Origin of the sequence: Streptomyces aureocirculatus, assembly GCF_000720475.1 — a bacterium.
Classification (GTDB): Bacteria; Actinomycetota; Actinomycetes; order Streptomycetales; family Streptomycetaceae; genus Streptomyces; species Streptomyces aureocirculatus.
On record NZ_JOAP01000021.1, the window covers coordinates 1 to 56,190 of the forward strand.

Here is a 56,190-nt window from a genome sequence, read left to right on the forward strand (position 1 = left end):
GATGGTACTGCAGGGGGGACCCTGTGGGAGAGTAGGACGCCGCCGAACTAATTTTATAGGAAAACCCCCGCACCTCACGGTGCGGGGGTTTTCTGCGTTTAGGGTCGAACCATGCGATACGAACTGATCATTTTCGACAATGACGGCGTCCTGGTGGACAGCGAGCCCCTCTCCAACACCATGCTCGCCGCCTATCTGACAGAACTCGGCCACCCCACCTCGTACGAAGAATCCCTGCGCGACTATATGGGCGCCGCGATGCACCGCGTACACGACACCATTCTCGAACGGTCAGGAAAGCGGCTTCCCGAAGACTTCGACGACGTCTTCCACGAGCGGGTCTTCGCCGCCTTCGAACGCGAGCTACAGCCCATGGCGGGAGCCGTGGAACTCCTGGAGCAGCTCACCGCGGACGGTGTGCCCTACTGCCTCGCGTCCTCCGGAAGCCACCAGCGGATTCGCGTCGGACACCGCAAGACAGGGCTCGACAAATGGTTCGACGAAGGACGCATCTTCAGTTCCCAGGACGTCGGGCGCGGCAAGCCGGCACCTGACCTCTTCCTGCACGCCGCCGAACACATGGGAGTCGCACCCGGCAAGTGCGTCGTCATCGAGGACAGCCCGCTGGGCGTACAGGCCGCCAACGCGGCCGGGATGGACGTCTACGGCTTCACCGCCATGACACCGGCCGAACGACTCCGTGAAGCCACCCGGCTGTTCAGCCACCTGAGCGAGGTGCCTGGCCTCCTCGCGGCAAAGTAGTGAAGTGATCCGTCTACCCATGAGTAGGCGGGGATCCTACGCTTCGCAGCCATGACGGAAACGCTGCGGCGCGGCAGGGCCTCGCTGGCCTTCGGCTTCCTGGTGCAGGGCGTCACGTTCGCGCTGCTCGTGACGCGCATACCCGCGCTACAGGACCGGTACGGGATATCCGACGGGCTGCTGCCCCTCTTCCTCGCCGCCGTGCCGGTCCTGGCCGGAATCGGGAGCGTGTGCACCGAGCGTCTCGTGCGGAGAGTGCCGCCCAGCAGGGTGCTGCGGTGGTCGCAGCCCGTGGTGCTGCTCGCGCTGCTCGGCGCGGGCGCGGGGGACGCCCTGTGGGAGATCGCGATGGCGCTGGGGGTGTTCGGGCTCGCGGTCGGCGCCCTGGACGCGTCGATGAACATGCTGGGGGTCAGCCTCCAGCGGGCGTACGGGCGCAGCATCATGCTGGGCTTCCACGCGGCGTACAGCCTGGGCGGAATCGCGGGGGCCTCGCTTGCGTGGGCGGGAGCGCACTGGGACCTGTCGCTGCTCGTGTCGTATCTGCCGGTCGTCGTGGTGCTGCTGCCGGCCGCCCTTGTGGGGAGCCGGTGGTACGTGGACAGCGACGACACGGGCGCCGGTGAGTGGGCCTCCCCCAAGCTGACCTCCCCGGAACTGACCTCCCCGGAACTGACCTCCCCGGAACTGACCTCCCGTGACCCGGGCGACCCGGGCCGCGCCCCCGCGTCGGTGGGCTTCAAGGCGCTCCTTCCGTTGTGCCTCGTGATGACCTTCGCGTACATCGGGGACTCGACCGTCTCCAACTGGAGCGCGAAGTATCTACAGGACGTGCTGGGGAGTTCGGAGGAGCTGTCGACCGTTCCGTACAACGTCTACATGGTGATGAACCTGCTGGGGCGGACGGTCGGGGACCTGGGGGTGCGGCGGTTCGGGGCCGTCGCCGTGGTGCGGTGCGGGGCGGTGCTCGCGGCGGCGGGGTTCGGTGTGGTGACGATGGCGCCCGGGGCGTGGGTGGGGATCCTCGGGTTCACGCTCCTCGGGATCGGTCTTTGTGTGATCGTGCCGCAGACGTTCGCGGCGGCGGGAAAGCTGTTCCCCGGTGCCTCGGACGTGGCGGTGGCCCGGTTGAACGTCTTCAACTACGTGGGTTTCCTGATCGGTTCACCGCTGGTGGGCGCGCTCGGAGAAGTGTGGAACTACCGCGGGGCGATGGTCGTTCCTCTGGTGTTGGTACTCATGACCCTGAGGTATGCCAGGTCGTTCGCCCCCGACCCGGACCGATACGGTGATGGTCATGAGCGGCCGCGCACAACTGATGTGGGACGAGGCAGTAACGGGCTATGACTTCGGTCCACAGCACCCCATGGACCCGGTCAGGCTCGCGCTGACGAGAAGTCTGATCGACGCCTTCGGGCTCGACCGGGAGCTGGACGTGGTCGCGGCGAAGCGCGCCGGGGAGTCGACGCTCGGGCTCGTGCACCGCGAGGACTATGTGCGGGCGGTGCGGGCGGCCTCCGCCGACCCGGCTTCGGCCCGCGGGGATTACGGACTCGGAACGGAGGACGACCCCGCCTTCGCCGGCATGCACGAAGTGTCGGCGCTGATCGCGGGGCAGTCGGTCGCGGCCGCCGAAGCCGTGTGGCAGGGCGAGGCGCTGCACGCCGTGAACTTCGCGGGCGGCCTGCACCACGCGATGCCGGGCAGCGCCTCCGGGTTCTGTGTGTACAACGACGCGGCCCTGGCCATCGCGCGGCTCCTGGAGCTGGGCGCGGAGCGCGTCGCGTACGTGGACGTGGACGTGCACCACGGGGACGGCGTGCAGGCGGCGTTCTGGGAGGACCCGCGGGTCCTGACGATCTCCCTGCATGAACATCCCCGGATGCTGTTCCCGGGCACCGGCTGGCCCGAGGAGACGGGCGCCGAGCCCGCGGTGGGCAGTGCGGCCAATGTGGCGCTGCCCGCGGGGACGGGGGACGAGGGGTGGGTGCGGGCGTTCCACGCCGTGGTGCCGGAGCTCATCGCCGGGTTCCGGCCGCAGGTGCTCGTGACGCAGCACGGCGCGGACACGCACTTCGAGGACCCGCTCGCGCATCTGGCGGTGTCCCTCGACGCGCAGCGTGCGGTGCAGATCGCCTGTCACGAGCTGGCCCACGAGTACGCCGACGGGCGCTGGGTGGCCCTGGGGGGCGGGGGTTACGCGGTGGTGGACGTGGTGCCGAGGTCCTGGACGCATCTGGTCGCGGTGGCCGCGGGCCGTGAGATCGAACCGACGGCGGTGCTGCCCGAGGTCTGGCAGCAGGAGGTGTACCGCCGTACGCGTACGCGGGGCCCCGGGCGGATGACGGATGGACGCTGGCCCGTGGAGTGGCGGAGCTGGGACGAGGGGTACGACCCCGCGGACCGCGTGGACCAGGCGGTCCTCGCCACCCGCCGGGCCGTCTTCCCCCTGCGGGGATTGCTTCCCTGAGGTGTGCGCCCCGTCAGGGGCGCGGGGAACCGCGCGCTCAGCGTGCGACGACTCGTAGGTGCGTCTGCCGGGACAGCGGGCAGATGCGTCTGCGGACTTGTGTCGGTTGCTCGCGCAGTTCCCCGCGCCCCTTGCGGGGCGCAGCCCCCGGCGGCCCCGACGGCCCGGTGCCCCGACGGGGCACTCTTAGCCCAAGTGTGGGGTGTTTTCTGGGTTTTCGGGGTTCCGTGCCGGTATGTGCGGCAGCATCGGGGCGTGTTGAGCACCGGAGCGCTGCGCGCGCATCTGCTGGCGGCCCGGCTCGCCGGGCCCGTCGCCACCTCGCGGGAGGAGAGCCTGCGGAGCTACCGGCTCTTCGCGGCCCGCGATCCCCGGATACTTCTCGGGCTGGACCCCGAATGGAACTGGGGTGCGGGAGACTTGCTGCGGTTGATGGCCGACAAGTGCGGCGTCTCCGAAGACCCCCGGCACACCTCGGGGGCCGACATCATCGACCCGGAACGGACCCTCGCGGGGCTCGAAGCGTTCGCCGAGCGGCTCCAGGACGCGGCCCGGCACAGGCTTCCGGTCCTGATCGGGACCGGCCACCCGCACCGGCTCCTGGGGTTCTACGCCGCGTTGGCCGATGCGTTGTCGGCGGCGGGATGCCCGGTCCTCACCCCTGCGCAGGGTTGCTGTGTCGACATAACGACCCGGTTCGGCCTACGCACGTACAACCTTGACTACGTACAGGGCGTCGCGCTGTTGCGCGAACCCGGCGTGCGTCCCACCGGGAGTGAGACCGGCGCACACAGCCATTCACCGCTCCCGGTTCGACGCGTCCTCGCGGCCCAGGCGGCCTCCGGGGGACCCCTGCCCGAGCTGGTCATCGGGGACCACGGATGGGTCTGCGGAGCAGGTCAGCTCGGGTTTGACGCGATCGGTCTGGCGGATACGGACGATCCGGCGCTGTTCGTCGGAGAGGCGGAGGGGCGGGTGTCCGTGGTCGTTCCGCTTGATGACGCTGTGCGGTCTGATTACTACCGACCGCTTACTCGCTATGTACTCAATCGAGCGTGTCTGTCACAGTAAACGGCCGATGGCAGCTCCTCTTCCCCACTCGCATCACCCGCCCCTACTCTGGGGAGTGAGCGCACAGCGACGAGGAGTCACCGGAAGGGGAAGCCGGTGCGCGTCATGTGCGGAAGGTTCAGGTGTGTCATGGCTGCTGACCAGAGGCCTCTCAGCGAGGTTGCGTTTCTGACCGTGGCGGAGGTAGCCGCGGTGATGCGAGTCTCGAAGATGACCGTGTACCGGCTGGTGCACAGCGGTCATCTGCCCGCAATCCGGGTCGGAAGGTCCTTCCGGGTCCCGGAGAACGCGGTTCACGAGTACCTTCGCGACTCATACGTGGGGGTGGAGACGGCCTGAACGACCTCCCTCGATTACAGACTCGGCGCAGGTACGGGTAGGCTGGGCCGACCAGGTCGTGTGGGCCCAGTCTGCTGCCCCGCACCGAGTGAAGAAAAGTGAGCGAGGGTAGTCGTGGGCTCTGTTATCAAGAAGCGGCGTAAGCGGATGGCAAAGAAGAAGCACCGCAAGCTGCTGAAGCGCACGCGCGTTCAGCGTCGCAACAAGAAGTAAGCGACCGCTGCACGTCAGCGAAGCGCAAGCGCATGTATCGAGGCCCTCCCGTCGTCCGACGGGAGGGCCTCGATGCGTTCTCGGCAGCCCTGGCTCAGGGGCCCTGTGTCCCGCCTCACCCGCGGGGATCCCAGTGAGGTCCCGCAGGAGTCCCGGAGGAATCCGGGAGGAATCCCGGAGGGACAGCGGCCATAGGGGATTCAATAGTTCAAATGCGGGCGAACGGCTTGATCTTTTCGGAGAAGTGTGGCCGTCGTCACTTCGCACGCCTCGCGGTCGTCACAGCGCAACGTCCAACCGCTAGCGTGGGCCAAGGGCGTAGTGCTCAGACAGGACGCGGGGCGGGGCGCCCCGACGTCGCGCGGGCTGAGGAAAGGCGGCGCTGATCTTGGGCAAGGTCGTGCTTGTGACCGGAGTGGCCCGGCAGCTAGGCGGCAGGTTCGTCCGGCGCATCCAGCGCGACCCGGAGGTGGAGCGGGTGGTGGCCGTCGACGCCGTCCCACCCGAGCATCATCTCGGCGGTGCCGACTTCGTCCAGGCCGACATCCGGCAGCCCACGATCACCAAGGTCCTCGCCGAGCACGGCGTCGACACGGTCGTGCACATGGACGTGACGGGCGCCGCCCTGGCCGGCGGCAGCCGCGGCTCGGTCAAGGAGACCAACGTCATCGGCACGATGCAGTTGCTCGGCGCCTGCCAGAAGTCGCCGCGGGTGAAGCGCCTCGTGGTGAAGTCCAGTACCAATGTGTACGGTTCCGCGCCCCGCGACCCCGCGGTCTTCACGGAGACGACGCCACCGAAGTCCCTGCCCAGCGGCGGTTTCGCCAAGGACGCCGTCGAGGTCGAGGGCTATGTGCGCGGGTTCGCGCGGCGGCGCCCCGATGTCGCGGTGTGCGTGCTGCGGTTCGCCAACATCCTGGGCCCTGCCGCGGATTCGCCGCTCGCCGAGTACTTCTCGCTGCCGGTCCTGCCGACGGTCTTCGGCTATGACCCGCGGCTGCAGTTCGTGCACGAGGACGATGCCGTCGACGTGCTGCGCCTCGCCTCGCACGAGCCCGAGCGCGGGACCCTGAACAGCGGCACGTTCAACATCGCGGGTGCGGGGCTGCTGCTGCTCTCGCAGTGTGCCCGGCGGCTCGGACGGCCGACGCTGCCGGTGCTGCTCCCGGCGGTCACCTGGGTGGGCGCGGCCCTGCGTACGCTGAGCGTCACGGACTTCTCACCGGAGCAGATCCGGCTGCTCACCCACGGCAGGGTCGTGGCCACCCGGCAGATGCGCGAGACACTGGGGTTCAGGCCCAAGTACACGACCGCGGAGGCCTTCGCGGACTTCGTACGCAGTCGGGGTCCCGGCCTGCTGCCGCCTGCGGCGCTCGCGGGAGCCGTCGACAGGATCGCGGCGCTGCCCCTCGCGGGCGGCGGCGGGAAGTCCGGCGCCGGCGGCGGTGCCCGACGCGGAGCCGACGACAGTGCCCACCACAGCGCCAATTGAGGAGATCGTCAACGATGGCGGACGCCAAGGTCATTCCGTTCGACGACGACCGGTCGCGCGGGGGCGCCCAGCGGCCGCCGCGCCGCAGGTCCGGGCCGCGGCGTCCGGGCGACGGGGCGAAGGCGCGCGACGTCAAGGCGGTCCCGGCGGCCCCGGGCCGACCGCACGGTGACGCTCCGGGCGGTGCGGACCGGGCCGGTGCGGCGCCGGGCGCGGAGCCCTCGGTCGCGGAAGGCGCCCGGGCGCCGGGGGCCGGTGCGCCCGGTGGCTCCCGCGCCGCGCGGCGGGACACGGTGCCGGTGCAGGCGTTGCCGTCGGAGCCGCGTGGTGGCGGCGGGGGCTGGGACCGGCGGATCGCCGGTGGCCTCGCGTTCCTGCGGCGGCGGCTCACGGGTGAGTACGACGTCGACGACTTCGGGTACGACGCGGAGCTGACCGACCAGGTGCTGATGTCGCTCCTCCGGCCGATCTACGACAACTACTTCCGCGTCGAGGTCAAGGGCATCGAGAACATCCCCGCCGAGGGTGGGGCGCTGATCGTCGCCAATCACTCGGGGACGCTGCCGTGGGACGGCCTGATGATGCAGGTCGCCGTGCACGACAACCATCCGCACGGCAGGCATCTGCGGTTGCTCGCCGCCGACCTGGTGTTCATGTTGCCGGTCGTGAACGAGCTGGCGCGCAAGGCCGGGCACACATTGGCGTGTGCGGAGGACGCGGGGGCGCTCCTTGAGCGGGGCGAGTTGGTCGGGGTGATGCCCGAGGGGTTCAAGGGGATCGGGAAGCCGTTCTCGGAGCGGTACAAGCTGCAGCGGTTCGGGCGGGGTGGGTTCGTTTCGACGGCGCTGCGGACGGGGTCGCCGATCGTGCCCTGTTCCATCGTGGGGGCCGAGGAGATCTATCCGATGATCGGGAACGCCAAGACGTTGGCGCGGGTTCTCGGGATTCCGTATTTCCCGTTGACGCCGACGTTTCCCTGGCTGGGTCCTTTGGGGGTGGTGCCGTTGCCCACGAAGTGGACCATTCAGTTCGGTGAGGCGATTCCTACGGATGGGTATCCGCCGGAGGCCGCTGAGGATCCGATGCTCATGTTCAATCTGACGGATCAGGTGCGGGAGCAGATTCAGCACACGCTGTACAAGTTGCTCGTGCAGCGGAGGTCTGTGTTCTTCTGAGGGGCGGGGTACGGGTGCGGGGCCTCGCGGGGCGCCCCGGGCCCGCCCCTTTCCCGCTGCGTCAATCTGCGTCAATCAGCGGCTCCGCCGCGGGCAGGGGCGCTGCGCCCCCTGGACCCCAGCCTTATCTGGACCCCAGCCTTATCGGCGCTTCGCGCCTCGTCCTCAAGCGCCGGACGGGCTATCAATAGCCCGTCCGGCGGCTTCGTTACTTCTGGTCCTCGCCCTCGATGCCCAGCTCCGGCAGCAATCCGGGCAGCAGCGGAGGGAGGGTGACATCCGGCTTGCCGGGTGTGGGGGGCTTGGCTGAGGGGTTTTTCCTGGTCTCGGCGGGGTTCGTGGGGGCCGAGGGGGTTTTGGGTGAGGGCGGGGACAGGAGGTCGTCCGCGACGTCGGGGATGAGGCCCTTGGGGGGGTTCTTGTGGCCGGGGGCGGAGGGCTTCGGGTTGCCGCCGGGGGAGCGGTGGGCGCCGGATTCGCCGGGGTTGCGGGGTGCGGGGCCGTCCGTGCCGGTGTCGGGCGACGTGCCCTGGCGGGGGCGGTCGCGCGGGGTGCCGTTCGGGCCCGGCTTGTCGGGCAGCAGGGAGCGCAGGGGCTTGACCTCCTGCTCCATGGCGTCGAAGACCGAGCTGACCTGCTCGCCGACGTCGCCGAGCTGCACGGGGAGCCGCTCGCGCAGGGCGCTCCAGCTCTCGCGGTGGGCCTTGGCGAAGGCGGAGAGGGTCTGGATGGGGCCGAGTGAGCCGTCGCGCTCGTACGCCTCGAAGAGGAGGCGGTGGCCTTCGGCGGCGTCGTGGCGCATGCCGGAGAGCGCGCGGCGGACCTCGCCGACCGATTCGTGGTCCAGGTGGCCCGAGCGGGTGCGCTCCATCAAGCGGCGGGCTTCGTTGAGCCGGGTCGACGCCTGGTCCAGATAGAGCCGGCCGCGGTCGGCGTCGCCGTCCGCCATGCCGAGCTTGAAGTCCTCCATGCCGCGCTTGAGGCCGTACAGCGAGTCGCCCGGGAGGGCGTCCGTACTCGCCGCTGCCGCGCCGCCGAAGGCTCCCGCCGCCACGCCCACGGTCAGTCCGCCGGCGGCGAGGCCCTTGGACAGACGGGTGCGGGGCTTGAGCTTGCTGAGTGGGCTCGCCCGGTGGGCGCCCTTGCGGGAGCGCTGTTCCGGTACGGATGATCCTGCGCCGTCGCCCGCCGTGCCCTCCGCCAGCATGGCCTCCATGGCCGCCACGAGCTGGGCTCGCTGGACGACCTTGACCTCGGGGTCAAGCTGGGGCGCGGGGAGCCGGGCGAGGCCGTCGGCGAGCGCCAGCATCCGGTCGCGTTCGTCCGGGCCCGGCGTGGGGCCGGTCCTGGCGGACGCCCTCGGTGGGGCGGGATCTTCGGGCTGCTCGGCCGCCGGGTCCTGGTCGGAATGCTCCTCCAGGGCCTGGGCGAAGGCGTTCGCCCGCCGGTGGGCCGATACGTTCGCGATCACTGGCGGCACCTCCTCTCGTCAAGACGGTCGACTCCCCAGGGGGTCCTGGGGGTTGCACGTCCTGAACACTTCCACACGTTCGAGTGAGCGCATGGAGCCCTCCCGTGCTCTCGGTGAGCGTGAGGAAGGTCAGGTTGCAACCACAGGGAGCCTGCATCCCGCACAACGAGCGTCGCGGCACTTGGGTTACGGACGAAAGATGATCGGACCACTGCGGGCTCGCCAAAGTCCGTGACGGCCAGCAGGCCGCCACGCATGGTGAGTTGGGCGTCACGCGCGGTGGCGGGACGCCGTCGGCACCGTCAGCGGGCGTCGTCCGGGAGGAGGCGGGCAAGGGTGCGGACGGCCCGGTACTGCAGGGTTTTGATCGCGCCTTCGTTCTTGCCCATGACGCGGGCGGTCTCGGCGACCGACAGACCTTGGAGGAAGCGGAGCGTCACACACTCCTGCTGCTGGGGGTTGAGGCGGCGGACCGCGTCCAGGAGCGCGGCGTTCGACAGGGACTCGAGGACGGAGTCCTCCGGGCTGCGCTCGACCTCGTTGGCGTCGAGCATCTCGCCGGTGGTCACTTCGAGGCGGAAGCGGCTCGACTTGAAGTGGTCGGCCACCAGATTGCGGGCGATGGTGACGAGCCAGGCGCCGAAGTCACGGCCCTGCCAGGTGAACGTGCCGATCCTGCGCAGGGCGCGCAGAAAGGTCTCGCTGGTGAGGTCCTCGGCGGTCGCCTTGCCGCCGACGCGGTAGTAGATGTAGCGGTAGACGGTGTCGCTGTACTGGTCGTAGAGGCGGCCGAAGGCGTCGGACTCGCCCGCCTGGGCGCGTTCGACGAGGTCCATCATGCGGGCGCTGTCGCTGTCCGCCGCCGGTCGGCGGTGGGTGGTCGTGGCGGCGGCGGAGCGCGTACGTCTGCTCACAGCCGCACCGCCGTCCGCCAGGGCGTAGCACGGCCCGGCGGGGGCCGGGACGGCGTAGGCGGGGACGGCGTACGCGGTGGGGACGAAGCCGCGCAGGCGGTCTACGACCGATGCGCGCAGCGTAGCCAGGCCCGAGGCGTCAACCCCGACGTGTGGGTACACGGGACTCCCAGAGGCAGAGCTTCCATCACGTGCAGTACCGGACCGTTCACCCGTCGTAGCGACGCGCACGGTCCGTTATGCGTCTGAGGAGAATAACGCTTCGTACAGGCAGCGCTACACCCAGTTGCTCAAATCATCGATTACGTCGCTTCTGTTACCGATCGGCGGTCGATCAAGTACCGGATATTGAACGGTTATTGATCGAATCGATGCGCATTCGAGGTGGCCGGGGGGCGTGTTGTGGCCGAGTTGAGCGAACGGGACTGGCGGGGGGCGTGACGGGTAAGACAGCAGGATTGCCGTCGTTTCCGTGTGCGAGGAGGGGTGGAGGCACGCCTTCCGCGGCTCCGGGGCACGACGGTCACCCTGTGTGGCGGAAGCCGCGACGGGAGGGGGCGGAAGCCGGACGGAAGGGGGGCGCAAGCCGCGGCGGAAGGAGAGACGGAAGCCGCGTCGGCAGGAGAGACGGAAGCCGCGGCGGCAGCGGAGTCCGTCAGCCGCGGCGGCGGTGCAGCGCGATCGCGGCCGCCGTGCCCCCGGCGAGGGCGCCGACGCCCGCAGCGGCCGGGATGCCGACCTTCGCCGCCTTGCGGCCCGTGCGGTAGTCGCGCAGCCGCCAGTCGCGGGCGCGGGCGTACTTGCGCAGCTTGGCGTCGGGGTTGATCGCGTACGGATGTCCGACGAGGGAGAGCATGGGGATGTCGTTGTGCGAGTCGCTGTACGCGGCGCAGCGGGCGAGGTCCAGGCCTTCGGCTGCGGCGAGGGCGCGGACGGCCTCGGCCTTGGCGGGGCCGTGCAGCGGCTCGCCGACGAGCTTGCCGGTGTACACGCCGTGCACGGACTCCGCGACGGTGCCGAGGGCGCCGGTCAGGCCGAGGCGGCGGGCGATGATCGTGGCCGTCTCCACCGGCGCGGCCGTGACCAGCCAGACCTTCTGGCCCGCGTCGAGGTGGGCCTGGGCCAGGGCGCGGGTGCCGGGCCAGATGCGCTCGGCCATGTACTCGTCGTAGATCTCCTCGCCGATGGAGGTCAGCTCGGCGACGCGGTGGCCCTTGACGATGGACAGGGCGCTGTCGCGGGCGTCCTGCATGTGCTCGGGGTCCTCGATGCCCGCGAGCCGGAACCAGGTCTGCTGCCAGGCGAAGCGGGCCAGCTCGCGGCGCTGGAAGAACTTCCGCTTGTACAGACCGCGGCCGAAGTGGAACAGGGCGGCGCCCTGCATCACGGTGTTGTCGAGGTCGAAGAACGCGGCGGCCTTCTCGTCGCCCGCGACGGGAAACTCGGGGGCCACCGGTTCGGCGGGCGGGGCCTGGGCCGCCGTGCCCGGCGCGAGGGCGTCCTCGCGCTCGGCGGCTGCTTCCAGCTCCTGCGACGTCTTGCGCGCCGCCTCGGCCGATGCCTCGCCCGCCAGGACGCTGCGCGCGGTGGCGAAGCGCCTGCGGGGGTGGAGCCAACCCAAAGTGGCCATGTCGTCGAGCATAGCCACTCTGTTCGGTCGGCCCGTGACGAGAAGGATGCGAACCCGTCAACGGTCCGTGTCGCGCTGGTCACACCCGGGCGTGGCGCGGGTGTGTACCGGGTGGGCGGTGCCGCGTAGGAAGCTGGGAGGCATGAGTCCTCTTTTCCGCCGGAACGGCGGCGCAGCGAAGAAAGTCACGGCCGGCGAGGGCGGCCGTCCCCTCACGGGCGACCGGCTCGTCACCCTGGTCGGCAAGCCGGGCTGTCATCTGTGCGACGACGCGCGGGCCGTGATCGAGAAGGTCTGCGGCGAGACGGGCGTCGCCTGGGAGGAGAAGGACATCACGCGGGACGAGGCGCTGCACCGCGAGTACTGGGAGCAGATTCCGGTCGTCCTCGTGGACGGGGAGCAGCACACGTTCTGGCGCGTCGACGAGGCGCGGCTGCGGCGGGAGTTGCAGGGGTAACGGGAAGACGGCGGGAAGTGCCGGGGGCCGCGGCGGGGTGGGATGGCCGGATGTGATGTCAGGAGCTGTCCGGAAAGTCGTTTAGCATCGGGGGTCGGTTTTGAGATCTCGGGGGCGTGATCGTGAAGGGTGTGTGCGGTTTTGCCCCCGTCGGCTGAGTGTCGTTCCAGGCCGTGCGCCGGTTCCACGGAAGTGCGCCGAGGGTGCGTGACCCCGGTCACGTTGGCCGGGCAAATCGGACACCATCTTTGTGCACGCGTTCACAAAGACATAGCCTGCTGTCGACGGGGCGGTCTGGGGACACGACAACGGGTGCCAGCCCGCCTTCAGCCCCGCTCTACCCGCAGGAGCACCGTGGCAACTGGCCGAACTCACCGACCGGCGACCCGCAGCCGAGGGATTCCCGAGGCCACCGTCGCCAGGCTTCCGCTGTACCTGAGGGCTCTGACCGCGCTGTCGGAGCGCTCGGTGCCCACGGTCTCCTCCGAGGAGCTGGCCGCGGCCGCGGGGGTCAATTCCGCGAAGCTGCGCAAGGACTTCTCGTACCTCGGCTCGTACGGGACGCGGGGCGTGGGCTACGACGTCGAGTACCTCGTCTACCAGATCTCCCGTGAGCTCGGTCTGACGCAGGACTGGCCGGTTGTCATCGTCGGCATCGGCAACCTCGGTGCCGCGCTCGCGAATTACGGCGGGTTCGCCTCGCGCGGGTTCCGCGTGGCCGCCCTCATCGACGCGGATCCGGCCATGGCCGGCAAGCCCGTCGCGGGCATGCCGGTGCAGCACACGGACGACCTCGAGCGGATCATCAGCGACAACGGCGTCTCCATCGGCGTCATCGCGACCCCCGCGGGCGCCGCCCAGCAGGTGTGCGACCGGCTCGTGGCCGCGGGCATCACCTCCATCCTGAACTTCGCGCCGACCGTCCTGTCCGTGCCGGACGGCGTCGACGTGCGCAAGGTCGACCTCTCCATCGAGCTGCAGATCCTCGCCTTCCACGAGCAGCGCAAGGCCGGCGAGGACGCCGCGGCGGACGACGGCACGGCCGCGCCCGCCGTCGCCAAGGACCACCGCAAGGGACCCGACGGGGACGTCCCCGCCGTGATGCCGGCATGAGTCTCCTCGTCGTGGGCCTCAGTCACCGCAGCGCCCCGGTCAGCGTCCTGGAGCGGGCCGCGCTCACTGTCGGCGCGCAGGCCAAGCTGCTGCACGACACGGTGGCCGCCGAGCCCGCGGTTGAGGCCGCGGTGCTCGCGACCTGCAACCGCATCGAGCTGTACGCGGACGTGGACAAGTTCCACGCGGGCGTCGCCGAGCTGTCGACGCTGCTCGCGCTGCACAGCGGCGTGGGCCTCGAGGAGCTCACCTCTCATCTGTACGTGCACTACGAGGACCGCGCCGTCCACCACCTGTTCTCGGTGGCGTGCGGGCTCGACTCCATGGTCGTGGGCGAGGGCCAGATCCTCGGCCAGATCAAGGACTCGCTCGCGCGGGCACAGGAGCTGCACACCGCGGGCCGCCTCCTCAACGACCTCTTCCAGCAGGCCCTGCGCGTGGGCAAGCGGGCGCACTCGGAGACCGGCATCGACCGGGCCGGGCAGTCGCTCGTCACCTTCGGCCTCGAACAGCTCGCGGGCCGCGAGTCCGTGTCCGCCTGGGCCAAGGGCAAGCGCGCCCTGGTGATCGGCGCGGGCTCCATGTCCTCGCTGGCCGCCGCGACGCTCGCGCGCTCCGGCGTGGACGAGGTCGTCGTGGCCAACCGCACCCTGGAGCGGGCCGAGCGCCTCGCCGCGATCCTCGGCGACGGCGGCACCGGAGTCACCGCCCGCGCCGTCCCGATGGACAGCGTGGCGAAGGAACTTACACGTGCCGACGTGGCCGTGTCCTGCACCGGAGCGACGGGTCTCGTCCTCACCGCCGCCGACGTCATGGCGGCGCTCGCGGGACGCGCCGGTACGCCGACGACGGACGACGGTTCCGTGGCCTGCCCCGACGACGACTGCGTGATCACCCCGGCCCCGGCCCGCGGCGATCGCCCGGACCCCGCCGCCGACACCCCGGCCCCCAGCACCGCGGACGGTTGTCCCGTGGGCCCCGAGGTCGGGGACGAGACCGCGTACGAGCAGCATGCCGCGCTCGTCGGCAACAGCCCCGCCATAGGTGGTGCTCCGGCGCGCACGAGCCGTACGGCCCCGGCCGCCCTGGCCTCCGCCGCGCGCGGCGCCGCGCTGCACCTGCTCGACCTCGCCATGCCCCGGGACATCGACGCCACCGCGCACCGCCTCACCGGCGTGCGGCTCGTCGACATCGAGTCCCTGGCGGACGCCTCCGCGGACGCGCCGATGGCCGCCGACGTGGACGCCGTGCGCACGATCGTGTCCGACGAGGTCGCCGCGTTCGGCGCCGCGCAGCGGGCCGCGCACATCACGCCGACCGTCGTCGCCCTGCGCACCATGGCCGCCGACGTCGTCAGCAGCGAGATGGCCCGGCTCGACGGCAGGCTGCCCGCGCTCGGCGACAAGGAGCGCGCCGAGATCACACAGACCGTGCGCCGCGTCGTCGACAAGCTGCTGCACGCGCCGACCGTGCGGGTGAAGCAGTTGGCCAGCGAGCCCGGCGGCGCCGGGTACGCCGACGCCCTGCGCACCCTGTTCGACCTCGACCCGGAGACGGTCGCCGCCCTCTCCCGGGCCGATCTCCTGACCAACGCGGCCGGGCGCCCCGACCAGCAGCTCCAGCAACTCCAGCTCCAAGAGAACGACGAATCCAAGCGAGGCCGCGCATGACCGAGAAGGCTCTGCGACTCGGGACCAGGCGCAGCAAGCTGGCCATGGCCCAGTCCGGGCAGGTGGCACGGAAGGTCACCGAACTGACGGGGCGGCCCGTCGAACTGGTGGAGATCACCACGTTCGGCGACACCTCCCGCGAGCACCTCGCGCAGATCGGCGGCACCGGGGTGTTCGTCACCGCGCTGCGCGACGCGCTGCTCGCCGGTGAGGTCGACTTCGCCGTGCACTCGCTGAAGGACCTGCCCACGGCCCAGCCCGCCGAGCTGACGCTCGCCGCGGTGCCCGAGCGCGAGGACCCGCGGGACGCGCTGATCGCCCGGGACGGGCTGACCTTCGCGCAGCTTCCCGACGGGGCCCGCGTGGGCACGGGTTCGCCGCGCCGCATGGCGCAGTTGAACGCCTACGCGCGCAGCCACGGCTTGTCCATGGAGACCGTGCCGATCCGCGGGAACGTCGACACCCGCATCGGATACGTACGCGACGGGAAGCTCGACGCCGTCGTGCTCGCCGCCGCGGGACTCAGCCGCGTCGGCCGGACCGACGAGGTGACCGACTTCCTGTCGGTCGACACAGTTCTGCCCGCCCCCGGCCAGGGGGCACTGGCGATCGAGTGCGCAGCGACCAACGCGTCACTCGCCGCCGCGCTCGCCGAGCTCGACGACCCGTACACGCGGGTCGCCGTGACCGCCGAGCGATCCCTGCTCGCCGCTCTGGAGGCCGGCTGCAGCGCACCTGTGGGTGCGTTGGCCGACGTCCTGACCGACGGGCAGATTGTCAAGGAAATGCGCCTGCGCGGCGTCGTCGGTGCCACCGACGGCTCGACGCTGGTGCATCTGTCCACCACCGGTCCCGTGCCCGGGACACACGACCAGGCGATGGCACTCGGACGGGAACTCGCCGTCGAGATGCTTGCCAAGGGCGCGGCCGGTCTGATGGGGGAGCGAGCACTTTGAGCCCCACCTCGAACCTTCCCGGCATTCCCGCACACGGGCACGTCACCTTTCTGGGTGCCGGACCCGGAGATCCGGGACTGCTGACTCTGCGCGCCGTCGAGGCGCTGGCCCGAGCGGATGTGCTGATCGCCGAGCCGGATGTTCTCGATGTCGTACGTGTGCATGCCCGAGGGGGTGTGGACACACCTCTCCCGCAGGCCGCTGACGGCACGTCAGCGAAGATCGACGGGCCGTCGGCCTCAGTCGCCGCCAATCTTGTCATGGAGGGCGCGCGGGGCGGCAGGCGGGTCGTGCGTGCGGTGAGCGGCGATCCGGGCCTTGATGCGTACGCGGCGGGCGAGATGCTCGCCTGCGCCGCCGAGGGCATCCCCTTCGAGGTGGTGCCCGGCATCGCGGCCGCGGTCGGGGTGCCCGCGTACGCGGGTGTCCCGCTGCGGGACGCGCAGGGCACCGACGTGCGGTTCGTCGACGCGCGTACCGCCTCCGAGCGCTGCTGGGGGGAGGTCGGCGCGTCCGACGGGACCGTGGTGGTCTCCACGTCCCTGGACTCGGTCGCGGCCGCCGCCGGCGAGCTGGTCTCCGCCGGGCGCAAGCCGGACACCCCGATGACGGTGACGGTCGCAGGTACGACGACGCGCCAGCGCACCTGGACCGCGACGCTCGGCACCATCGCGCAGGTGCTCAAGCAGGCCAAGGTGCTGCCGTCGCCGGACGGCGGGCAGCCCGTCATAGCCGTGGTCGGTGAGCGCTCCGCGGCCGCGCAGCGCGACCAGTTGTCGTGGTTCGAGTCGAAGCCGCTCTTCGGGTGGCGGGTCCTCGTGCCGCGTACCAAGGAACAGGCCGCCTCTCTCTCCGACCAGCTCCGTTCCTACGGCGCGGTGCCGCACGAGGTGCCGACGATCGCCGTCGAGCCGCCGCGGACGCCGCAGCAGATGGAGCGGGCTGTCAAGGGCCTGGTGACCGGGCGCTACGAGTGGATCGCCTTCACGTCGGTCAACGCCGTCAAGGCGGTGCGGGAGAAGTTCGAGGAGTACGGGCTCGACGCCCGTGCCTTCGCCGGGATCAAGGTCGCCGCGGTGGGCGAGCAGACCGCCGCCGCGCTGATCGCCTTCGGCGTGAAGCCGGATCTGGTGCCCAGCGGGGAGCAGTCCGCCGCCGGTCTCCTGGAGGACTGGCCGCCGTACGACCCCGTCTTCGACCCGATCGACCGGGTGTTCCTGCCGCGGGCCGACATCGCCACGGAGACGCTTGTCGCCGGGCTCATCGACCTGGGCTGGGAGGTCGACGACGTGACGGCCTACCGGACCGTGCGGGCGTCGCCGCCGCCGGCGGACACCCGGGAGGCCATCAAGGGCGGCGGGTTCGACGCGGTGCTCTTCACCTCGTCGAGCACCGTGCGGAACCTGGTGGGCATCGCGGGGAAGCCGCACAACGTGACCGTGATCGCCTGCATCGGGCCCGCCACCGCGAAGACCGCGGAGGAGCACGGGTTGCGGGTGGACGTCATGGCTCCGGAGCCTTCCGTGCACAAGCTCGCCGAGGCGTTGGCTCAGTTCGGGGCGGCGCGGCGGGCTGCCGCCCTGGAGGCGGGCGACGCCGTCACTCGGCCCAGTGAGCGGCGGCCGGGGGCGCGGCGGCGGCGGGCGGCGGCGCCGTAGCCCTGGCGGTTTGTCGGCGCTCCGCGCCTCGTGCTCAAACTCCCCCAAGCTCTCAAGGAGCAGGGGGTACCCCCTCGACGGGCTGAAACCTTGCCGCACCGGCGAGAGTTCGAGCGGGCGGGTGAAGCAAACAGCCAAATCACGGTGAGGTGGATGCAGGAGTGAGTACGTACGGTTCGTTCCCGGGGGCGCGGCCGCGGCGGCTGCGTACGGTTCCCGCCATGCGGCGCATGGTCGCCGAGACCCGGCTGCACCCGGCCGATCTGGTGCTGCCCGCGTTCGTGCGGGAGGGCATCGCGGAGCCGATGGAGATCGGGTCGATGCCGGGGGTGGTGCAGCACACCCGGGACACGCTGAAGAAGGCCGCCGCGGAGGCGGTCGCGGCGGGGGTCAGCGGGATCATGCTGTACGGGGTGCCGGAGGAGTCCAAGAAGGACGGCCCGGGCACCGTGGGCACCGACCCGGACGGCATTCTCCAGGTGGCGCTCAGGGATGTGCGGGCGGAGGTCGGGGACGACCTGCTCGTCATGTCCGACCTGTGTCTGGACGAGTTCACCGACCACGGGCACTGCGGTGTCCTGGACGAGCGGGGCCGGGTCGACAACGACGCGACCCTGGAGCGGTACGCGGAGATGGCGCAGGTCCAGGCCGACGCGGGTGCCCATGTGGTGGGGCCGAGCGGGATGATGGACGGCCAGATCGGCGTCATCAGGGACGCGCTCGACCAGACGGGGCACGAGGACGTCGCGGTGCTCGCGTACACGGCGAAGTACGCGTCGGCGTTCTTCGGGCCCTTCCGGGACGCCGTGGGATCGTCGCTCAAGGGTGACCGCAAGACGTACCAGCAGGACCCGGCCAACATCCGGGAGTCCCTGCGGGAGCTGGCGCTCGACCTCGAAGAGGGCGCCGACATGGTGATGGTCAAGCCCGCGGGGCCCTACCTCGACATCGTCGCCAAGGTCGCGGACGCGGCCCAGGTGCCCGTCGCCGCGTACCAGGTCTCCGGCGAGTACGCGATGATCGAGGCCGCCGCCGAGCGCGGCTGGATCGACCGGGACCGGGCGATCATGGAGTCCCTCACCGGCATCAAGCGGGCGGGCGCGAGCATCATCCTCACCTACTGGGCCACCGAGGCGGCGCGGCGGTTGCAGTCGTAGCTGGAGCGACGGCGGTCGCGTCGCGGTACCTGACAGCGGTTGGAGTCTCTTGACTTCAACCGCTGTTGAGGTTCGAGGGTGGGTGCATCGAGCCGTTTCCCACCTCCGGGAGGACCAGATGTACGCCGTCGTACTCCATGAATTCGGGCCCGCCGCCAACCTGCGGTACGAGACAGTGCCCGACCCCATACCCGCGCCCGGGCAGGTGCGGATCGCCGTGCGGGCCGCCGGGGTGCACTTCATCGAGACGGTGCTGCGGGCGGGCGCGGGCGGTGACCTGGCGCCACCGTTGCCCGAGCTGCCCGCGATCTTCGGCGGGGAGGTCGCCGGTGTGGTGGACTCCGTGGGTCCCGGAGTGGGGCAGGAGTGGCTGGGGCGGCCGGTGGTGACCGCGTACGGCACCCCCGGCGGCTACGCCGAACTGGCCGTCGCCGACGTCGGCGAGCTGCACCCGGTGCCCGCCGGGCTCGGCTTCGAGGCCGCCGTCGCCATGGTGGTCACCGGCACCACCGCCGTCGGCCTCCTCGACACCGCCGCACTCACCCCGGATGACGTCGTCCTGGTGACATCGGCGGCGGGCGGTGTGGGGCGGCTCGTCGTGCAGTACGCGCACGAGCTCGGCGCGGTCGTCGTCGGCGCCGCGGGCGGACCCGCCAAGGTCGCCGCCGTACGCAAGCTCGGCGCCGACGGCGGCCCCGAGGTCGTCGCCGTCGACTACGACGCGGAAGGCTGGGACGACGAGGTGCGGGCGCGGCTCGGCGGGCGCGGCGTCAGCGTCGTCCTGGACGGGGTGGGCGGGGCGAAGGCGGCGGCCGCGTTCGGGCTGCTCGCCGAGGGTGGCCGGTTCGTGTCCATCGGGTCCGCGTCCCAGGAGGAGTTCGCGCCCGGCGAGGACGTCCTCGCAGCGCGCGGCCTCACCTACGTCGACGCCCTGATGCGGCTCATCACGCGGCCCGAGGACCGCCCGGAGCACGAGCGCCGCGCCCTGGCCGCCGCCGCGGCGGGCCATCTCACGCCCGCCGTCCAGTCGTTCCCGCTGTCGCACGCCGCCGAGGTGCACGCGGCCCTCGAACAGCGGCGGACGACCGGCAAGGTGGTCCTCGTCCCGTGATGCCGTGGCGGCTCTCGGCCTGGCTGCCCTACGGCGTCTTGAGCAGCTCGGAGAGGCGGGACAGACCGTCGGCGCCGTACCCCTCGGCGACGGCACGGTCCAGGAGCGGTCGCAGGGACGCGAACAGCAGGTCCTGGACGCTCTGTTCGGCGAACGCCTGCGCGAGGTTGGGCACCGCCGCCTGATTCACGGCCAGGCTGGACACGTCCGTGAGGTGCTGTCCGGAGTCGAGTGCCTCGGCGGTGCCCGGCACGATGCCCTGGGTCATCGCGACGACCCAGTCGAGCAGGAGCGGCGCGAATTCCTTCGCGGGCACACCCGCGCTGCCGATCAGGGCGTAGGCCTGCGAGACGCCCAGACCCATGCCGTACATGCCGGTCAGCAGGGCGAGGTCCCACAGCGCGGCGAGGCCCGCGTCCGTGCCCACCCACTTGGTGTCCGCGAGGGCGGCGAGCGTGTCGCGGTGCGCCGTGTACGCGTCCTCGTCGCCGCTGTAGAGGATGTACGCCTGCGGGCCCGCGATCATCTGTGGTACGGCCATGATGCCGCCGTCCACGTAGGAGACGCCGTGCTCCCGCGCCCAGGCGGCGAGGTCCCGTGCCTGGGAGGGCGTGCCGTTGGTCAGGTTCACCAGGGTGCGGCCGCGCAGCTCATCGGTGAGCGGGGCGAACAGGTCGCGCACGTTGTCGTTGGTCGTCAGGCAGACGATGACGAGGGGGCTCGCGGTGACCGCGTCCCGGGCGGTGTCCGCGGGCGTCGCGCCCTGGGCGACGAGCGGCCCGGTCTTCGCGGCGCTGCGGTTCCAGACGGTGGTGGGGTGGCCCGCCTTCAGCAGGGCCGCCGCCAGGGCGGTGCCCATCATGCCGAGGCCCAGGACGGAGACGGGGCGGGAGGCGGGAGTGTGGTCGGTGGCAGGCATGGGTGCTCCTGGATAGGCACTGGCGAGGATCGAGGTGTCACTGGGGAACATCTCGATCCTCGCCAGACCCGTAGGGAGCGACAAGTACCGACTATTTGGTGCGGTACTCACCGCAAGGTAAGCAGGCGCCCGGCTCCGGCGCCCGCCGCGCGGACTACCAGGCGAGGGCGGCCGCGGCGTTCGGCTGCCAGTAGGTGACCGCGGCCGAGCTGTCCAGGTACACGCCGCCACCGGGCAGCTTCAGGTCCTTCGAGCCGCCCACGCTGCCGGTCCAGGCGCGGTTGGCGAACGACACGCCGAGGTCACGGGCCTGGTAGCCGTGCGTGCCCTGCGGCGTCGACGTGAGGATGCCCGCGTACGCCGACTGACCGGGCTCCAGCGAGACGACCGCCTGCGGGACGCTGTCGCGGTTGACCGCGGTCGCGGACTGCGCGTCGTCGAATCGCAGGTACGGCGCGTTGTACGCGAAGCAGGTCTTGCCGCCGGTGTTGGTGGCCTTCAGGAGAAGGTGGTTGACCGGGCTGTTGACCTTCTTGACGGTCACCTCGGTGTTCGCGGCGGAACAGGTGACGTGGCCCGCCGCGGCGGGGGCGGCCTGGGCGGTGCCCGCGGAGACCGTGGCGGTCAGGGCCGCGGCGGCCAGGGCGAGGGTGGCGAAGGTGCGGGTGCGGGACGTGTTGCGCATCGTGGTGCCTCTCGGGTTCGTTGCCGGTCTGGTGCCGGTCTGTACGTGTACGGGGTTCCGTACGTGTACGGGGTGCGCGCGGTGCGCGGTGCGGCGCGGGTCAGTTCAGAGCCGACGCGGAGTCGGACTGCCAGTAGGTGACGCGCAGGGAGCTGTCGATGTTCACGCCCTCCGCCGGGATCGTGGCGTCGGCGAACTCGTCACTGCCCTCGAAGCCGACCTCCAGGCTGTTCACCTGCCGGCTCGCGCCGCCACTGCCGTCACCGGCGAGCAGGATCGCGGCGGCGTAGCCCTTGGCGCCGGGCCTCAGCGACGTGACCGCCTGCGGCTTGCTCTCCTCGATCACCGGCGGCACCGACTGGGCGCCCTCGAACTTGAGGATCGGATGGCCCGCCAGGTCGCACATCGTGGAGCCGGTGTTGGTGACGGTGATCAGCATGTGGTTCAGCGGGCGCGTGACCGGGGTGGCCGTGACGGAGGTGTTGGCGGCGGTGCAGGGGACGCGGTTCTCGGGAGCGTTCGGATCGCTGTCCGCGCCCTGGTCCGTCGCCGCGCCGTCGGAGCCGCCGGCGCCGGTGGACTCGCCGGAACCGGTGGTGCGCGTCCTGTCCGACGTGGGCTCGGTGCCGCTTCCCGCTCCGTCGCCGCTGTCGGCCGCGGACGGCTTCGACGCGCCCTCGTCCCGTACTCCGTCATCATTGCCCCCGCACGCCGTCAGCGACAGCGCTGCGAGCGCGACGGTGGCGGCGGCGAACATACGGGTGCGCATGAGTGATCCCTCTCGACGGGTTCGTGGATGTGATGTGCATGACGTACATACGGGGGAGAAGCGCGCCTCCTGGCCGGAGGGCCCGGTCGGCGTGCTTGGATGGCTGAAGCTTGTACGCCGCTTCGTCCCAGGGGCCAGCCCGGCCGGGAAGTACGGGACGCTGGAATGGCCGTACTGGCTCTGACCTGGGGGGACAGGTCTCGTCTGGAACGGTCGCACGGGACGGAGGAACGGTGGGGGCAGAGGGATTCGCCGACCTGCTGAAGGAGCTCAAGGAGCGGTCCGGACTCAGTTACGGGGTGCTGGCCAAGCGGCTGCACATGAGCACGTCGACGCTGCACCGGTATGTGAACGGCACTGCCGTGCCGGTGGAGTTCGCCCCAGTGGAGCGGTTGGGTCGTCTCTGCAAGGCTTCGCCGGAGGAGCTGGTGGAGCTTCATCGGCGGTGGATCGTCGCCGATGCGGGGCGGGGGCGCCGGGATGGTGGCGCCCCCGCGGATGGTGGCGTGCCGCCCGAGTTCGGGGAGCCGGAACGTGGGGGTGCTCCCGGGGACGGGGTGCTGCCTGCGTCCGGTGTGCCGGAACACGGGGCTGTGCCCACCCGTCCCGCCCTGCGGGACGATTGCCCACAGCGGGAGCAGGAGCGGGGTGGGGACGCGCGGCCGGAGCAGGGGCTCGAAGGGGCGCCCGATGTGCCGCTCGTGACGGACAGTGTGCCGACGCAGGCGTCGGGGAAGCGGCGGCGGTTGGTCGTTGTTGCCGCTGTGGGGGCCGTGCTCGCTCTGGGGGGTACCGCGCTCGCCCTGCAGTCCGGGTTCGGCGGCGGGTCCTCCGGTGACGGCAGGAAGACGTCCGCCGACAGCGTGCCGACCGCCGCGGGCGAGGACGCCGAGGGCGGGGAGCGGAAGCAGAGCCCGTCGGCCAAGGCGTCCGCCGGACACACGCCCGGGAAGAAGAAGGGCGGCGGCGAAGGCGAAGGCGACGGCGACGAAGCCGGGGACGGGAAGCCCGGCGGGGCCAAGGGGCCCACGGGCAAGGGCGGCCCGGCGTCCTCCGGGGGCTCGGGCGGCGGCGGCACCGGTGCCCCCGGCACGGCGTCCGACGCGGTGCCCCTGACGGTGTCCACGCATCCGCACTACTGGTACGACCCCTGCGGCACCCCGTACCTCGTCGCGAGGGAGCCCAAGCGCCTCTCCCCGCCGCCCAACGAGCAGGACGCCCCCGGCTGGGTGAACGCGAACGGCGCCGTCCCCGCGGGGCGGCAGACCGTGAAACTGGTCGTCCAGGGCACGGGCGACGACACCGTCGTCCTGGAGTCGCTCGACGTCCGTGTCGTCGGCAGCGGAGCGCCGCTCAAGCGCAACGCCTACGAGATGGGGTACGTCGGCGTCGGCTGCGGCGGCAATGTGCCCCAGCACTCCTTCGACGTGAACCTCGACGTGTCGGTCCCGCGCCTGACACCCAAATCCGGGGAGGTCAACTTCCCGTACAAGGTGAGCGAGAAGGACCCCGCGGCCTTCTACGTCGACGCCGACGTCAAGGCGCACGACGTGAGCTGGTTCCTGGAACTGGAGTGGTCCAGCGGCAAACGGCACGGCACCGTGCGGATCGACGACTCGGGCAAGCCGTTCCGCACCAGCGGCGAGGGCGACAACCCCACGTTCGGGTACTCCCTCGACAGCAAGAAGTGGGTCGAGGTCGAGCGCAATCCGGACGGGGGCGTGGAAGTGGTGCGGTAGCCCGCGGTCCGTATCGCGGAATGGCTGTTGTAGGCGGCACCCGCGTGCTTACCCTGCCCGGGACTTCACGTAGGGAAGGGAACCCGATGACGGTCACCAGCAGCGCCCCCGCCGACGCCCCCACGCCGCCGCTCGCCGCGCGTGCCGCCGCCATCGGGGGTTCGCCGGTACGGGACATGCTCGCGATCACCGCGAGGCCCGAGGTCATCAACTTCGCCGGCGGCCTGCCCGCGCCCGAACTCTTCGACGTGCGCAACGTCGCCGCCACCTACCAGGCCGTGTTCGACGCGGCACCGGAGCGGGCCATGCAGTACTCGACGACCGAGGGCGAGCCCGCGCTGCGCACCGCGCTCGCCGAGCGGTACACGACCCGCTCCCTCGCCACCGGCGCCGACGACCTGCTCGTCACCACCGGCTCACAGCAGGGCCTTTCGCTCCTCGCCACCGCGCTCGTCGAACCCGGTGACACGGTGCTCGTGGAGAACCCCTGCTATCTGGCGGCACTTCAGGTGTTCGCGTTCGCGGGCGCGCGGGTCGTGGCCGTGCCCGGGGACGACGACGGCGTCGACCCGGACGCCCTGGACGCGCTCGTCGCCGAGCACCGGCCCAAGCTGTTCTACACCGTGCCCACGTTCCAGAACCCGACCGGCAGGACCATGCCGGGGGACCGCAGGGCCGCCGTGGCCGCGGTCGCCGCCCGGCGCGGGGTGTGGATCATCGAGGACGACCCGTACGGGGAGCTGCGGTTCGAGGGCGAGCGCGTTCCCTGGATCGCCTCGTACGCCGGTGCCGAGGACCGGACCGTGGTGCTTGGGAGCTTCTCCAAGGTGATGGCGCCGGGAATGCGCCTCGGGTGGCTGCGGGCGCCCGGCGCGCTGCGGCGGGCCTGTGCCATCGCCAAGCAGGCCGCCGATCTGCACACTCCCACCGTCAATCAGCTCGCCGCCGCGCGGTATCTCGCGGACCATGACCTGGACGCGCATGTGGCCAGGGTGGCCGGGGTGTACCGGGAGCGGCGGGATGCCATGCTCGCCGGGGCCGGGGACGCCCTCCCTGCCGGGTCCTCGTGGAATCGGCCCGAGGGTGGGATGTTCCTCTGGGTGCGGTTGCCTTCGGGGTACGACGCCACCGCGTTGCTGCCCGGCGTTGTCGCCCACAATGTGGCGTACGTGCCGGGGGCGCCGTTCTTCGCCGGGGAACCGGAGCCCGAGGCCCTCCGGCTGTGCTTCGTCACGCAGACGCCCGATGAGATCGCCGAAGGGCTGCGGCGGCTTCGACTGGGGCTCGCCGGACCAGTTGCCCGCAGCGGGGGGCAGGCAACTGGTCCGTGACCGTTACAGGCGCTCGGGGGTGCGGACGCCCAGGAGTTCCATACCCCTGTTGAGGGTGCGGGCCGTGAGGGCGACGAGGAACAGGCGGTTCTCGACGACCTCGGCGGGGTTGTCGGCGCTGAGCACCTGGCACTGGTCGTAGAACGTGGTCAGGTGCGAGGCGAGCTGGTACAGGTACGCGGCCAGCTTGTGCGGGGCGTACTCCTCGGCGGCCTCCGCGACCGTCGCCGCGAACTGGTCCAGGTGCAGGCCGAGGGCCCGCTCCGCCGGGGCGAGGTCAAGCTCGGGGTGCGCGACGGGACGGGCCTCGCCCGCCTTGCGCAGGATCGACTGGATGCGCGCGTAGGCGTACTGGAGGTAGACCGATGTGTCGCCGTTCAGCGAGACCATCTGGTCCAGGTCGAACTTGTAGTCCCGTACCGCCGACGTGGAGAGGTCCGCGTACTTCACGGCGCCGATGCCGACCTGCCGGCCGTTCTCAAGGATCTCCTCCTCGCTCAGGCCCACCTTCTCGGCCTTCGAGCGCACCACGGCCGTCGCCCGGTCGATCGCCTCGTCGAGCAGGTCGATCAGCCGGACCGTCTCGCCCTCACGGGTCTTGAACGGCTTGCCGTCCTTGCCGAGGACCGTGCCGAAGGCGAGCTGCACCGCCTTGACGTCGTCGGTCAGCCAGCCCGCCCTGCGCGCCGTCTCGAAGACCATCTTGAAGTGCAGGGACTGGCGGGCGTCGACCACGTACAGAAGCGTGTCCGCCTTCACGTTGAAGACGCGGTCGCGGATCGCGGAGAGGTCCGTGGCCGCGTAGCCGAAGCCGCCGTCGGACTTCTGGACGATCAGCGGGACCGGGTTGCCGTCGGGGCCCTTCACATCGTCGAAGAACACGCACAGCGCGCCCTCGGAGCGGACCGCGACGCCCGACTCCTCAAGGAGCCGGCAGGTCTCGGCCAGCATGTCGTTGTAGCCCGACTCGCCGACGATGTCCTCGTCGTGGATCTCCACGTCCAGCTTGCCGAAGACCGAGTAGAAGTAGATCTTCGACTCGTCCACGAACCGCTGCCAGAGCGCGATCGTCTCCGGGTCACCTGCCTGGAGATCCACGACCCGGCGCCGGGCGCGGGTCTTGAACTCCTCGTCGGAGTCGAAGAGCACCCGGGCGGACTTGTAGATGCGGTTGAGGTTGGACATCGCCTCCTCGCCCGCCTTCTCGCCCTCGGCAGTTGTCTGCTTGTGGTCCAGCTCGTGCGGGTGCTCCAGGAGGTACTGGATGAGCATGCCGAACTGGGTGCCCCAGTCACCGATGTGGTGCCGGTTGACGATCTTCTCGCCGGTGAATTCGAGAATCCGCTTCACGGCGTTGCCGATCACCGAGTTCCGCAGGTGGCCGACGTGCATCTCCTTGGCCACGTTCGGCTGCGCCCAGTCGATCACCGTGGTGCCGGGGTGCTCCGCGAACGGCACGCCGAGGCGGTCGCCGTCGGCGGCGCGGGCCGCGAGCGTCTCCACGACGGCCCGGTCCGTGACCGTGATGTTCAGGAAGCCGGGGCCCGACACCTCGACGTCGCGCAGCAGCTCAGGGGCGTCGATCGAGTCGACGACCTTGGTGGCGAGCTCCCGCGGGTTGGCCTTCGCCTTCTTCGCCAGCGCGAGGATGCCGTTGGCCTGGAAGTCCGCCCGGTCGCTGCGTCGCAGCAGCGGGTCCGCGGCTCCGGCCTCCGGCAGCGCTGCCGAGAGGGCGTCCGCGAGACGCTGGTGGACGGATGCGCTGAGGGACGTGACCGGGGCCATGAGCTTCCGTTCTGGTAAATGGCGTGCATCAGGGTGAGCGTCAAGTGTCCCATGGGGAGGGGCGCCGGTTCGCCCGGATAAAACCGCCCCGGCAGGCCCCCGTGCGCCTCGCCGGGCGCAACCCCGGACCGGGTCCCGCCGTCTGGGAGAATGGCTCACGCCAGATTCCCTGAATCCCGAGGAAACAAGAGGACGTGCCGACCGTGGCTCAGAGCACCGATACCACCGACTGGGTCTCCCGCTACGCGGACGAGGTCATCGCCGAGTCGGAGCGTCGTGCCCCGGGCAAACCTGTGGTCGTCGCCTCCGGCCTGTCTCCCTCAGGACCCGTCCACCTGGGCAACCTCCGCGAGGTCATGACCCCGCACCTCGTCGCCGACGAGATCCGCCGCCGCGGCCACCAGGTCCGGCACCTGATCTCCTGGGACGACTACGACCGGTACCGCAAGGTCCCGGCGGGCGTCCCCGGCGTCGACGAGTCCTGGGCCGAGCACATCGGCAAGCCGCTGACCTCCGTGCCCGCGCCCGCCGGGTCCGCGTACCCGAACTGGGCCGAGCACTTCAAGGCCGCGATGGCGGCCTCGCTCGCGGAGCTCGGCGTGGAGTACGACGGCATCAGCCAGACCGAGCAGTACACCTCCGGGGTCTACCGCGAGCAGATCCTGCACGCGATGCGGCGCCGCGGCGACATCGACGCGATCCTCGACCAGTACCGCACGAAGAAGGACCCGGCCAAGGCCAAGGGCAAGCAGCAGCAGAAGCCTGCCGACGAGGCCGAGCTGGAGGCCGCCGAGGGCTCCGGCGCGGCCGCCGAGGACGACGGCAGCGGTGGCGCCGGCGGGTACTTCCCGTACAAGCCCTACTGCGGGCAGTGCGGCAAGGACCTCACCACCGTCACCTCCTACGACGACGGCTCGACCGAGCTGGCCTACACCTGCACGGCCTGCGGCTTCGAGGAGACCGTGCGCCTGAGCGAGTTCAACCGCGGCAAGCTGGTGTGGAAGGTCGACTGGCCGATGCGCTGGGCCTACGAGGGCGTGATCTTCGAGCCCAGCGGCGTCGACCACTCCTCGCCCGGCTCCTCGTTCGTCGTCGGCGGGCAGATCGTCCGGCAGATCTTCGACGGCGTCCAGCCCATCGGCCCCATGTACGCCTTCGTCGGGATCTCCGGCATGGCCAAGATGTCCTCCTCGCGCGGCGGCGTGCCCACGCCCGCCGACGCGCTGAAGATCATGGAAGCGCCGCTGCTCCGCTGGCTCTACGCCCGCCGCAGGCCCAACCAGGCCTTCAAGATCGCCTTCGACCAGGAGATCCAGCGGCTCTACGACGAGTGGGACAAGCTCGCCGCGAAGGTCGCCGACGGATCCGCGCTGCCCGCCGACGCCGCCGCGTACGCGCGCGCCGTGGGCACGGCCGCGGGGCCGCTGCCCGCGACCCCGCACCCGCTGCCGTACCGCACGCTCGCCTCCGTCGCGGACATCACCGCCGGCGCCGAGGACCAGACGCTGCGCATCCTGTCCGAGCTCGACCCGGCCGACCCCCTCGCCTCCCTCGACGAGGCGAGGCCGCGCCTCGACAGGGCCGAGGCGTGGATCAACGCCCATGTCCCCGCCGACCAGCGCACGGTCGTACGGGACACCCCGGACACGGAACTGCTCGCGTCCCTCGACGAGGAGGCCCGCGAGTCGCTCCGGCTGCTCCTGGAGGGCCTTGACTCCCACTGGTCCCTGGACGGCCTGACCCACCTCGTGTACGGCGTCCCGAAGGTCCGCGCCGGCTTCTCCGCCGACGCCGGTCCCAAGGAACTCCCGCCGGAGATCAAGACCGCCCAGCGCACCTTCTTCGCGCTCCTGTACCACCTGCTCGTGAGCCGCGACACCGGCCCGCGCCTGCCCACGCTGCTCCTCGCCGTGGGAGCGGAGCGGGTACGCAAGCTGCTCGGGGTCTAGGGCCTGTCGTCAAACTCCCTCCGTCGCCCGGAGGGCGGCCCCGCGGCGTCAGGCGCGTGCTCTCGGCGTGCCGGGCGCAGGTCCTCGTACTGGACGGAGGGAGTTTGACGACAGGCCCTAGGGCGTCGCGGGGGCCGGGCCGCTACGCGATGTGTTCGGCGTCCTCGTCGAGCGAGCGCTGGTAGCGGTCGCGGAAGTCGCGCAGGTACGGGCGGAGCGTGCTCTCCGTCAGGGGGCCGCCGGACTGGCCGGTGACGCCGTACAGGTCCATCAGGTACAGGCTGAACTGGCGGGCGTTGGGGTAGTCGCCCAGCTCGCTCACATACTTGCGGAAGGCGTTGAAGTACGCCTCCTCGCGGGTCATGTCGTCCGGCAGCCCCGCACCCTCCGCCGCGGCGGGCTCGGGGAGGGGCTCAGGGGCGCTCTCGGGGGCCGGGGCCTGCTCCTCGCGCGGGCCCGGGATCAGCGGGGGGTTGGCGAGGGGGCGGGTGCGGCCCGGGCCCGCCGGGACACGGAAGCCCGAGCCGTCGTCGACCGCCTCGGCCCGCTGCTCGTAGGCCTGCTGGGCGTGAGTCTGCTGTTCGTGGGCCTGCTGGGCGTGGGCCTGCTGGGCGTGAGTCTGCTGCTCGTAGGCCTGCTGCTCGTAGGCCTGTTGGTCGGCGTACTGCTGCTGCTCGTACGCCAACTGCTCGGCGTAGCCCTGTCCCTGCCCCTGTGCCTGTTCCTCGTACCACTCGTCGTACGGGGCCTCCGGGTCGTACGACACCGGGCCCTCGGCGTACTGCTGCGGCGGCTGCGGGGCCGCGAACCACGGGCTCACGTGGGCGCCGGGGTGCTGCTCCTCGGGGTGCGGGTGCTCCTCGGGGGCGGGCTCCGGCGCCGGGGCGGGCACCGGGTCCGGGAGGGGGCGGGGGTCGGGGGACGGGGCCTTGGTCAGGGCCGCGGGGGTCGGGGGCTCGGGCTTCGTCAGCTCCGGCTTGTGGGGGGCCGGGGTGGCCGGAGTCATGGGCGGGAGCAGGGCGGGTTCGATACCGGCTGCCGCCAGGCCCGCCGGAGCCGTCTCCGCGAGCGGTACGCCGTAACGGGCGAGGCGCAGCGGCATCAGGGACTCCACCGGGGCCTTGCGGCGCCAGGAGCGGCCGAAGCGGGACCGCAGCCGGGCCTGGTACACCAGGCGCTCCTGCTCCAGCTTGATCACCTGGTCGTAGGAGCGCAGCTCCCACAGCTTCATGCGCCGCCACAGCAGGAACGTCGGCACGGGGGAGAGCAGCCAGCGCGTCAGGCGCACGCCCTCCATGTGCTTGTCGGCCGTGATGTCGGCGATCCGGCCGATCGCGTGCCGCGCCGCCTCCACCGCGACCACGAACAGCACCGGGATGACCGCGTGCATGCCCACGCCCAGCGGGTCCGGCCAGGCAGCGGCGCCGTTGAAGGCGATGGTGGCGGCCGTGAGCAGCCACGCCGTCTGGCGGAGCAGCGGGAAGGGGATCCTGGTCCAGGTCAGCAGGAGATCGAGCGCCAGCAGGACGCAGATGCCCGCGTCGATGCCGATGGGGAACACCATCGAGAAGGAGCCGAAGCCCTTCTTCTCGGCCAGCTCGCGCACGGCCGCGTACGACCCCGCGAAGCCGATCCCCGCGATGACGAGCGCACCGAAGACGACGACCCCGATGAGTATCCGGTGCATGCGCGTTAGCTGCATCGCGGCCACCCGCGAACCCCTCCCTGCCTGTGTCCGTACCGGTGCCTGCCCGGCGTGTTGCGAGCGACAGCCTGGCACATCCGTGCGGGCACTCGTACGCCGGTACGGCAGGAGCCCGGCCGCAGCGACGGCCGGGCTCCTGCAACTGCTTCTTCAATCTCCCTGCGGGGGCGGCGAGTTGATGGTGTGTCGGGGGAGGGGTCAGCTCTTCGCGTCGTTCTCCGGCGCGGCACCGGACCCCTCGCCGGAGCCCTTGGAGTCCTCGGAGCCCTTGTCCTCGGAGCCCTTGGGGTCCTTGGACTCCTCGGCGCCCTTGCCGTCCCCGGCACCCTTGTCCTTCTCGGCGTCCTTGCCACCCGTGGCCGGACCCTCGGCGCCGCCCGCCTTGTTGGCGGCGGTGACCGCCGCGACGGCCTCCTTGGCGGCCTTCTGGGTGTCCTTGGCGAGCGAGGACGCGTCCGGCGACTTGTCGCCCGCGAGACCCGCGCCGTTGTAGTCGACGGTGACGACGGCGTTCTCCACGCGGGCCACGAGCGTCTGCTGCTTGAAGGTGTCCTTGTCCTTCTTGACGTCATAGCTGACCAGCGTCGCCTGGTCGCCCACGCCCTGCACCGGCGTGGTCTTGACGCCCTTGGCGTCCTTCGCCGCCTGGGCGTCGGTGACCTGCTTGGTGAAGTTGGTCTGGGCGCGCTTGGCGCCCGCGCCGAGCGACTGGTCGGACTCGAAACGGTTCAGCGAGACCCGCAGCCAGCGGAACTGCGAGCCGTCGACGCCGTTGTTGTCCAGGCTGTCCCAGGTGCAGTTGCCGCGCGTGGACACGTCGTCCGACGTGCCCGCCTTGCCGGACTTGTTCTTGGCGGCGGGGACGAGGTCGCCGAGCGTCTTCTTGGAGAGCGCGGCACAGGGCTCGGGGAGCTTGCTGAAGGCCGCCTTCTCCACCTCGGCGGGCTTGTCGCCGGAGCCGTCGGCGCCACCCGACGCGGCGGCCGAGGACTCGGCGGCGCCGGTGTCCTTCTTGTCCCCGTCCGATCCGGAGTCGTCGCCGCTGCAGGCGGAGGCGAAGAGGATCACCGGTACGGCGGCCGCGCCCACAAGAACGCGGGTGAGTCGCTGTCGCTGTCGCTGTGCGGGTCGGTGCATGGTTCCTTCACTCAGGTTCACGGGTTCACTCGGGTCGCTCGGCGTCCGTGCCGTTCGATGGGGCCGTTGAGTCACCGTACGCGGTGTGCGAACCGGGTGACCCGGGTTCGAGGCAGCCCGCGGGCGGGCCGCGGGGGCGTCAGCCGTCGAACCTGTCGGCGAGCTTCCCGGCCAGTTCGCGCGCGTTGTCCTGCATTTCCTTGGAATCGGGGACCTCGGTGCGGCGGGCGGGCTGCTCGTCGTACTCGACGGTGACGATCACGTTCGACGTGCGGAACACCACAGTCACGGTGCGGTGCCGGGTGGCCGACGCGGCGGTCGCGAGGGCGTCATTGACGAAGGCCTCGTCGCCCAGGTCGTCGAGGGTGCGCGGTTCGTAGCCGTCGGGGGTGGAGCGGGTGGCCGCGGGGTCGTCGGCGGCATCGGGGCCGGGGTCGTCCCCGGCGCCGTCGTCGGCCTGACCTGTGGGGCGGGCCGCGGGGTCCTCGGCCTTGTGCGAGCTGCGGGAGCCGCGGGAGCCGTCGGGGCGGGCGGTGGCACCGGACTTGCCGTCCTCACCCGCGGTGGGGCCGTCGGACGCGTCGGACGCGTCGGTCCCGCCGGCCCCGTCCGTGGCACCGGGCTCGTCGCTCCCGCCGTTCTCGTCGCCGCCCTCCGGGGACTCGGCGTCGGACGGTTCCGGAATGCCCGCCTCCGTCAGCTTCGCCCGGTAGTTGTCCTCGGCGCGGGTGTCGTCGCTGACCGTCCCGTCGTACGACACCACGCGCTCGAAGTCGATCAGCAGATGGTGCGTGGCGTCCGGCGCCTCGACCTTCCAGCGGCAGCCCACACGCCGGTCGTTGTCGTAGGTGACCGTGGCGGCGCCCTCGTAGGCCTTCTCGCGCTGGACGGAGTCCTCGATGTCCGTGATGCCGGGCAGCAGGGAGTCGAGCGAGGACTGGTCGACCGCGCCGCAGGGCTCGGGCAGCGTGCGGTACTTGCCGGGCTCCGCGACGACCGTGGAGCTGCCGGACTCGCCCGGCTTGCCGTCGTCGCCGCCGGTGGTGCCCGAGTTGCCGGTGCACCCCGCGAGCAGCACCATGAGGAGCGCGGCGGCGCCCGGTACGTAGACCCTCCGCTGCACCGTGCTGGCTCCTCTCGACGTGGACGGCCTGGTTATTCGGTTGCCGCCGGCGGACGGCCGGTGGACACAATGTGTATCGCACGCGCCGCTGTGGATGCCGGTCCGTTGTCTCATACGTCGACCTTGGCGCCGGTATTTGCGCTTCACGTCTTTTGTTGCTGTACGGGGGAATGAGGAAGTCATGTCGTACGTGGAACTGCCGGGTGCGAACGTGCCCATCCGGATGTGGGCGGACCCCAGGACGGTCGAGGGTGCCGCGATGCAGCAGCTCCAGAACGTCGCCACGCTGCCGTGGATCAAGGGCCTGGCCGTGATGCCGGACGTCCACTACGGCAAGGGCGCCACGGTCGGCTCGGTCATCGCCATGCAGGGTGCCGTGTGCCCGGCCGCGGTGGGGGTCGACATCGGCTGCGGAATGTCGGCGGTGAGGACGTCGCTGACGGCCGCCGACCTGCCCGACGACCTGTCCCGGCTGCGCTCGAAGGTCGAGCAGGCGATTCCGGTGGGGCGGGGGATGCATGAGGACCCCGTCGGGCCTGGGCGCTTCCACGGGGTGGCCACCGGGGGGTGGGACGACTTCTGGGGGCGGTTCGACGGCGTGGCGGAGGCGGTCAAATTCCGTCAGGAACGGGCCGTGAAGCAGATGGGAACGCTTGGGTCGGGCAATCACTTCGTAGAGATTTGTGTAGATATGTCCGATTCGGTGTGGCTCATGCTGCACTCCGGGTCCCGCAACATCGGCAAGGAGCTCGCCGACCACCACATCGGAGTCGCCCGCGACCTGCCGCACAACCAGGGCCTGGTGGACCGCGACCTGGCGGTCTTCATCGCGGACACCCCGCAGATGGCGGCGTACCGCAACGACCTGTTCTGGGCGCAGGAGTACGCGAAGTACAACCGGAAGCTCATGATGGAACTCCTGAAGGACGTGATCCGCAAGGAGTTCAAGAAGGCCCGTCCCGACTTCGAGCAGGAGATCTCCTGCCACCACAACTACGTGTCCGAGGAGCGGTACGACGGCATGGACCTGCTGGTCACCCGCAAGGGCGCGATCCGCGCGGGCTCCGGTGACCACGGCATCATCCCGGGCTCGATGGGCACCGGCTCGTACATCGTGAAGGGCCTCGGCAACGAGGCGTCCTTCAACTCCGCGTCGCACGGCGCGGGCCGCAGGATGAGCCGCAACGCCGCGAAGAAGCGGTTCTCCACACAGGACCTGGAGGAGCAGACGCGGGGCGTGGAGTGCCGCAAGGACTCCGGTGTCGTGGACGAGATCCCCGGGGCGTACAAGTCCATCGACAAGGTCATCGACCAGCAGACGGACCTGGTCCAGGTGGTGGCGAAGCTGAAGCAGGTCGTCTGCGTCAAGGGCTGAGCGGGTGTCTGGCGTCGGGGGCTGAGCGGGCGCCTACCCGGAGTGGGTGACCGCGTAGATCATGACGAAGGCGACGATGTGGATGCCGAAGAGGAAGTACGCGAGGTACCACCACACCATGCGTTCGTTCTTCTTCTCCTCTGCCAGGCGGCGGGACTCCTGTTCGTAGGTGAGCCTGGCCAGCGGGTCCGGGGAGTCGGGCGAGCCACCGGGGGAGCCGGGGTCGTCGGCGGCGTACGTCATCACAGCTCCCGGTGGACCTTCGTGTTGGAGGCCTGGGCGCGGGGGCGGACCACGAGGAGGTCGATGTTGACGTGCGGCGGGCGGGTGACCGCCCAGGTGATCGTGTCCGCCACGTCCTCGGCGGTGAGCGGCTCGGCCACGCCCGCGTAGACCTTGGCCGCCTTCTCCTCGTCGCCGCCGAAGCGGGTCAGCGCGAAGCCCTCCGTCCTGACCATGCCGGGGGCGACCTCGATCACGCGGACCGGGGTGCCGACGATCTCCAGGCGGAGGGTCTCGGCGAGTACGTGCTCGGCGTGCTTGGCCGCCACGTATCCGGCGCCGCCCTCGTACGTGCCGTGGCCCGCCGTCGAGGAGACCACGACCACGGTGCCGTCGCCGCTCGCGGTGAGCGCGGGGAGCAGGGCCTGGGTGACGTTCAGGGTGCCGATGACGTTCGTCTCGTACATCTGGCGCCAGTCATCGGGGTCGCCCGTCGCGACCGGGTCGGCGCCGAGCGCGCCGCCCGCGTTGTTCACGAGGACCGCCACCTTGCGGAAGGCCGACGCGAAGGTGTCGACGGCCGCGCGGTCGGTGACGTCGAGGGCGTACGCCGTCGCGTCGTGCCCCGCGGCCGTCAGCTCGGCGGCCAGGGCCTCGATGCGGTCCTTGCGGCGGGCCGTGAGCACCACCCGGTGGCCTGCCGCCGCGAGGCCGCGTGCGGTGGCCGCGCCGATGCCGCCGCTGGCACCGGTGACGATCGCGATGCCGGGCTTGCGGGGCGATTCGGCGGCGGCTGCCATGCGGGGCTCCCTGGGGTTCGGGTCCGGTTTCGGGTCGGATCCGGCTGCGTACGTGCGTTCCGTGCTGAGCCGGTCCGGTCAGCATAGGCGGGCTTGGGCCCGGGCCCCACGGGGAGTCGGGCGCCTCAGTCGCCGCGCGGGGCGTACATGATCACGGCCATGCCCGCGAGGCAGATCAGCGCGCCCGTGACGTCCCAGCGGTCGGGCCGGTAACCGTCCGCGACCGCGCCCCAGGCGAGCGAACCGGCCACGAAGACCCCGCCGTACGCGGCCAGGATGCGGCCGAACTCGGCGTCGGGCTGGAGGGTGGCGACGAAGCCGTAGGCACCGAGCGCCAGCACTCCGGCGCCGATCCACAGTTGGCCACGGTGTTCGCGCACGCCCTGCCAGACCAGCCAGGCGCCTCCGATCTCGAAGAGGGCGGCGACGACGAAGAGAGCTGCGGAGCGGGCGACCGACATGGTCATCAGGGTGGCATGTGGGGTTTTTGGGGGTCCGGAGCGGCGCCGGGTGGCATACATGACGGTGGTCTGTATCGAACGTTCTAGTCAGTGCCGGTCATGGTTGCCGGGGCGGGCCGGTTCGTGTGCGTCGTGGAGGTTGTCGTGCGGGTGCTCTGTGTGGGGGCCGTGGTCGTGGCGGCCGTGCTGGGCGGGAGCGGAGGTGCGGTCGCCGGTGGGGGTGGTGCGGGCGCGGAGCCGGAGGCCGACGTGGCCTATCACGGGCGCATCGCCATGACCCGCGGGCTCGCGGCGGTCTCGCTGACGCCGGAGAACCACGGGCCCGACGACGTCCCCGGCGCCACGGTCAGGCTCGTCTGGTCCGTGCCGCTGGAGGACGGCGTGCGCCTGCCGGGAGCCTGCGTGCGGTCGGGCGAGCGGGGCGTGCTGTGCCGCACGGGGGCGCTTCCCGCGGGCTGGCAGGGGGAGCGGCTGCACCTCGCCGTGCGGCTGCGGGGCGCGCCGCGCGAGGTCACGGTGACGGTGGGCACCGTCTGGAACGGTGGTGCCGTCGACCTCAATCCGCGGAACAACGAGCATGCGGTGCTCGTCCTCGACTCCGGGGACTCGTACTACTTCTGACCCCCCGTACTACTTCTGACCCCCGTACTACTTATGGCCCTCGTACTACTGCTGCCCCCGGGGGGACCCTTGACCTCCCGGCCGGTCGGCCGCCCGTTCCGGCCGCTGCTCAAGGCTGCTCCCGGCTACCCCTGCGTCAGGTCGATCCGCCAGTCGTTGCAGCGCATCCAGTGGCCCTTCGGGTACTCCATCTCCTCCTCGCCGAGCAGGACGAAGCCCGCCTTGCGGCACACCCCGTTGGACGCGGCGTTGTCCACGGAGGGGAACGCGTGCAGGTGGCGGTGCGTGCCCGCGCCGCGGGCCGCGGCCACCACCAGGCGTACCGCCGCGCCCGCGATCCCGTGGCCCTGGGACTCGGGCAGCACACCCCATCCGGCCTCCCAGACGTCCTCGCCCCGGTGGGTGGTCTCCCAGAAGCCGACGATCCCGGCCGTCTTCTCCCCGGGGCCCGCCACGATCCGGAACATCCGGCCGCTGCGGCCGCCTTCGAGTCCCAGATAGCGCCGGTGCCGGTCGAGGAGCTTCTCGTCGGGCTCGGGACCGCCCAAGTGCGCCGTCATCTCGGGTGCGTTGTGCCGTACGAGCAGGTCGAAGTCGTCCTTTGACCAGGGCACGAGCCGGACGTCCTGTGCTGGTGCTCTTTCCAGGTCTCTCGCCATCCCCTCACGGTAGGCGCAGGGTCTGACAATCCCGCTCCGCCCGCCTCACCCCGCCGCCCGCAGCGCCTCCACCGCGATGCGTGCCGCCGTGCCGATGACGGCGTCCGCCGACGGCAGGGTGGCGGCGGTGCGGGCGGCGCGGGTGAAGACGGCGACGGCGTAGCGGCCGCCGTCGGGGTACTCGACGACGCCCACTTCGTTGCGCAGCGTCGGCAGGCTGCCGGTCTTGCCGGCGACGTGGACGTCGTCGAAGGGGAAGCCCGCGGCCAGGCGGTGCGGCCACACCTGGAGGCCGAGGACGCGGCGCATGGCCGCGCCGTGCTCGGGGGTGCAGGCCTCGTCCCGCCACAGGGCGCGGAGCAGGCGGGTCATGTCGCGGGCCGTGCTGTGGTTGGAGCGGGCCGGGTCCAGGGCGCGGAGCCGGGCGATGACGTAGGGGTCGGTGAGGGCCTGGGCGCCGCCGGGGCCCGCGTCCTCGCGCATGGACTCGAACATGGCGCGGAAGGTGTGCAGGGCCCGGGTGCGGGTGAGGCCGAGGCGGGCGGTGGTGGCGTTCACGGCGTCGAGGCCGACGCGGCTCAGACAGAGTTCGGCGGCGGTGTTGTCGCTGACGGCCATCATCAGATAGGCCGCGTCGCGCAGGGACATCCGGACGGGGTCGAGCATCGCGGAGAGCCCGGTAGGACCCGAGGCGCGCCCGTCAGGGGGGCACTCGACCTGCTCGGTGAGGTCGACGAGCCCGGCGGCGGCCTGTTCGTGCAGGGTGATCAGGACGCACAGCTTGTGGACGCTCGCGGTGACGACGGCCTGGTCGGCGCCGGTGCCGAGTTCGGCGCCCGAGTCGATGTCGAGCGCGTGCAGCTTGCCCGTGACGCCGGCCTCGGCGAAGGCCTCCTGGATGCGTGTGGGGGTGTTGGTCACAGCCAGTACTCCGCGGTAGGGCGCAGATGGAGTGGGCGCGCGGGCGTGTCGGCGGTCACGGCGGCGGTGCTGTGCAGGGCCCGCGTGACCGCCTGCGCGAAGGTGCTCACGGCGGCGTCACCGCGCCCCTTGGGCCAGGCGACGGAGTGCCGCCAGGCGAGCGGGGCGCCCGCGAGTGGCCGCCAGACGAGGTCGGGGTCCTGGTCGGCGGCGGGTGCGGGGTGGGCGTCCTTGGGCCCGAAGGCGACGGCGTGCGAGGACAGGATCAGGCCGCGGACGAAGCTGGCGCCCTGGCCGTGCCGGACGGCCGTCGGGGTGTAGCCGTCGCGGGCGCAGGTGGTGAGCAGGTCGTCGTGCAGGGCCGGGGCGGCGCTGCGGTGGAAGAGGACCAGGTCGTAGCCGGTGAGCGCGGTGAGCGGCACCTCGGCGAGCGCGGCCGCGGGGGCGTCGCGCGGCAGCAGTACGCCCATTTCGCGGCGCAGTACGGGGCCGAGTTCGAGGCCGGTGACGTCGCAGGGGTGGTGGATGAGGCCGACGTCGAGGTCGTGGGCGGCGAGCTGGGCGAGCTGCTGGGCGGTGGTGAGTTCGCGCAGTTCCAGTTCCACGCCGGTGCCGTGGGCGCGGAAGCCGTCGAGGAGGGCGGCGACGGTGTCGCCCGCGATGTCCGGCGGGAGCGCGGCGCGCAGCAGTCCGCTCTCGCCGTCCCGGATGCGGCGGGCGGTGGCGAGGAGCGCCTCGGAACGGCCGAGCAGTTCGCGGGCGTCGTCGAGGAGGAGGGTGCCGGCCTTGGTGATCGTCACCTGGCGGCTGGTGCGCTCGAAGAGCCGTACGCCGAGGTGGCGCTCCAGGCGCTGGATGCGCTGCGACAGGGGCGGCTGCGCCATGCCGAGACGCTCAGCGGCCCGACCGAAATGTGACTCTTCTGCAACAGCCACAAAGCACTCCAAGTGCCTTATCAGGTCCACGAGCAGCAACGATATCGCGGATTGATGGATGGGCCAGTGATATGGAACTTGGACACGGGAGGCGGGGTGCTGTTCTGTTCGGCGCATGAACAAGACCGTCCGCCGTGCCGCCGTCTTCTGCGGTGTCCTCGTCCTGGCCCTGCTGATACGCGCGACCTGGGTGCAGTTCGTGCGGGGCGACGCCCTCGCCGAGCACGACATGAACCGGCGCGTGAAGATCGACACCTTCGCCCAGCCGCGTGGCGACATCATCGTCGGCGGCCGGGCGATCACCGGCTCCGTGCCGACGCCGGGATCGGACTTCAAGTACAAGCGGGTCTACAAGGACGGCCCGATGTACGCGCCGGTGACCGGCTTCTTCTCGCAGAGCCAGGGGCAGACCTTCCTGGAGGGGGTGCACGACGACCTGCTCAGCGGCAAGGACAGGCGGCTGCTCGGCTCGCCGCTCGACACGCTGACGGGGGAGCGCCCGGCAGGCGGTGACGTGATCACCACCATCGACCCGAAGGCGCAGCGCGCGGCGTACAAGGGGCTGACCGATCTGAACGCCAAGGGCGCGGTGGTCGCCCTCGACCCGCGCTCCGGCAGGATCCTGGCGATGGCGAGCACGCCTTCGTACGATCCGTCGGTGTTCGCGGGGATCTCGGGCAAGGACGGGGCCGCGTTCAACAAGCTGAACGAGGACAAGCGCAAGCCGCTGAACAGCCGGGCGTTCCGCGAGACGTATCCGCCGGGCTCGACGTTCAAGATCCTCACGGCGGCCGCCGCCCTGGAACACGGCACGGTCACCGACATCGACGCGTCGTCGAGGGCTCGCGCCCCCTACCGGCTGCCGCTCAGCTCCACGACGATCGGCAACGTGGTGCCGGACTCCATGTGCGACAAGGTCTCCATGAAGACCGCGATGCAGTGGTCGTGCAACAACGTCTTCCTCGACGCCGCGCTGAGGACGGGCAAGGACGACATGCGGGAGACGGCGGAGAAGTTCGGCTTCAACGAGGAGCAGTTCATGCCGGTGCGTACGGTGCCGAGCGCGTACCCCGAGAAGCTGGACAAGCCGCAGACCGCGCTGACCGGCATGGGGCAGGGCAGCGTCACCACAACGCCGCTCCAGATGGCCATGGTCACCGCGGGCCTCGCCAACGACGGCAAGGTGATGAAGCCGTACCTGGTCAAGGAGTTGCGGGGCTCCGACCTCTCCATGGTGGCGAAGACCGAGCCGCAGGAGCTGAACCGGGCCGTCTCGGAGTCCACCGCGCGCAAGGTCCAGGAAATGATGGAGCACACCGTGACCGACGGCACCGGCGACAAGGTGGCGATCGAGGGCGTCACGGTAGGCGGCAAGCCCGGCACCGCGCAGCACGGCACGAACGTGCGCGACGAGCGCCCGTACGCGTGGTTCGTCTCCTACGCCAAGCAGTCCGACGGCCAATCACCGGTGGCCGTCGCCGTCCTGGTCGACCCGCAGGACATGGACATCTCCCGCTCGGAGATCGCGGGCGGGAAGCTGGGGGCGCCGATCGCGAAGGCGGTGATGAAGGCGGTGCTCAAGCGGTGACGGGGGCGGCCTAGGGCCACACCAGGCAGTACGCCTGGTGTCCCGCGTCGTGCAGCCGGTGGCTGAAGTCCTGCCACTCGTGCAGGAGTTGGTAGACGTTGAAGGCGTCCCGGGGGCCGCCGCGGTCCGGGACCGTCGACCAGATGAAGGCCGCCGCGCCGACCGATTCCTCGCCGACGCCGCGCAGCGGGTCGACGACCGTCATGGGGAGCTTGACGACGGCGTAGTCGGGGTGCAGGACGACGAGTTCCAGCGGGGGCACCTTGTGCAGGGGTATGCCCTCGATGCCGGTGAGGACCATCGCGGCCATCGTCTCCGGCTTGATCTTGGTGAACATGCCGCCCATGCCCAGCTCGTCGCCGCCGAGCTCCTCGGGGCGCATCGAGATGGGGACCCTGGCCGCGGTGGCGCCGTCGGGGGCGCCGAAGTATTTGTACGTCACCCCCACCCCGCCGCTCCTGATTCCCGACCGGTCACGCTCCACCCTGTCCGGCGTCCGCTGCTCGGGGGCCGGGACCGCCTCTGCCTCTCGCCGGTGCTTGCCCCGCCGGGCACGCCGGGGGACCGGGCCGTCGGTCCCCTCGCCCAGTCCGCCACCGCGCTGCATATCTCCACCCGACTGCTTTTCTAAGGCGCGTGGACCCTGCCGCGCAACCCGATCATCGTGTCAGTGACCTCCCCCACGGTCACCCGCCGAAACGTGGGGTGAAACACCAGTCCACGGGATTTTCACACCCGCCGCCCCCAGGCTGGGGCGACAGCGCCGAAAGCCGCCGCGCGGGAGGCCCGGCCACGATGTCCGGACCCTCTGACACCATGGTTCATGTGAGCTTCCCGTATAGCGCCCCAGTTTCGCAGACTCTTTTCGACCGTGCGGCGGCCGTGACGCCCGGCGGTGTGAACTCGCCCGTGCGCGCCTTCCGCGCGGTGGGCGGTACGCCCCGTTTCACGGTGTCCGGTACCGGTCCGTACCTGACGGATGCCGATGGACGCGAGTACGTAGACCTCGTGTGTTCCTGGGGTCCGATGATCCTCGGGCACTCCCACCCCGAGGTCATCGCGGCCGTCCAGGAGGCCGTCGCCCGCGGCACCTCCTTCGGCACGCCCGGCGAGGGCGAGGTCGCCCTCGCCGAGGAGATCGTCGACCGGGTCGCCCCGGTCGAGCAGGTCCGGCTCGTCTCCAGCGGCACCGAGGCCACGATGTCCGCCATCCGGCTCGCCCGCGGGTTCACGGGCCGGGCCAAGGTCATCAAGTTCGCCGGCTGCTATCACGGGCACGTGGACGCCCTGCTCGCCGCCGCCGGTTCGGGCGTCGCGACCCTCGGCCTGCCGGACACGCCCGGTGTCACGGGCGCCCAGGCGGGCGACACCATCGTCCTTCCGTACAACGACCTGGAGGCCGTGCACGAGGCCTTCCACACCCACCCCGGCGAGATCGCCTGTGTGATCACGGAGGCGTCGCCGGGGAACATGGGCGTGGTGCCGCCGCGGCCCGGCTTCAACGAGGGCCTCAAGAGCGCCTGTGCGAAGAACGGCGCGCTGTTCATTTCCGATGAGGTCATGACCGGATTCCGTACCAGCAAGGCGGGTTGGTTCGGTGTCGACGGGGTGACCCCGGACCTGATGACCTTCGGAAAGGTCATGGGCGGTGGATTTCCCGCCGCCGCATTCGGTGGCCGCGCCGATGTCATGGGGCATCTCGCGCCGGTGGGCCCGGTTTATCAGGCGGGCACGCTGTCCGGGAATCCGATCGCGACGGCCGCCGGTCTCGCGCAGTTGCGGCTGCTCGACGACGCCGCGTACGAGAAGGTCGACGCCGTCTCCCTCGAACTGCGCGGACTCGTGAGCGACGCACTGCGCAAGGAAGGCGTGGCGCACCGGGTGCAGAACGCCTCCAATATGTTCTCCGTGTTCTTCACCGACCGTGAGGTGCGCAATTACGAGGACGCCAAGGGGCAGGAGTCGTTCCGCTTCACCGCGTTCTTCCACTCGATGCTGTCGCAGGGCGTGTATCTGCCGCCCTCGGCCTTCGAGTCCTGGTTCGTCTCCACCACCCATGACGAGCGTGCCGTCGAGCGCGTCGCGGCCGCCCTGCCGGCCGCCGCCCGCGCGGCCGCCGAAGCCACGAACTCCCCGGAGGGCTCCGCATGACCGCGGCCGGCAAGCGTGACCAAGAGCTGACCGTCGTCCACCTCATGCGCCACGGCGAGGTGCACAACCCCGACGGGATCCTGTACGGGCGGCTCGACGGCTATCACCTCTCCGACCTCGGCCGCCGGATGGCCGACCGGGTCGCCGAGCACCTCTCCTCGCGGGACATCACGCACGTCGTGGCGTCGCCGCTCGACCGGGCCCAGGAGACGGCGACACCCATCGCCAAGGCGCACGCTCTCGACCTCGCCACCGACGGGCGCCTGATCGAGGCCGAGAACGTCTTCGAGGGCAAGACCTTCGGCGTCGGCGACGGCGCCCTGAAGAACCCGGACAACTGGAAGCACCTGGTCAACCCGTTCAAGCCGTCCTGGGGCGAGCCGTACATCGACCAGGTGGTGCGGATGATGGGCGCGCTCGACGCGGCCCGGGACGCGGCCCGCGGGCACGAGGCCGTGTGCGTCAGCCATCAGCTCCCCATCTGGATCGTGCGCAGCTATGTGGAGAAGCGCCGGCTGTGGCACGACCCGCGCAAGCGGCAGTGCACGCTCGCCTCGCTGACGTCGTTCACCTATCGCGGCGACAAGATCGTATCCGTGGGTTACTCGGAACCTGCCCGAAATCTTGTCCCTAAGCACCTTCTCGCGGGCGCCAAACCGGTGAAGGGGAAGAGCAAGGCTTTTGGCGCCTGACTCTTCTGACGCCGCGACACTTCTCACACTGCCGACTGCGCTGACTTTCCGTAGCGACCCGGTCACGAAAAGGCGGGCACTTCTCCCTTAACACGGAGAAGTGCCCGCCTTTTCGCGCCCTGTGTGCCTGCTGTGTGCGCCGGGTAATGGCGCGAACACCCTATGACGCCGAATGTCTTCCCTCTGTAATAAGGCCCATATCTGTATCCCTGTTCGGAACCCCGCCGCACGTCGCACCCTCTAAGGAGTTGTCCTTCCGCCGGGGAGGACCGAAGGCACGACGAATGGGGTTGGAATGCGCGACGACAGCCGCACGGATATGGGCGACGGAGCGTCCGCAACCGGCCGGGCTGCCATGAGTCGCCGGGGTGCCATCGGCCTGGGGGTCGGCGCCGCGGCGGCCTTCGGCCTGACCGCCTGCGGCTCGGGTTCCGGTGACTCCGGGTCCGGCTCCGGTTCCGGTGGGGACCAGGCGGAGGCCGGGAAGCCGGGCAAGCCGAGCCGTCCCGCGAAGCCCATCGGCGACGGTTCCACGGCCTACACGGGCAAGCAGCCGAACCAGCCCGAGAAGCCGCGCCCCCTGGAGCCGGGCGAGACGCCCCCGCAGTTCGTCGTGTTCTCCTGGGACGGCGCGGGCGAGGTCGGCAACGGTCTGTTCCCGCGCTTCCTGAAGCTCGCCGAGGAGCACGACGCGCGGATGACGTTCTTCCTCTCCGGGCTCTATCTGCTCCCCGAATCCAAGAAGCGGCTCTACCGGCCCCCGAACAACAACGTGGGCGCCTCCGACATCGGCTACCTCACGGACGGCCACATCAAGGAGACGCTCAAGTACGTGCGCCAGGCATGGCTCGAAGGCCATGAGATAGGCACCCACTTCAACGGGCACTTCTGCGCGGGCACCGGCACGGTCGGCAACTGGACGCCCGCCCAGTGGCAGTCCGAGATCGACCAGGCCAAGTCCTTCGTGACGAAGTGGCGCACGAACACCGGCTGGAACGACCTGCCGCCGCTGCCCTTCGACTACGAGAAGGAGCTCGTCGGCGGCCGCACGCCCTGCCTGCTCGGCCAGGACAACCTGCTGCCGACGGCCAAGAAGCTCGGCTGGCGCTACGACGCGTCCTCGCCCGGCGGCCGCCAGATGTGGCCCGACAAGAAGATGGGTATCTGGGACCTGCCCCTGCAGCAGATACCGTTCCCGGGCCACTCCTTCGAGGTCCTGTCGATGGACTACAACATCCTCGCCAACCAGTCGAAGAACTCCACGAAGGCCCCGGCGCACAACTACCCGGGCTGGCGCAAGCAGGCCACCGAGGCCTACCTCTCGGGCTTCAAGCGCGCCTACGAGTCCAACCGCGCCCCCTTCTACATCGGCAACCACTTCGAGCAGTGGAACGGCGGCATCTACATGGACGCCGTCGAGGAGGCCCTCAAGGGCATGGCCGGCAAGAAGGACGTACGCCTGGTCTCCTTCCGGCAGTTCGTGGACTGGCTCGACGTGCAGAAGCCGGAGGTCCTCGCCAAGCTGCGCGGCCTCCAGGTCGGGCAGCAGCCGACCGGTGGCTGGAAGAGCTTCCTCGGGGGCGCCTCGTCCGACAGCCGTACGGACGCCGAGAAGGACTGAAGCCGTCCGGGCCCCTGTCTGAAAAGGGGCTTTCCGGTTCCGCGGGGGGCGTCGAAGATCCTCGAATCGGGCATGCGAAACTTTTCACATGAGTGCCGCCTGCCGCGCCCCCCGCAGCCCGAACCGCAGCCTCCGCCGAAGCGTCCGCAGCCGCCGCAGTCGAGCGGCACTCCTCGCGGCGGGCGCCGCGGCCCTCGCGCTGACCCTGTCCGCGTGCGGCTCGGGCGGCACGTCCGGCGGCTCCGGCAAGACCAACTTCATCACCAGCAAGGACGGCATCTCCACCGCCAAGAAGGGCGACCGGCACGACGCGCCGGTCATCGACGGCGAGACCCTCGACGGCGAGAAGCTGAGCATCGACGACTACAAGGGCAAGGTCGTCGTCCTGAACGTCTGGGGATCGTGGTGCCCGCCGTGCCGGGCGGAGGCGCCGAACTTCAAGAAGGTCTCGGTCGCCACCAAGGACGACGTGCAGTTCGTCGGCATCAACGCCCGCGACCCGGAGAAGGGCCCGGCGATCTCCTTCGAGAAGGACTACGGGATCGGCTATCCGAGCCTGTACGACCCGATGGGCAAGCTGATGCTGCGCTTCCCCAAGGGCACGCTGAACCCGCAGTTCATCCCGTCCACCGTCGTCATCGACCGGGACGGGAAGATCGCGGCGCGCTCCCAGCAGCCCCTCAACGAGGAGAAGCTGCGCAAGATGGTCGACCCCCTGATCGCGGAGAAGTGATCGCGTGTCCGCCCTCCTGACCGCGGTCCTCGCCGATCCCGCGACCGCGCACGGCGCCGCCGCACACGCCACCACGCTCGCCGCCCAGCCCGGCGAGATCAACCAGACCGTGTACAGCGGCACCCTCGCGCTCGCCCTGCCGATCGCGCTGCTCGGCGGTCTCGTCTCCTTCTTCTCGCCCTGCGTGCTGCCGCTCGTGCCCGGCTACCTCAGCTATGTCACCGGCGTCAGCGGCACCGACCTCGCCGAGGCCAGGCGCGGGCGGATGGTCGCGGGCGCCGGGCTCTTCGTCCTCGGCTTCACCGTCGTCTTCGTCTCCACCGGCGCCCTCTTCGGATACTTCGGGCAGAACCTCCAGGACCACCAGAGCGTCATCAACAAGGTCCTCGGCGTCCTGATGGTCGTGCTCGGCCTGTTCTTCATGGGTCTCATGCCCTGGCTCTCGCAGCGCGAGTTCCGCTTCCACAAGAAGCCCGCCACCGGGCTCGTGGGGGCGCCGCTGATCGGTGCGCTCTTCGCGGTCGGCTGGGCGCCGTGCGTGGGGCCGACGCTCGCGTCCGTCAACGCGCTCGCGATCGACCAGGCGACCGCCGGACGCGGCGCCATACTGAACGTCGCGTACTGTCTGGGACTCGGACTGCCGTTCATCTTCGCCGCGGTCGCCTTCCGCAAGGCACTCGGCGCCTTCGGGTGGGTCAAGCGCCATTACGTATGGGTGATGCGCGTCGGCGGCGTGATGATGATCGCGACCGGCCTGCTGATGCTGACCGGTGTCTGGGAGGACATCGTGCAGGAAATGCAAGTCTGGTCCAGGGGCTTCACGGTGGGGATCTGATCCATGAGCAACACCACGACCGACACCGACGCGCAGGCCGCGGGCCCCGACGGCCAGGACGACCTCGGCGCCGCGGGCGCGCAGCTTTCCACCGCGCCCCTCGACGAGGCGGCGGCACCGGGCGGCGGGCGCGGCGTCGCCGGTCTCGGCGTCATCGGCTGGATCCGCTGGTTCTGGCGGCAGCTCACCTCCATGCGGGTGGCGCTCCTGCTGCTCCTGCTGCTCTCGCTCGGCGCGATCCCCGGCTCGCTGATCCCGCAGCAGGGCACCGACGAGCTGAAGGTCCAGGACTTCAAGGACACCCACACCACGCTGGGGCCGATCTACGACAAGCTCGGGCTCTTCCACGTCTACAGCTCGGTGTGGTTCTCCGCGATCTACATCCTGCTCTTCGTCTCGCTCATCGGCTGCATCGTGCCGCGCACCTGGCAGTTCGTCGGCCAGCTCCGCGGCCGCCCCCCGGCCGCCCCCGGGCGGCTCACGCGGCTGCCCGCGTACGCCACCTGGCGCACCGGAGCGAGCCCGGACGAGGTCCACGAGGCCGCGCACGGCCTCCTGAAGCGGCGCCGCTTCCGTTCGCACCTGGTGGGCGGCTCCGTCGCCGCCGAGAAGGGCTACCTCCGCGAGGCCGGCAACCTGGCCTTCCACGTCGCGCTGATCGTGCTGCTGATCGCGTTCGCCGTCGGACAGCTCTTCAAGTCCGAGGGCGGCAAGCTGATCATGGAGGGCGACGGCTTCTCCAACACGCTCTCGCAGTACGACGACTTCAAGTCCGGCAGCCTCTTCGACACCCAGGAACTCGCGCCCTTCAGCTTCAGGCTCGACCGCTTCGAGGGCTCGTACGAGATGACGGGCCCCGAGCGCGGCACGGCACGTACGTACCGCGCCCACGTCACCTACAGCGAAGGCGCCCACGGGCCCGAGAAGAAGAAGACCATCGAGGTCAACAAGCCCCTTGAGGTCGACGGCTCGAAGGTCTACCTCATCGGCCACGGCTACGCGCCCACCGTCACCGTCCGCGACGGCAGGGGCAAGGTCGTCCAGCGGGTCTCCGTGCCGCTCCTTCCCATCGACTCCATGGGCACCGCCACCGGCGCCATCAAGATCCTCGACGGGTACCGCGACAAGAACGGCAAGAAGGAACAGCTCGGCTTCAACGCCTTCTTCGTGCCGACCTTCGCGGGCGAGGGCAACGGGCAGATGTTCTCCCAGTTCCCCGCGCCCTTCAATCCGCGGCTCGCGCTTTCGGCGTACCACGGCAGCCTCGGCGTGGACTCCGGTGTTCCGCAGAACGTGTACCAATTGGACACGCGGAAGATGCAGAAGTTCGAGGACGCGAAAGGTGAGCTGCTCAAGAAGCGGCTGAAGATCGGCGAGACCATGAAGCTGCCGAACGGCGCCGGTTCGATCACCTTCGAGAAGGAGCTCAAGCAGTGGGCGACCTTCCAGATCTCGCAGGAGCCGGGCAGCGGCTGGGCCCTCGGCGGCGCGATCACCGCGATCGCCGGGCTCGCCGGGTCCCTGTTCATCCAGCGCCGGCGCGTGTGGGTCCGGGCTACGGTCGCCCCTGACGGGGCCACCGTCGTGGAGATGGCGGGCCTCGGCCGCAGCGAGTCCGCGAAGCTCCCGGAGGAGCTCGCGGCGCTGGCCGCGGACCTGCACGAACGCGCGCCCAGCAGCCCTGACGCCGCCACTGACGGCGCCGAAGCCGCCGAGCCCGAAGCCGCCGAGCCCGGCGGCACGGTGACCGCCGCCGAGCCTGACGCCGCCAAGGCTGACGCCGCGAAGCCTGACGCCGCCAAGGCTGACGCCGCCAAGCCTGACGCGGCCAAGCCCGACGCAGTCGAAACCCCCGCCGACCCCGACCCCACCCCCGATGTTGTTCCTGCCGAAGGGGCTGAGAAGTGACTCTCGCCACCACCCTCGCCGCCGCGCCGAACGAGGATCTCGCGCACACCAGCAATGTGCTGATCTACTCCGCGATGGCGGTCTATCTGCTCGCCTTCTTCGCGCTGATGGCGGAGTGGCTGTTCGGCAGCCGCAGCAAGGTCGCCCGTACGGCCGCCGCGCTCACCGCCACGAAGGAAGCCGCACAAGCGGCGCCGGGCGCCGCCAAGGCGTCCGCGCCCGGCGTCACCGTGCGCACCAAGGGCGGCACGGCCACCCTGGAGCGCCCGAAGAGCGAGCGGGCGGCCGCGCCGAAGGTCGTCACGCGGGCCGTCGCGGGCAGCCGTGACGTACCGGACGGCCCCGGCGCCGCGGCGGGCGACGAACAGGGCGACCTCTACGGCCGCATCGCCATCTCCCTGGTCGCGCTCGGGTTCCTCATCGAGGTGGGCGGTGTCGTCACCCGCGCCCTGTCGGTGGAGCGCGCGCCGTGGGGCAACATGTACGAGTTCAACATCACCTTCTCCACGGTGGCCATCGGCGTCTTCCTCTCGCTGCTCGCCCTGCGGAAGAACGTGCGCTGGATCGGCCTCCCGCTGGTCACCACGATCCTGCTCGACCTCGGGCTCGCGGTCACGGTCCTGTACACCGACTCCGACCAGCTCGTCCCGGCGCTGCACTCGTACTGGCTGTGGATCCACGTCTCCACGGCGATCTTCTGCGGCGCCGCGTTCTACGTGGGCGCGGTCTCCACGACGGCGTACCTGTTCAAGGACAGCTACGAGGCCAAGCTGCAACGCGGTGAGACACCGGGCCGGTTCGCGACCTCCGTCCTCGAGCGGCTGCCCGCGGCTGCCTCGCTCGACAAGTTCACGTACCGCATGAACGCGGCGATCTTCCCGCTTTGGACGTTCACGATCATCGCCGGTGCCATCTGGGCGGGCGACGCGTGGGGCCGCTACTGGGGCTGGGACCCCAAGGAGGTCTGGTCGTTCATCACATGGGTCGCCTACGCCTGCTATCTGCACGCCCGCGCCACGGCGGGCTGGAAGGGCCGCAAGGCCGCCTACCTGGCCCTGATCGCCTTCGGCTGCTGGCTGTTCAACTACTACGGCGTCAACATCTTCGTGAGCGGCAAGCACTCGTACGCGGGGGTCTGACCCCACGGCTGCCAGAGGCCGGTTCCCGTGACCCAGGTCACGGGAACCGGCCTCTGTCGTGGGGACAGACAAGGGGCGTGGAGACGAATCAGGGGGACCCAGGGGAACTGAAGGAGCACCGTGAGCGCATGCGGGCCCTGCGCGTCCGGATCAGGGACGGGGACGCCGACGCGTTCGGGGAGGTCTTCGACGCCTACGCGCGCTCCGTCTACAACCACGGCTACCGGCTCACGGGGGACTGGTCGACGGCCGAGGAGATCGTCTCGCTGACGTTCCTGGAGGCCTGGCGGCTGCGGGCCAGGATCGAACCGGACGGGGGATCGGTGCGGCCGTGGCTGCTCGGGATCGCCACCAACGTGACGCGCAACCAGCGCCGCGCCGCCCGCAGGCACGCCGCCGCCGTCGCCCGGATGCCGCGCGACGGGCCCGTCGCCGACTTCGCCGACGAGGTCGCCGGGCGCCTCGACGACGCCGGGCAACTCGCCCTCGTCGAGGCCGCGCTGCGGGGGCTGCGGCGCCCCGAGCGGGAGGTGCTCGCGCTCTGCGTGTGGTCGGGGCTCGGCTACGAGGCCGCGGCGGACGCCCTCGGCATTCCGGTGGGGACGGTGCGCTCACGGCTCTTCAGAGCCCGTACAAAACTCGCGAAAGCCATGGAACCGGCCGCCGGGCGCGGACAGGTGAGAGGTGACCGCACCACCGCGGTCAGGCCCATCCAGGAGGGAAACCGATGAAGTCCGAGACCGACTTCCCGTCTCCGAGTGAGCGGGACCTCCCGCCGGGCCGTCACCTTCTGCTCAAGGAGCACCTGATGACCGAGATCCGGCAGTCCGAGGAAACCGGGGTCTCCGCGGCCCCCGCCCCGCGCCGCCGTCCGTGGCTGCGGCCCGCGCTCGTGGCGGGCGCCGCGGCCGCCGCCGTCGCGGCGGGCCTGCTCGTCGCATCGCCGTTCGGCGGTGAGGCGGCGCAGGCCGGGCCGCCGTCGAAGGAGACGGTGGCGATGCTGAAGGACATCTCGGCGGCGGCCGGGAAGCGGGACGTACCGAAGGGCATCCGCGACGATCAGTTCGTGTACATCAAGACCAAGGAGAGCTACATGTCGTCGGGAAGCGACGAGAAGTCGCGGATCACCCCCCCGCACCTCAGGGAGTGGTGGCAGTCCGTGGACGGCAAGCACACCGAGGTCATCCACGACCCGGTCGACGGCTTCGACAACGAGCGCATGCCGCCGGACCTGCCCCTGGTCGAGGGCGACAAGCACTACCGCAGCCTCCAGAAGCTGCCGACCGACGCGGTCAACATGCGGGACTGGCTGTACCGCGTGGCCAGCGGGGGCGAGGGCGACGACCAGAACGCCTTCGTGCTCGTCGGCGACCTCTGCGGCGGCCTGATGCCGCCGGAGCAGGGCGCCGCCCTCTTCCTCGCCGCGTCGAAGATCCCCGGCGTCGAGGTGATCGACGACGTGGCCGACGCGGCCGGGCGGCACGGGGTGGCCATCGCCCGTGAGAACGACGGGGAGCGGCAGGAGCTGATCTTCGACAAGGAGACCAAGGAGTTCCTCGGTGAGCGGCAGGTCGCGGTGGAGGACCTGCCGACCGGCTTCGAGAAGGGCACGGTGACCGGGCACAGCGCCGTTCTGGAGCGGAAGGTCGTCGACAAGGCGGGCGTACGCCCCTAGTCGCCAAGTCACCCCTGGCGGATCTGCCACGGGTACGTGACCCGCGCGGCCATGTGCGTAAGGCTTGGCCCATGAGCGATGCCAGCGACATCATCGGGTGGGGTACGAGCCGGAGCGAGGGGGACACGCACACGCTCCACTGGGTGCTGCGCCTGCCGCACCGGTGGGAGCCGGTCTGGGCGGCGGTGGCCACCCCGGAGGGACTTCCGGGGTGGCTCGCCGCCGCCGACGTGCTGGAGCCGCGCCTGGGCGGGGAGGTGACGCTGCGCTGGCTGAACACCGGGGACCCGGCGGTGGCGACGCACTCCGGGCACATCACGGCCTGGGACCCGGGCGTCGTCGCCGAGTACACGATCGACCTGCACGGGCGGTGCCGGTTCCACCTGGAGCACGCCGGGGACACCGGGACGACGCTGCGCTTCACCAACGAGCTCACCGGTGACGACTCTTTCCGGCTCGACTGCCTCGCCGGGTGGCACGACCACTTCGGGTTCCTGGTGGACGCGCTCGCCGGGCACCCGAAGGACTGGTCGACGTGGAACCTCGACCGGTGGCGTGCGCTGCGGGCGGAGTACGCCGCCCGGCAGCCGCTCAGTTCACCGTGATCGCGTCCAGTTGCGCCCGCAGGTAGACGTGCGAGTCGACGCCGCGCACATCCGTGCCCGGGTCGCACTCGTAGAAGTACACCAGCGACATCAGTTCCTCGGTGGGCGCGTCCGGATGCGGCGGGAGCACACGGTGGCGGCCCGAGCGCCAGCGGCCGCCGGTCCAGCGGGCCATCAGGTCACCGATGTTGACGGTGAACGCCGCCGGGTCCCAGGGCGCGTCCTGCCAGCCGTCGGCGTCCGTGAAGACCTGGAGCCCGCCCCGCCCCGCCTGCCGGTCGAGGACCGTGACCGTGCCGAAGTCGGTGTGGGCGCCGATGCGGAACTGGCCCGGTTCGGGTGCGCCGAGCGCTTCCAGGGCCGGGTACCAGTTGATGTTGAAACCCCAGGTGGAGTGGCCCGTGTGCCGGGTGAAGAAGTCCTCGGGCTCGCCGAGCACGACGGCGAGCAGTTCGAGGATCTCGTCGGAGAGTGTCCGCATCCGCGTCAGGTACGTCTGTACGGCGTCCCGGAGCGCGGGCACCTCCCTCGGCCAGGTGTTCGGCGCGAACCACTCCGCGTCCACGGCCGCGTCGCCGGTCGGTTCGTCCGCCGCGAACGAGAGGGACTCCTTGAGGTCGGGCGGGGAGGGGGCGCCCTCGGCGTAGCTGTTGGCCTCCGCGCCCGGGGCGAGCCAGCCGCGGGCTCCGACCTTTACCGCGTAGGGCTCTTTGGCGGGGGGTGGGAGGCGGAAGAAGGCGCGGGCCTCCTGGCGGATGGCCGCGCGCAGTTCCGGTGCCACTTCGTGGCCGGTGATCAGGAGGAATCCTGCTGTGCGGAGGGACTCGTCGACCGACGTGGCGATCTTGGCGCGGGTCTCCGGGGGGCCGGAGCGCCAGGCGCGCAGGTCGACGGTGGGGATCGTCATGGTTCCCATGGTGCCCTCGCGGGGCGCCCCAGACCCGCCCCTTCACCGTAACCATGGGGCTGTGCCCCCTGGACCCCCCTATCGGCGCTTCGCGCCTCGTCCTCAAACGCCGGACGGGCTGCAATCGTGCTGGAACTTCGCCTGTGGGTGGGGAAAAAGCCCGTCCGGCGATTGAGGACAAGGCGCGGAGCGCCGGAAGCAGGGGGAACGGGGGCGCAGCCCCCATAGGCCCCCCGGCTCAAAGGTCGTCGCGGTCCTTGTTCAAGCCCTTGAGGAAGTCGGGGTTGTCGTCGGGGGCGACCCACCCCCCGGCCCGGCGCCCCCCACCCCCACCCCCGGCGGGCCTACGCTTCTTGCCGGTGACGAACCACGCGATCGGCCCGAGCAACACCTCGCCGAAGAGAAGGACGATGATGACCCACGCCACCTTCGGCAGGTGGCGGACTTCCTTCTCCGGGGTGTTCAGGACGTCGATGAAGGCGTAGATCCACACGGCCAGGACCAGCAGGAACGGCAGATACCTGAGCATGTGTCGGAGATCCCCCAAGGAACGGAGTGCGGGCGTCGGCACCCGGCCGGTGCGCCCCCGGTGACGGGGCCAGGGTAGCCGGTGACCGATACTTGACCGCATGGCTTATGACGATCTCCGCTCTCTGCTCCGGGCCCTTGAGCGCGAGGGCGATCTCAAGCGCATCAAGGCCGAGGTCGACCCGTATCTGGAGGTCGGCGAGATCGTCGACCGGGTGCAGAAGGCGGGCGGCCCCGCGCTGCTTTTCGAGAACGTCAAGGGCAGCGACATGCCGCTCGCGATGAACGTCTTCGGCACGGACCGGCGGCTCCTGAAGGCGCTCGGCCTGAAGTCGTACGGCGAGATCGGCGAGAAGATCGGCGGGCTGCTCAAGCCGGAGCTGCCGCACGGCTTCGTCGGGGTGCGCGAGGCCTTCGGGAAGCTCGGCGCGATGGCGCACGTACCGCCGAAGAAGGTGAAGGACGCGCCGGTGCACGAGGTCGTCCTTCGCGGCGACGACGTGGACCTGGACCGGCTCCCGGCCCTGTTCACCTGGCCGAAGGACGGCGGGTCCTTCTTCAATCTGGGGCTCACGCACACCAAGGACCCGGAGAGCGGCGTCCGCAACCTCGGGCTCTACCGGCTCCAGCGGCACGACAAGCGCACCATCGGCATGCACTGGCAGATCCACAAGGACAGCCGCAACCACTACCAGGTGGCCGCGCGGCGCGGGGAGAAGCTGCCGGTCGCGATCGCCTTCGGGTGTCCGCCCGCCGTCACGTACGCGTCCACGGCGCCGCTGCCCGGCGACATCGACGAGTATCTGTTCGCGGGGTTCCTCCAGGGCAAGCGGATCGAGATGGTCGACTGCAAGACGGTGCCGCTCCAGGTGCCCGCGCAGGCCGAGGTCGTCATCGAGGGCTGGCTGGAGCCCGGTGAGATGCTGCCGGAGGGGCCCTTCGGCGATCACACCGGCTTCTACACGCCGCAGGAACCGTTCCCCGCGCTGACCATCGACTGCGTGACGATGCGCAGGCGGCCGCTGCTCCAGTCCATCGTCGTGGGGCGGCCGCCGACGGAGGACGGCCCCCTCGGCCGGGCGACCGAGCGGTTCTTCCTGCCACTCCTGAAGATCATCGTGCCGGACATCGTGGACTACCACCTGCCCGAGTCGGGGGGCTTCCACAACTGCGCGATCGTGGCGATCGACAAGAAGTACCCCAAGCACGCGCAGAAGGTCATGCACGCCGTCTGGGGCGCGCACATGATGTCCCTGACCAAGCTGATCGTCGTGGTCGACTCCGACTGCGATGTGCACGATCTGCACGAGGTCGCGTGGCGCGCGCTCGGGAACACCGACTACGCCCGGGACCTGACGGTGGTGGAGGGCCCTGTCGACCACCTCGACCACGCCTCCTACCAGCAGTTCTGGGGCGGCAAGGCGGGCATCGACGCGACGAGGAAGTGGCCCGAGGAGGGCTATACGCGGGACGGGGGGTGGCCGGACATGGTGGAGTCCGATCCACAGACGGCGGCGAAGGTCGACCGGCGCTGGCGGGAGTACGGCCTGTGAGTTCCGCATCCGCCGCGCTGCCGCAGCAGCCGGGACGCACCAAGGCCTTCCTGCGCCTTGTCATGATCGAGCACTCCGTGTTCGCGCTGCCCTTCGCCTACATCGCCGCCCTGACCGCGATGTTCCAGTGGGACGAGAACATCCACTGGGGCCGGCTGCTGCTCGTCACGATCTGCATGGTCGGCCTCCGCACCTTCGCCATGGCCGCGAACCGGATCATCGACCGCGAGATCGACGCCCGCAATCCGCGCACCGCGCACCGCGAGCTGGTCACCGGCGCCGTCAGTGTGAGGTCCGCCTGGACCGGTGCGCTGATCGCCGTCGTCGTCTTCCTGGGCTCCGCCGCCCTGCTCAACCCGCTGTGCCTGGCCCTCGCGCCGATCGCGGTGGTGCCGATGGTGGTCTATCCGTACGGCAAGCGGTTCACCAACTTCCCGCAGGCCATCCTGGGCATCGCGCAGGCCATGGGGCCGATCGGCGCCTGGCTCGCGATCACCGGCGAGTGGTCGTGGACGGCGGTGATCCTCGGCCTCGCGGTGGGGGTGTGGATCGGCGGCTTCGATCTCATCTACGCCTGCCAGGACGTGGAGACCGACCGGGAGGTGGGTGTCATGTCGGTGCCCGCGCGGTTCGGGATCCCGGGTGCGATCTGGGGGGCCCGCGCCTGCCATCTGGTGACGACGGCCCTGTTCGTCTGGTACGCGCTCGTCACCGACGCGGGCGCTTTCTTCTGGCTCGGGCTGCTGATCGTCGCGGGCGCTTTTGTGTACGAACACACCCTTGTGCGCCCGCACGACCTCTCCCGCCTCAACCGCGCCTTCTTCCAGGTCAACGGCTTCATCGGAATAGCGCTCTTCGTCTGCGCGCTGCTCGACCTGTTGGTGCGGGGCCTCACAGTCTGAGGGCCCGGGGCGGGCCCGTACGGCCGGGGATAGGCTTCACGGTGTGAACGCAGGAGATACGCAGCGTAGGCCTTGGATCGTGGGGGTGTCCGGCGCTTCCGGTACGCCGTACGCCGCCTCGGTGCTGCGGGCGCTGCTCGCGGCCGGGGAGAGCGTGGACCTCGTGGTGTCGCGGGCCTCGCGTCTGACGCTGCTCGACGAGACGGGCATCTCGTTCCGGGACGCGCACTGGCGCGACGACCTGGCGGAGTGGCTGGCGCGCGGCGCCGACGGCAAGCCGGGGACGTTCGCGGTGCGCGTGGACGACGTGCGGTACTGGGCGGCCGGGGACCTCGCGGCGGGTCCGTCATCGGGTTCGTACCCGGCGAAGGGGATGCTGATCGTGCCGGCGTCCACGGCCTGTGTGGCCGGAGTGGCGCTCGGGCTCTCGAAGGACCTGCTGCAGCGCTCGGCGAGCGTGACGCTCAAGGAGGGCCGCCGCCTCGTGGTCTGCGTACGGGAGACGCCGCTGGCGGGGCAGACGCTGAAGCACCTGGTGAGCCTGGACGAGGCGGGCGC

Annotated in this window: 53 protein-coding genes (1 of these 53 only partly in view); 34 read left to right on the forward strand and 19 right to left on the reverse strand. The window is 70.8% G+C overall.

Annotated features, from left to right (window positions below):
* The first annotated feature begins 111 nt into the window (after positions 1-111).
* The 8 genes from IG78_RS0120135 (at position 112) to IG78_RS0120165 (ending at position 7,522) form a co-directional block, all read left to right on the forward strand.
* Positions 112-762 carry an HAD family hydrolase gene (locus IG78_RS0120135; RefSeq protein ID WP_030565159.1) on the forward strand — a complete coding sequence of 217 codons (651 nt, stop codon included), beginning with the start codon at positions 112-114 and terminating at the stop codon, positions 760-762.
* Positions 763-813: 51 nt separating this feature from the next.
* Positions 814-2,109, forward strand: coding sequence for an MFS transporter (locus tag IG78_RS0120140; RefSeq protein WP_030565160.1), 1,296 nt, complete (start codon positions 814-816; stop codon positions 2,107-2,109).
* The gene (locus tag IG78_RS0120145) at positions 2,060-3,232 is read left to right on the forward strand and encodes an acetoin utilization protein AcuC (RefSeq protein WP_030565161.1); all 1,173 of its coding nucleotides are present in this window, start codon (positions 2,060-2,062) and stop codon (positions 3,230-3,232) included. Before IG78_RS0120140 ends, IG78_RS0120145 begins: the two co-directional genes overlap by 50 nt.
* Before the next feature lie 255 nt (positions 3,233-3,487).
* Positions 3,488-4,303, forward strand: coding sequence for a phosphatase (locus tag IG78_RS0120150; RefSeq protein ID WP_030565162.1), 816 nt, complete (start codon positions 3,488-3,490; stop codon positions 4,301-4,303).
* A gap of 129 nt (positions 4,304-4,432) precedes the next feature.
* Positions 4,433-4,642 carry a helix-turn-helix domain-containing protein gene (locus tag IG78_RS0120155; protein WP_157164103.1) on the forward strand — a complete coding sequence of 70 codons (210 nt, stop codon included), beginning with the start codon at positions 4,433-4,435 and terminating at the stop codon, positions 4,640-4,642.
* Positions 4,643-4,756: 114 nt separating this feature from the next.
* Positions 4,757-4,855 (forward strand): 30S ribosomal protein bS22, encoded by a 99-nt coding sequence (locus IG78_RS46000; RefSeq protein ID WP_003948845.1) that lies wholly within the window; start codon positions 4,757-4,759, stop codon positions 4,853-4,855.
* A gap of 388 nt (positions 4,856-5,243) precedes the next feature.
* Positions 5,244-6,347 (forward strand): NAD-dependent epimerase/dehydratase family protein, encoded by a 1,104-nt coding sequence (locus IG78_RS0120160; RefSeq protein WP_030565163.1) that lies wholly within the window; start codon positions 5,244-5,246, stop codon positions 6,345-6,347.
* A gap of 14 nt (positions 6,348-6,361) precedes the next feature.
* Positions 6,362-7,522: a lysophospholipid acyltransferase family protein gene (locus IG78_RS0120165; RefSeq protein ID WP_030565165.1), complete on the forward strand. Its 1,161-nt coding sequence runs from the start codon at positions 6,362-6,364 to the stop codon at positions 7,520-7,522.
* 208 nt (positions 7,523-7,730) lie between these two features.
* On the opposite strand, the gene IG78_RS0120170 is transcribed toward IG78_RS0120165, so the two are convergent.
* From IG78_RS0120170 to IG78_RS0120180, 3 genes are all read right to left on the reverse strand, one after another.
* Positions 7,731-8,993 carry a DUF5667 domain-containing protein gene (locus IG78_RS0120170; RefSeq protein WP_030565167.1) on the reverse strand — a complete coding sequence of 421 codons (1,263 nt, stop codon included), beginning with the start codon at positions 8,991-8,993 and terminating at the stop codon, positions 7,731-7,733.
* A 302-nt stretch (positions 8,994-9,295) separates the two neighbouring features.
* Positions 9,296-10,069, reverse strand: coding sequence for an ECF subfamily RNA polymerase sigma factor, BldN family (locus IG78_RS0120175; RefSeq protein WP_030565170.1), 774 nt, complete (start codon positions 10,067-10,069; stop codon positions 9,296-9,298).
* 493 nt (positions 10,070-10,562) lie between these two features.
* Complete coding sequence (locus IG78_RS0120180; RefSeq protein WP_030565172.1) at positions 10,563-11,537, reverse strand: HAD family hydrolase; 975 nt, start codon at positions 11,535-11,537, stop codon at positions 10,563-10,565.
* 142 nt (positions 11,538-11,679) lie between these two features.
* Between IG78_RS0120180 and IG78_RS0120185 the strand changes: the two genes are divergently transcribed.
* The 7 genes from IG78_RS0120185 (at position 11,680) to IG78_RS0120215 (ending at position 19,659) form a co-directional block, all read left to right on the forward strand.
* The gene (locus IG78_RS0120185; RefSeq protein ID WP_051852794.1) at positions 11,680-11,994 is read left to right on the forward strand and encodes a glutaredoxin family protein; all 315 of its coding nucleotides are present in this window, start codon (positions 11,680-11,682) and stop codon (positions 11,992-11,994) included.
* Positions 11,995-12,348: 354 nt separating this feature from the next.
* Entirely contained in the window at positions 12,349-13,107 is a 759-nt protein-coding gene (locus IG78_RS0120190) for a redox-sensing transcriptional repressor Rex (RefSeq protein WP_030565176.1), read from the forward strand.
* Positions 13,104-14,777, forward strand: coding sequence for a glutamyl-tRNA reductase (locus IG78_RS0120195; RefSeq protein ID WP_051852795.1), 1,674 nt, complete (start codon positions 13,104-13,106; stop codon positions 14,775-14,777). Before IG78_RS0120190 ends, IG78_RS0120195 begins: the two co-directional genes overlap by 4 nt.
* Positions 14,774-15,733, forward strand: a complete 960-nt coding sequence (gene hemC / locus IG78_RS0120200) for a hydroxymethylbilane synthase (RefSeq protein ID WP_030565181.1) — start codon at positions 14,774-14,776, stop codon at positions 15,731-15,733. Before IG78_RS0120195 ends, hemC begins: the two co-directional genes overlap by 4 nt.
* Positions 15,730-17,391 (forward strand): bifunctional uroporphyrinogen-III C-methyltransferase/uroporphyrinogen-III synthase, encoded by a 1,662-nt coding sequence (locus IG78_RS0120205; protein WP_030565183.1) that lies wholly within the window; start codon positions 15,730-15,732, stop codon positions 17,389-17,391. Before hemC ends, IG78_RS0120205 begins: the two co-directional genes overlap by 4 nt.
* 161 nt (positions 17,392-17,552) lie before the next feature.
* Entirely contained in the window at positions 17,553-18,548 is a 996-nt protein-coding gene (gene hemB / locus IG78_RS0120210; RefSeq protein WP_030565186.1) for a porphobilinogen synthase, read from the forward strand.
* 118 nt (positions 18,549-18,666) lie between these two features.
* Positions 18,667-19,659 (forward strand): zinc-binding dehydrogenase, encoded by a 993-nt coding sequence (locus tag IG78_RS0120215; RefSeq protein WP_030565188.1) that lies wholly within the window; start codon positions 18,667-18,669, stop codon positions 19,657-19,659.
* 28 nt (positions 19,660-19,687) lie between these two features.
* On the opposite strand, the gene IG78_RS0120220 is transcribed toward IG78_RS0120215, so the two are convergent.
* The 3 genes from IG78_RS0120220 to IG78_RS0120230 form a co-directional block, all read right to left on the reverse strand.
* Positions 19,688-20,578: an NAD(P)-dependent oxidoreductase gene (locus tag IG78_RS0120220; protein WP_030565190.1), complete on the reverse strand. Its 891-nt coding sequence runs from the start codon at positions 20,576-20,578 to the stop codon at positions 19,688-19,690.
* Between the two features lie 154 nt (positions 20,579-20,732).
* Positions 20,733-21,263, reverse strand: a complete 531-nt coding sequence (locus IG78_RS42325) for a DUF4232 domain-containing protein (RefSeq protein WP_030565192.1) — start codon at positions 21,261-21,263, stop codon at positions 20,733-20,735.
* A 100-nt stretch (positions 21,264-21,363) separates the two neighbouring features.
* Positions 21,364-22,032, reverse strand: a complete 669-nt coding sequence (locus IG78_RS0120230) for a DUF4232 domain-containing protein (RefSeq protein WP_030565194.1) — start codon at positions 22,030-22,032, stop codon at positions 21,364-21,366.
* A gap of 233 nt (positions 22,033-22,265) precedes the next feature.
* On the opposite strand from IG78_RS0120230, the gene IG78_RS0120235 reads away from it, so the two are divergent.
* Together IG78_RS0120235 and IG78_RS0120240 are read left to right on the forward strand one after the other, a co-directional pair.
* Positions 22,266-23,771, forward strand: coding sequence for a helix-turn-helix domain-containing protein (locus IG78_RS0120235; protein ID WP_030565196.1), 1,506 nt, complete (start codon positions 22,266-22,268; stop codon positions 23,769-23,771).
* Positions 23,772-23,857: 86 nt separating this feature from the next.
* On the forward strand, positions 23,858-25,102 hold the full coding sequence (locus tag IG78_RS0120240; protein WP_030565198.1) for an aminotransferase-like domain-containing protein: 1,245 nt from the start codon (positions 23,858-23,860) through the stop codon (positions 25,100-25,102).
* A gap of 3 nt (positions 25,103-25,105) precedes the next feature.
* Here the strand turns inward: IG78_RS0120240 and argS are convergent, their stop codons facing one another.
* Positions 25,106-26,887, reverse strand: coding sequence for an arginine--tRNA ligase (gene argS, locus IG78_RS0120245; protein WP_030565200.1), 1,782 nt, complete (start codon positions 26,885-26,887; stop codon positions 25,106-25,108).
* A gap of 194 nt (positions 26,888-27,081) precedes the next feature.
* Here argS and lysS point away from each other — a divergent pair, with 194 nt between their 5' ends.
* Complete coding sequence (gene lysS, locus IG78_RS0120250; RefSeq protein WP_030565202.1) at positions 27,082-28,836, forward strand: lysine--tRNA ligase; 1,755 nt, start codon at positions 27,082-27,084, stop codon at positions 28,834-28,836.
* Between the two features lie 142 nt (positions 28,837-28,978).
* Here the strand turns inward: lysS and IG78_RS0120255 are convergent, their stop codons facing one another.
* The 3 genes from IG78_RS0120255 to IG78_RS0120265 all read right to left on the reverse strand — a co-directional run bounded on the left by IG78_RS0120255 (position 28,979) and on the right by IG78_RS0120265 (position 32,801).
* Complete coding sequence (locus tag IG78_RS0120255) at positions 28,979-30,523, reverse strand: DUF2637 domain-containing protein (protein WP_030565204.1); 1,545 nt, start codon at positions 30,521-30,523, stop codon at positions 28,979-28,981.
* 216 nt (positions 30,524-30,739) lie between these two features.
* Entirely contained in the window at positions 30,740-31,678 is a 939-nt protein-coding gene (locus IG78_RS42330) for a hypothetical protein (protein WP_051852796.1), read from the reverse strand.
* A gap of 139 nt (positions 31,679-31,817) precedes the next feature.
* On the reverse strand, positions 31,818-32,801 hold the full coding sequence (locus tag IG78_RS0120265; RefSeq protein WP_030565208.1) for a hypothetical protein: 984 nt from the start codon (positions 32,799-32,801) through the stop codon (positions 31,818-31,820).
* A gap of 181 nt (positions 32,802-32,982) precedes the next feature.
* Here IG78_RS0120265 and IG78_RS0120270 point away from each other — a divergent pair, with 181 nt between their 5' ends.
* Positions 32,983-34,176 (forward strand): RtcB family protein, encoded by a 1,194-nt coding sequence (locus IG78_RS0120270; protein WP_030565211.1) that lies wholly within the window; start codon positions 32,983-32,985, stop codon positions 34,174-34,176.
* Positions 34,177-34,209: 33 nt separating this feature from the next.
* Here the strand turns inward: IG78_RS0120270 and IG78_RS0120275 are convergent, their stop codons facing one another.
* From IG78_RS0120275 to IG78_RS0120285, 3 genes are all read right to left on the reverse strand, one after another.
* Positions 34,210-34,419: a hypothetical protein gene (locus IG78_RS0120275; protein ID WP_030565213.1), complete on the reverse strand. Its 210-nt coding sequence runs from the start codon at positions 34,417-34,419 to the stop codon at positions 34,210-34,212.
* Positions 34,419-35,198: an SDR family NAD(P)-dependent oxidoreductase gene (locus tag IG78_RS0120280; RefSeq protein WP_030565215.1), complete on the reverse strand. Its 780-nt coding sequence runs from the start codon at positions 35,196-35,198 to the stop codon at positions 34,419-34,421. The genes IG78_RS0120275 and IG78_RS0120280 overlap by 1 nt, the downstream gene beginning before the upstream one ends.
* Before the next feature lie 125 nt (positions 35,199-35,323).
* Entirely contained in the window at positions 35,324-35,659 is a 336-nt protein-coding gene (locus IG78_RS0120285; RefSeq protein WP_030565217.1) for a YnfA family protein, read from the reverse strand.
* A 99-nt stretch (positions 35,660-35,758) separates the two neighbouring features.
* Between IG78_RS0120285 and IG78_RS0120290 the strand changes: the two genes are divergently transcribed.
* Entirely contained in the window at positions 35,759-36,280 is a 522-nt protein-coding gene (locus IG78_RS0120290; protein ID WP_051852797.1) for a hypothetical protein, read from the forward strand.
* A gap of 125 nt (positions 36,281-36,405) precedes the next feature.
* Here the strand turns inward: IG78_RS0120290 and IG78_RS0120295 are convergent, their stop codons facing one another.
* The 3 genes from IG78_RS0120295 to IG78_RS0120305 are packed head-to-tail and all read right to left on the reverse strand — an operon-like array spanning position 36,406 to position 38,825.
* Positions 36,406-36,939 (reverse strand): GNAT family N-acetyltransferase, encoded by a 534-nt coding sequence (locus tag IG78_RS0120295; RefSeq protein ID WP_225882129.1) that lies wholly within the window; start codon positions 36,937-36,939, stop codon positions 36,406-36,408.
* A 45-nt stretch (positions 36,940-36,984) separates the two neighbouring features.
* Complete coding sequence (locus IG78_RS0120300; protein WP_030565223.1) at positions 36,985-37,860, reverse strand: serine hydrolase; 876 nt, start codon at positions 37,858-37,860, stop codon at positions 36,985-36,987.
* Positions 37,857-38,825, reverse strand: coding sequence for a LysR family transcriptional regulator (locus tag IG78_RS0120305; RefSeq protein WP_107054965.1), 969 nt, complete (start codon positions 38,823-38,825; stop codon positions 37,857-37,859). The genes IG78_RS0120300 and IG78_RS0120305 overlap by 4 nt, the downstream gene beginning before the upstream one ends.
* Positions 38,826-38,910: 85 nt before the next feature.
* Between IG78_RS0120305 and IG78_RS0120310 the strand changes: the two genes are divergently transcribed.
* Entirely contained in the window at positions 38,911-40,383 is a 1,473-nt protein-coding gene (locus IG78_RS0120310) for a peptidoglycan D,D-transpeptidase FtsI family protein (RefSeq protein ID WP_030565227.1), read from the forward strand.
* Between the two features lie 10 nt (positions 40,384-40,393).
* Here the strand turns inward: IG78_RS0120310 and IG78_RS0120315 are convergent, their stop codons facing one another.
* Positions 40,394-40,990, reverse strand: a complete 597-nt coding sequence (locus tag IG78_RS0120315; RefSeq protein ID WP_078965292.1) for a hypothetical protein — start codon at positions 40,988-40,990, stop codon at positions 40,394-40,396.
* Positions 40,991-41,199: 209 nt separating this feature from the next.
* On the opposite strand from IG78_RS0120315, the gene hemL reads away from it, so the two are divergent.
* The 10 genes from hemL to IG78_RS0120365 all read left to right on the forward strand — a co-directional run bounded on the left by hemL (position 41,200) and on the right by IG78_RS0120365 (position 51,742).
* Positions 41,200-42,534, forward strand: a complete 1,335-nt coding sequence (hemL, locus tag IG78_RS0120320) for a glutamate-1-semialdehyde 2,1-aminomutase (RefSeq protein WP_030565236.1) — start codon at positions 41,200-41,202, stop codon at positions 42,532-42,534.
* The gene (locus IG78_RS0120325) at positions 42,531-43,226 is read left to right on the forward strand and encodes a histidine phosphatase family protein (protein ID WP_030565238.1); all 696 of its coding nucleotides are present in this window, start codon (positions 42,531-42,533) and stop codon (positions 43,224-43,226) included. Before hemL ends, IG78_RS0120325 begins: the two co-directional genes overlap by 4 nt.
* Before the next feature lie 295 nt (positions 43,227-43,521).
* Entirely contained in the window at positions 43,522-44,847 is a 1,326-nt protein-coding gene (locus IG78_RS0120330; protein WP_225882128.1) for a polysaccharide deacetylase family protein, read from the forward strand.
* A gap of 88 nt (positions 44,848-44,935) precedes the next feature.
* A complete protein-coding gene (locus tag IG78_RS0120335) occupies positions 44,936-45,580 on the forward strand; it encodes a TlpA family protein disulfide reductase (RefSeq protein ID WP_030565242.1) in 645 nt (214 codons plus the stop codon).
* Between the two features lie 97 nt (positions 45,581-45,677).
* Positions 45,678-46,415: a cytochrome c biogenesis CcdA family protein gene (locus IG78_RS0120340; protein ID WP_030565244.1), complete on the forward strand. Its 738-nt coding sequence runs from the start codon at positions 45,678-45,680 to the stop codon at positions 46,413-46,415.
* A gap of 3 nt (positions 46,416-46,418) precedes the next feature.
* Positions 46,419-48,323: a cytochrome c biogenesis protein ResB gene (gene resB / locus IG78_RS0120345; protein WP_030565247.1), complete on the forward strand. Its 1,905-nt coding sequence runs from the start codon at positions 46,419-46,421 to the stop codon at positions 48,321-48,323.
* Positions 48,320-49,462: a c-type cytochrome biogenesis protein CcsB gene (gene ccsB, locus IG78_RS0120350; RefSeq protein WP_030565256.1), complete on the forward strand. Its 1,143-nt coding sequence runs from the start codon at positions 48,320-48,322 to the stop codon at positions 49,460-49,462. Before resB ends, ccsB begins: the two co-directional genes overlap by 4 nt.
* 128 nt (positions 49,463-49,590) lie before the next feature.
* Positions 49,591-50,193: an RNA polymerase sigma factor gene (locus IG78_RS0120355; protein ID WP_030565258.1), complete on the forward strand. Its 603-nt coding sequence runs from the start codon at positions 49,591-49,593 to the stop codon at positions 50,191-50,193.
* Complete coding sequence (locus IG78_RS0120360) at positions 50,190-51,137, forward strand: CU044_5270 family protein (RefSeq protein WP_030565260.1); 948 nt, start codon at positions 50,190-50,192, stop codon at positions 51,135-51,137. The genes IG78_RS0120355 and IG78_RS0120360 overlap by 4 nt, the downstream gene beginning before the upstream one ends.
* A 71-nt stretch (positions 51,138-51,208) precedes the next feature.
* Positions 51,209-51,742, forward strand: coding sequence for an SRPBCC domain-containing protein (locus IG78_RS0120365; RefSeq protein WP_030565262.1), 534 nt, complete (start codon positions 51,209-51,211; stop codon positions 51,740-51,742).
* Here the strand turns inward: IG78_RS0120365 and IG78_RS0120370 are convergent.
* Together IG78_RS0120370 and IG78_RS0120375 are read right to left on the reverse strand one after the other, a co-directional pair.
* Positions 51,729-52,649, reverse strand: coding sequence for an isopenicillin N synthase family dioxygenase (locus tag IG78_RS0120370; RefSeq protein WP_078965298.1), 921 nt, complete (start codon positions 52,647-52,649; stop codon positions 51,729-51,731). The genes IG78_RS0120365 and IG78_RS0120370 overlap by 14 nt on opposite strands.
* A gap of 238 nt (positions 52,650-52,887) precedes the next feature.
* A complete protein-coding gene (locus IG78_RS0120375) occupies positions 52,888-53,178 on the reverse strand; it encodes a PLDc N-terminal domain-containing protein (RefSeq protein ID WP_030565266.1) in 291 nt (96 codons plus the stop codon).
* A 100-nt stretch (positions 53,179-53,278) separates the two neighbouring features.
* On the opposite strand from IG78_RS0120375, the gene IG78_RS0120380 reads away from it, so the two are divergent.
* The 3 genes in view from IG78_RS0120380 to IG78_RS0120390 are tightly spaced (at most 43 nt apart) and all read left to right on the forward strand, a layout consistent with a single transcriptional unit that may run on beyond the window.
* A complete protein-coding gene (locus tag IG78_RS0120380; protein ID WP_030565268.1) occupies positions 53,279-54,730 on the forward strand; it encodes a menaquinone biosynthesis decarboxylase in 1,452 nt (483 codons plus the stop codon).
* Positions 54,727-55,632: a menaquinone biosynthesis prenyltransferase MqnP gene (gene mqnP / locus IG78_RS0120385; protein WP_030565270.1), complete on the forward strand. Its 906-nt coding sequence runs from the start codon at positions 54,727-54,729 to the stop codon at positions 55,630-55,632. The genes IG78_RS0120380 and mqnP overlap by 4 nt, the downstream gene beginning before the upstream one ends.
* Positions 55,633-55,675: 43 nt before the next feature.
* On the forward strand, positions 55,676-56,190 hold the 5' portion of the coding sequence (locus tag IG78_RS0120390) for a UbiX family flavin prenyltransferase (protein ID WP_030565271.1). It continues 178 nt past the right edge of the window; only the first 515 of its 693 coding nucleotides appear in the window; its start codon is at positions 55,676-55,678; the stop codon falls past the right edge of the window.

Bases quoted from the DNA above. Each gene is read 5' to 3' on its own strand.
- IG78_RS0120285 (WP_030565217.1), bottom strand. From the start codon at position 35,659: ATGTCGGTCGCCCGCTCCGCAGCTCTCTTCGTCGTCGCCGCCCTCTTC.
- IG78_RS0120370 (WP_078965298.1), bottom strand. From the start codon at position 52,649: ATGACGATCCCCACCGTCGACCTGCGCGCCTGGCGCTCCGGCCCCCCG.
- IG78_RS0120315 (WP_078965292.1), bottom strand. From the start codon at position 40,990: ATGCAGCGCGGTGGCGGACTGGGCGAGGGGACCGACGGCCCGGTCCCC.
- IG78_RS0120180 (WP_030565172.1), bottom strand. From the start codon at position 11,537: ATGGCCACTTTGGGTTGGCTCCACCCCCGCAGGCGCTTCGCCACCGCG.
- IG78_RS0120195 (WP_051852795.1), top strand. From the start codon at position 13,104: ATGAGTCTCCTCGTCGTGGGCCTCAGTCACCGCAGCGCCCCGGTCAGC.
- IG78_RS0120215 (WP_030565188.1), top strand. From the start codon at position 18,667: ATGTACGCCGTCGTACTCCATGAATTCGGGCCCGCCGCCAACCTGCGG.
- IG78_RS0120310 (WP_030565227.1), top strand. From the start codon at position 38,911: ATGAACAAGACCGTCCGCCGTGCCGCCGTCTTCTGCGGTGTCCTCGTC.
- resB (WP_030565247.1), top strand. From the start codon at position 46,419: ATGAGCAACACCACGACCGACACCGACGCGCAGGCCGCGGGCCCCGAC.
- IG78_RS0120365 (WP_030565262.1), top strand. From the start codon at position 51,209: ATGAGCGATGCCAGCGACATCATCGGGTGGGGTACGAGCCGGAGCGAG.
- IG78_RS0120220 (WP_030565190.1), bottom strand. From the start codon at position 20,578: ATGCCTGCCACCGACCACACTCCCGCCTCCCGCCCCGTCTCCGTCCTG.
- IG78_RS0120335 (WP_030565242.1), top strand. From the start codon at position 44,936: ATGAGTGCCGCCTGCCGCGCCCCCCGCAGCCCGAACCGCAGCCTCCGC.
- IG78_RS0120275 (WP_030565213.1), bottom strand. From the start codon at position 34,419: ATGACGTACGCCGCCGACGACCCCGGCTCCCCCGGTGGCTCGCCCGAC.
- hemL (WP_030565236.1), top strand. From the start codon at position 41,200: ATGGTTCATGTGAGCTTCCCGTATAGCGCCCCAGTTTCGCAGACTCTT.
- IG78_RS0120330 (WP_225882128.1), top strand. From the start codon at position 43,522: ATGCGCGACGACAGCCGCACGGATATGGGCGACGGAGCGTCCGCAACC.
- IG78_RS0120325 (WP_030565238.1), top strand. From the start codon at position 42,531: ATGACCGCGGCCGGCAAGCGTGACCAAGAGCTGACCGTCGTCCACCTC.
- IG78_RS0120135 (WP_030565159.1), top strand. From the start codon at position 112: ATGCGATACGAACTGATCATTTTCGACAATGACGGCGTCCTGGTGGAC.
- IG78_RS0120270 (WP_030565211.1), top strand. From the start codon at position 32,983: ATGTCGTACGTGGAACTGCCGGGTGCGAACGTGCCCATCCGGATGTGG.
- IG78_RS0120280 (WP_030565215.1), bottom strand. From the start codon at position 35,198: ATGGCAGCCGCCGCCGAATCGCCCCGCAAGCCCGGCATCGCGATCGTC.
- IG78_RS0120360 (WP_030565260.1), top strand. From the start codon at position 50,190: ATGAAGTCCGAGACCGACTTCCCGTCTCCGAGTGAGCGGGACCTCCCG.
- IG78_RS0120295 (WP_225882129.1), bottom strand. From the start codon at position 36,939: ATGGCGAGAGACCTGGAAAGAGCACCAGCACAGGACGTCCGGCTCGTG.
- IG78_RS42330 (WP_051852796.1), bottom strand. From the start codon at position 31,678: ATGCACCGACCCGCACAGCGACAGCGACAGCGACTCACCCGCGTTCTT.
- hemC (WP_030565181.1), top strand. From the start codon at position 14,774: ATGACCGAGAAGGCTCTGCGACTCGGGACCAGGCGCAGCAAGCTGGCC.
- IG78_RS0120155 (WP_157164103.1), top strand. From the start codon at position 4,433: ATGGCTGCTGACCAGAGGCCTCTCAGCGAGGTTGCGTTTCTGACCGTG.
- IG78_RS0120355 (WP_030565258.1), top strand. From the start codon at position 49,591: ATGCGGGCCCTGCGCGTCCGGATCAGGGACGGGGACGCCGACGCGTTC.
- IG78_RS0120185 (WP_051852794.1), top strand. From the start codon at position 11,680: ATGAGTCCTCTTTTCCGCCGGAACGGCGGCGCAGCGAAGAAAGTCACG.
- IG78_RS0120165 (WP_030565165.1), top strand. From the start codon at position 6,362: ATGGCGGACGCCAAGGTCATTCCGTTCGACGACGACCGGTCGCGCGGG.
- IG78_RS42325 (WP_030565192.1), bottom strand. From the start codon at position 21,263: ATGCGCAACACGTCCCGCACCCGCACCTTCGCCACCCTCGCCCTGGCC.
- IG78_RS0120255 (WP_030565204.1), bottom strand. From the start codon at position 30,523: ATGCACCGGATACTCATCGGGGTCGTCGTCTTCGGTGCGCTCGTCATC.
- IG78_RS0120240 (WP_030565198.1), top strand. From the start codon at position 23,858: ATGACGGTCACCAGCAGCGCCCCCGCCGACGCCCCCACGCCGCCGCTC.
- IG78_RS0120375 (WP_030565266.1), bottom strand. From the start codon at position 53,178: ATGCTCAGGTATCTGCCGTTCCTGCTGGTCCTGGCCGTGTGGATCTAC.
- IG78_RS0120380 (WP_030565268.1), top strand. From the start codon at position 53,279: ATGGCTTATGACGATCTCCGCTCTCTGCTCCGGGCCCTTGAGCGCGAG.
- IG78_RS0120140 (WP_030565160.1), top strand. From the start codon at position 814: ATGACGGAAACGCTGCGGCGCGGCAGGGCCTCGCTGGCCTTCGGCTTC.
- IG78_RS0120230 (WP_030565194.1), bottom strand. From the start codon at position 22,032: ATGCGCACCCGTATGTTCGCCGCCGCCACCGTCGCGCTCGCAGCGCTG.
- argS (WP_030565200.1), bottom strand. From the start codon at position 26,887: ATGGCCCCGGTCACGTCCCTCAGCGCATCCGTCCACCAGCGTCTCGCG.
- IG78_RS0120290 (WP_051852797.1), top strand. From the start codon at position 35,759: ATGGTTGCCGGGGCGGGCCGGTTCGTGTGCGTCGTGGAGGTTGTCGTG.
- IG78_RS0120145 (WP_030565161.1), top strand. From the start codon at position 2,060: ATGAGCGGCCGCGCACAACTGATGTGGGACGAGGCAGTAACGGGCTAT.